The sequence below is a fragment of the Halobacillus yeomjeoni genome (assembly GCF_020171525.1).
GTDB classification, from domain to species: Bacteria; Bacillota; Bacilli; order Bacillales; family Halobacillaceae; genus Halobacillus; species Halobacillus yeomjeoni.
Genome location: NZ_JAIVAI010000010.1, coordinates 1 through 51029, shown reverse-complemented (window position 1 = coordinate 51029; position 51029 = coordinate 1). Strand labels below are relative to the sequence as shown.

Sequence of the window (51029 nt, the reverse complement as noted above, 5' to 3'; positions counted from 1 at the left end):
ACGATGTGGTGGTGAAGGCGAAGAGGTCACACCTGTTCCCATGCCGAACACAGCAGTTAAGCTCTTCAGCGCCGATGGTAGTCGGGTCGATCCCCGTGAGAGTAGGACGCTGCCACATCAAACCTTAAACCTTAGAAACTATTTTCTAAGGTTTTTTTGTGCATTCATGTATAGAAGTGCTAGATTCGGAGATACTAAAAATAAAGTTACCGTTTCATAGTTTGATAAGAAATATCCGAAGAAAGCAACTTAGGAGGGATACGAGGATGCACAACCCGTCATGCAATATTTGTTCGAAAGAAACGAAGGATGGGATTTATTTGTTACGTTTGTATATATGCCATTCATGTGAAAAAGAGATTATTGATACACCTGCAGATGACCCTAAATACAAATATTTCGTACAGCAGATGGCCAAAGCTCATCGTACTATGATTCCGTCTTAACGATATAGCAGCTATGAAAAACCGCTTCATTTAAAAGAAGCGGTTTTTCTTATGAGATTGATTGTATCCATGAAGTTATGTACGATAAGTGAGGATAAAAGCTTATAAAGGTGTGTAAGAGTATGAATGTACAAAAAGAGACGCCTCTTTATGACGCGTTAATAAAAAATAAACAAAAAAGTCCCTTGTCTTTTCATGTCCCTGGACATAAATATGGTCAAGTCTTTCCTGAAAAAGCGAAGTATACTTATGAGGCCTTATTATCTATTGATGCTACAGAAATAACTGGTCTTGATGACTTACACGCTCCAGACAGCGTCATTAAAAAAGCACAAAAATTAGCCAGCCTATATTTTGAGAGTGATGCAACTTCCTTTTTAGTTAACGGAACAACTGTAGGTAATATGGCAATGGTTCTATCTGTCTGTAACAGAGGAGATGAAGTGATTGTCCAGCGGAATTGTCATAAATCCGTTATGAACGGTTTGGAACTTGCAGGTGCGAAGCCCGTGTTTTTGTCTTCAGAATACGAGGAAGCAACAGGGCGGTACAGTAAAGTGACAGCCGAATCAGTCCGAAAGGGTATAACCGAGCATCCTAATGCTAAGGCCGTATTTTTGACATACCCGGATTATTTTGGGCGCACCTATCCAATAAAAGATATCATAGATGTTGCTCATGCTCACGACCTGCCACTGCTGGTGGATGAAGCTCATGGAGTACACTTTCATCTGGGTTCGCCATTTCCTTATCCATCTCTGAAGGAAGGGGCTGATGCGGTTGTACAATCTGCACACAAGATGGCACCGGCGATGACCATGGCTTCCTTTATACATATCAAAGGGAACAGAGTGAACAAAGAGAAACTGAACCACTATCTTCAAATCCTTCAATCCAGCAGCCCTTCTTATCCATTAATGGCAAGCCTGGACCTTGCGAGGTATTATTTAGCCAACTGGGATGATAAGAAGGGTGTATTCAAATTTATTGAGGATATACGAACGTATTTTAAGAGGTATCACGATTTTTGGGATGTGTTACCTCTCACACATTATGATGATCCCTTAAAAATGACCCTGTCTGTAAAAAGGGGATCAGGTTTTGAAGTGGCTCAAGCATTAGAAGATAGCAGTATCGTGCCGGAAATGGCTACTACAAACCAGGTTCTCCTTACGTTTGGATTGGAGCCGGCATTTGATAAGGAAGTCTTGAAGGAACGGTTAAGTAGTGTGTATTTCCAATTAAAAAACCTCCCTGAGCGTGCTACAATAAAGCAAGACGACTTTTCGTTACCATCTATACAAACATTAGAAATGAGTTATCCAGAAATGCAGGAAATCCCTTCTTACGACGTGAACTGGAAAGATGCTGTTGGACTAATTGCAGCTGAAGCAGTAATCCCTTACCCACCTGGAATTCCTTTGCTCATGAAGGGAGAACGAATTTCTAAGAAACATATAGAGCTTGTCCGTTCATTGCAAGGACAAGGAGCAAAATTTCAAAACGGAAACATTGCTCACGGGATACGAGTGTTCAAAGGAGAATGAGTGTGAAAGGTTTATTTGTAACATTTGAAGGAGGAGAGGGTGCTGGAAAGTCCTCCATCCTTAAAGAAATCAGCCAAGAGTTAAGAGATGATGGTTATCCTGTGTTAGAAACACGGGAACCGGGCGGAATAGATATTGCGGAAAAAATACGTGACGTTATATTGAACCCTTCTCATACATCGATGGATGCCCGGACGGAGGCTCTTTTATATGCTGCTGCCCGACGTCAGCATTTAGTTGAAAAGGTGATCCCTGCACTGGAAGAGGGAAAAATCGTGTTGTGTGATCGCTTTTTGGATTCCAGTCTCGTATACCAAGGCTACGCACGAGGATTAGGAATGGATGCCGTCCATCGAATTAATGAATTTGCCATTGAAGATTTTATGCCGGAGCTTACTTTATTGTTTGATATCACTCCTGAAGAAGGTTTGATGAGAATCGCGGCTAATAAAGAAAGAGAACAGAACCGTCTGGACCTTGAAAAAGTAGATTTTCATGAAAAGGTACATGAGGCTTATCAAAAGCTCGCTGTTGATTTTCCAGAGCGGATCAAAGTCATCAATGCATCTCAATCTTTCCAGGAAGTGAAGACAGACGCTATCCAAGTGTTAAGGAAATACTTACCATCTATACAGAAGTAAATTTGTTATAATGAAAGAAAACATAGTGGGAGGGTCCTTGTGATGAAGATGATTGTTGCTGTAGTCCAGGATAAAGATAGTAATCGATTGACGGACGCCTTAGCTGAAAATGATTTTAAAACGACTAAGTTATCCTCCACTGGCGGATTCCTTCGCGAAGGAAATACGACTTTCATGATTGGATGTGACGATGAGGACGTAGATGATGCTCTTGATATCATCAAAAAAAATTGCAGCCAACGTGAACAAATGGTGGCACCTATTTCTCCAATGGGTGGAAATGCGGATTCGTACATTCCGAAACCTGTAAAAGTCGAAGTTGGCGGCGCAACTGTTTTCATCCTGCCGGTCGATTCATTTTTCCATTTTTAGAATTGGGATTTGTTTAATGTCTTTTGTTAATATTTACAACCATTTCTTACAACTGCACCCGTCTGGGGTTGCGGTTTTGCGGCGTTTACTTTAACCATAGTTGGTTAACCGGACTTATTATTATGGTTTATGGCCTTTATATCCCATTTTTCTAGAGTCGGTCTTGGGAATGGCGGGACTCGTGCGGGATATAGGTACATCGTGAGAGCCTGAGGAGCTCACGGTACCCAACGGAAAGCGCGTCATTCCCAAGACCGCCTTCACGCGATTTTGCAAAAGAAAGAGCTGTTTTCAACCTTTATTGTGAGATAACAACACCAAGCATTAACAGATCCTGAAATTAAAGGAGTTACCATATGAAGATCAGTCAGGACATGCGGACCCATCTTGAGTCTGTCCAGAAACATGCCGGGAACCAGGCGAAAGGCAGCGCGAACTTTGATGCCATAGTTCAATCTCAAAGCAGACAGCTGCAGGAAGCACAATTAAATGAATTGTTGAAGACGATTACTTCCCAAGGGGAAAGGGTGGCAAGATTCCGTTCTTTCAAAGATTTGGCGAAATATAAACGTCTGATTAAAGATTTCGTCAAAGAATCTGTTCAGTATGGTATGAACTTAAAGCATTCTCACAGCTGGAATCAGCATGGACAGACAAGGAAGTTGACCATTGTGGAATCTGTAGATGAAAAATTGGCAGAGTTGACGGACGCTGTCCTGGATCAAGAACAAAGGTCGATAGATTTATTAGGGATCATTGGTGAAATCAAGGGTCTGCTCATCAATTTATACACGTAAGGACGGAAGTCATTATGCAGACATGGGAAGAGATGAAAGAGCTACAGCCTTTAGCAGGGCAGATGTTGATGAATAGTTTTACGAAAGATCGTATCTCCCACGCGTACTTATTTCACGGGAATCGTGGGACTGGTAAAAGAGAGATGAGTCTACTTTTTGCAAAAAGCATTTTTTGTAAATTTCGAGATGGTGTCGATCCATGCCAGAAGTGCAGGGACTGCATACGTGTCGATTCTGGTAATCATCCCGACCTTCACTGGATTGAACCGGATGGACAATCAATCAAGAAAGAGCAAATCTTACACTTGCAAAAAGAGTTTACTTATACAGGAATGGAATCGAATCGGAAAGTTTATATCATCGTCGATGCTGACCGGATGACTGTGAATGCATCCAACCGTTTGTTGAAATTTCTTGAAGAGCCAAGTAAACAGACGACAGCCATGTTATTGACGGAAAGTGGACAGACCATCCTCAATACTATACGCTCCCGGTGTCAGCTGTTGTCTTTTCAGCCATTAAGCGCTAAGCGGTTGGAAAACAAGCTTGTCGAGGAAGGCGTGTCTCAATCGAACGCGAGACTGTTGGCAGCGTTGACCAATAATCTTCAAGAAGCCTTGGATATGAACCAAGATGAGTGGTTTGCTAATGTTCGAAAAATAGTGATACAATTAATTGAAGTGCTTCAAAATAAACCAAACGAAGGACTCTTATTTATCAACCATCAGTGGATGCCTCATTTTAAGGAACGTAAGCAATTACAGCGCGGACTTGATGTGCTTGTGCTCTGGTTTCAGGATGTAATCAATAAATTTTTGGACCGGGAAGATTCCATTGTTTTTATTACAGAAAGAGAGAAATTGGAACGAGCGACAATGAAATGGTCACGTCAATCGGCCGCTCAATGCTTATCCCGGATTCTTGAGGCGAAACGAAAGATAAATCAAAATGTCCATCCGAATTTAGTGATGGAACAATTAACCCTTCAACTACAGAGGTGATGATCGAGTGATCGAAGTTGTAGGTGTTCGATTTAAGCAGGCGGGAAAAATTTATTATTTCGATCCCGGGGATTACCGAATGACAACAGAAGATTACGTCATCGTTGAAACCGTCCGGGGAATCGAATTCGGAAAAGTCGTCATCGCAAATAAATCTGTGGATGAAGAAGATGTCGTATTGCCTTTGAAAAAAGTCATCCGTATTGCAGATGAGAAAGATAAGATGACGGTGGACGAAAATAAAGACAACGCCTCAGAAGCTTACCGTATTTGTGAAAAGAAAATACGTGAACATAAATTGGACATGAACCTTGTCGATGTAGAATATACGTTTGATCGAAATAAAGTCATTTTTTACTTTACAGCAGATGGACGAGTGGACTTCCGTACATTAGTTAAAGACTTAGCTTCTGTATTCAAAACCCGAATTGAACTTCGCCAAATCGGAGTACGTGATGAAGCGAAAATGCTCGGAGGGATTGGTCCGTGTGGCCGTATGTTATGTTGCTCTACATTTTTGGGTGACTTTGAACCGGTTTCCATAAAAATGGCCAAAGACCAAAATTTATCGTTGAATCCTGCCAAAATATCAGGATTGTGTGGCCGCTTAATGTGCTGTCTTAAATATGAAAACGACGACTATGAAGCTGCTAAAAAGGAGCTTCCTGATTTGGGAGAAAGTATCGCCACTTCCTTCGGAAAAGGGAAAGTCGTCGGACTTAACATGTTAGAACGCATGGTTCAAATAGAATTCCGTGAAAAAGAAAGAGTTCTGGAGTACTCCTTACAAGAGTTAATCGATGAAGGGGTCGTACAAACAGAAGCCACAGAATAAAAGGTGGAGTCAAGCGTGAATAAGAAAGCCATATTTGAACAAGTATCCCATTTCGAAAGCCAAATTGGCGAGTTGTACCAACAGCTTGGCGATCTTAAGAAGCAACTCGCATACTTATTAGAAGAAAACCAGCATTTATCGCTTGAAAATCATCATTTGAGACAACGCTTAGAAAAAGAGAATGAGAAACAGGAGAAACAATCATCAGATTCCAAGCACGACCGAGGTCCAGCGGTCGGAGAAGGTTACGATAACCTTGCTCGTTTGTATGAAGAAGGCTTTCATATTTGTAATTTACATTTTGGTAGTCCTCGAGATGAAGATTGTTTATTCTGCCTATCTTTCTTGAATAAGAAAAAATAATTCCAGGTCCAAAGCCTTTCCTTGCTCATCCGAGGGAGGGCTCTCTTTTTATCTATACAGAAAGGAAATAGATCGATGGTTCAATTATATGGAGACGAACGGATAGATTACTTATTAGCTGAAGAAAATATGCGGATTATTCAAAGTCCTAGTGTGTTTGCGTTCTCACTGGATGCCGTATTACTTGCAGACTTTACGTATGTACCGAAAACACGTGGGAAAATTCTTGACTTATGTACAGGAAATGGAGTTATTCCTTTGTTTTTGACCACACGTTCGAGCGTACCGATTACAGGTGTAGAAATTCAAGAACGGCTTTATGATATGGCTGTCCGCAACATCGAATTGAATCAATTGGACGAGCAGCTCGAGATGATACATGGAGATTTGAAGGATATGCCCGCCCGGTATGGAAATGATAAATTTGATTTAGTGACTTGCAACCCGCCTTATTTCCCGACTCCTCAATCGGATGAACAAAATATCAATGAACATTTGGCCATAGCAAGACACGAAATACACTGTACGTTAGAAGACGTTATACAATCGTGCAGTCGATTAGCAAAGTCTGGTGGGAAAGTATCTATGGTCCATCGTCCTGATCGATTGGTTGAGATCATTGAACTTTTCAAAAAGTACAAGCTTGAACCAAAGCGTATGCGGCTGGTATATCCTAAGGAAGGGAAAGAAGCGAATATACTTTTAATTGAAGGGACCCGCGACGGAAAACCTGGGTTGAATATCCTTCCCCCTCTCTATGCTTTGACTCAAGATGATCAATATACCAATGAATTAAGGGAAATTTTATATGGAAAGTAAACATTATGTTTATATGCTTCGGTGTAAGGATCAATCGCTTTATACGGGGTATACGAATGACTTGAAAGCGCGATTGCAAAAGCATGAAGCGGGTAAAGGAGCAAAATATACCCGTGGAAGAGGACCATTCATTTTAGAAGTTACAAAAATATATGAAACGAAACAAGAAGCGATGAAGGAAGAATATCGGATCAAACAGATGTCACGAACGCAAAAGGAAAAGTGGATCGCTCAAGAAAGAGAAGGTGACAGGGATCATGAAAGTCCAAAAAAGCTTTAAAGATGAACAAACCGAAGGGGTGTTGTATATCGTTCCAACCCCCATTGGAAATCTACAAGATATGACCTTTCGTGCTGTTGAGACTCTGAAAAAAGTAGATGTTATTGCAGCGGAGGATACAAGGAATACAAAAAAGCTGCTCAATCACTTTGAAATTCAATCCCCTTTAGTGAGTTATCATGAACATAATAAACATGCCAAAGGACCTCAACTGATTGAAAGGTTAAAAAAAGGGGAAGACATCGCTTTGGTCAGTGATGCGGGAATGCCCGGTATTTCTGACCCCGGCGAAGAGCTTGTGAAAGAGGCAGTTGAAGGTGAACTTTCAGTTATTGTACTACCTGGTGCTAACGCAGCGTTACCTGCTTTAGCTGGTTCGGGACTCTCTACAGAGCAGTTTTATTTCTTTGGTTTTTTACCAAGGAAGAAAAAAGAGCGTGCCAGTGAATTGGAACGACTTCAATCTTTGTCAGCAACGCTTGTTTTTTATGAATCACCTCACCGGTTGAAAGAGATGCTGGCACATGTCCTGGAGGTATTCGGAAATCGACAAGCCACCATAGCTCGTGAACTGACAAAGCGGTATGAAGAGTATATAAGAGGGAACCTCGAAGAACTGGTTTCCTGGAGTCAGGAAGAGGAGGTCCGTGGGGAGTTTTGCATCATCGTCGAAGGTACGGAAGAAGATAATACCGAAAACCTTTTATGGTGGACCCATTTATCGATCATCGATCATGTCAAACATTACATGGAAGAGGAAGGCATGAAAAGTAAAGCCGCTATTAAACAAACCGCACTGGACCGTAAGCTTCCTAAACGGGAAGTTTATCAAGCCTATCACGTTGAATAATAACAAAAAACCCCTTACTGTCAGGCCTGTTAACAGTAAGGGGTTTGTATACAACATATGTCATGCTAATACGTTCTTTTTTTCTATACCAGTCGTCGTCTTTTTATCTCTATGTTTTTATTTAGTCATGTTTTGCTGGATTTCTTGAAGAAGCATCTCAGCGCCCTCTTTACTTAGCACCAAGTTGCCATTTGCAAGTTTCATATTTTCATCTGAAACTTCTCCAGTTACATGGCAAGTCATGTTCGGTTTGTACTTTTTAAGGACGATGCGATCATCATCCACATAAATTTCCAAAGCGTCCTTTTCATTGATTCCTAGTGTACGACGAAGCTCGATAGGAATAACCACACGACCTAATTCGTCAACTTTACGTACGATACCTGTAGATTTCATAATTCTGTCTCCCCTCAATCAAAAGTATTTTCGTCAAAAATCGACATATGTCTCGACATAATCGTACCAACCATTCCCAGAGGTGTCAATTCTTTATACACAATTTTCCTTTCCAATAGCAGCTCGACCATAAGTTGTCCATGTGTTGAATATGACGGTAATCACAGGCCTATACTGGGATTATGAGATTCTTGGAAGTATTCCATATTTGGTTGGAAAATCCAAATATTATTTACATTTAATTTTACCAGAGTGTATACATATGGGGAATACTTTAACGTGCTATTTTGACAGGTCAATAGCATTTTCGGTATATTTTAATGTTAGGAATGGAATTACAGAAATTTAAACAGTAGAATGATACAATAACCATTATGGATGAAAATTGGTTTTGTTTGGAATATATGAGGAGGGAAACCGATGCCTGAGGAAAAGAAAACTTTTTATATCACGACACCGATTTATTACCCCAGCGGTAATTTGCACATTGGACATGCTTATACAACTGTAGCAGGGGATGCGATGGCTCGCTATAAACGTTTACAAGGGTACGATGTCATGTACTTGACGGGTACAGATGAGCACGGACAAAAAATCCAGAGAAAAGCAGAAGAAAAAGGGGTAAAACCTCAAGCATATGTGGACGAAATTGTAAGTGGAATCAAAGATCTATGGCAAAAGCTTGATATTTCCTATGACGATTTCATACGGACGACCGAGGACCGTCACAAAGAGGTAGTAACGAAGATCTTTGATTACTTAATGAAGAAAGGCGACATTTACTTAGGTGAATACGAAGGCTGGTATTGTACACCTTGTGAATCATTCTTCACAGAGCGTCAATTAGATGAAGATCGCTGCCCGGATTGCGGGGGGCCTGTAGAAAAAGTGAAGGAAGAGTCTTATTTCTTCAAGATGAGCAAATATGTCGATCAATTGCTTGAGTTTTACGAGCAGAACCCGACATTTATCCAACCGGAAAGTCGTAAAAACGAGATGATCAATAACTTCATTAAGCCAGGGTTGGAAGACTTAGCTGTTTCCCGTACTACGTTTGATTGGGGAATCGGGGTTCCTGGAAATGAAAAACACGTGATTTATGTGTGGATCGATGCTTTGAGTAACTACATTACGGCACTTGGATTCGATACAGAGGACGACTCCCGTTACCAAAAATACTGGCCGGCTGATGTGCAGTTAGTCGGTAAAGAGATTGTGCGTTTCCACACGATTTATTGGCCGATCATGCTGATGGCTTTGGATTTACCATTACCGAAGCAAGTATTCGCTCATGGCTGGATTCTGATGAAAGATGGTAAGATGTCCAAGTCCAAAGGGAACGTAGTCGATCCTGTTCAATTGAGCGATCGCTATGGTTTGGATGCTCTTCGTTACTATCTTCTCCGTGAAGTTCCGTTTGGTTCAGATGGGGTCTTCACACCAGAGGCTTTCGTTGAGCGCACTAATTATGACTTAGCTAACGACTTAGGAAACTTGTTGAACCGTACGGTAGCTATGATCAGTAAATATTTCGACGGCGAAATTCCTCCATTGAGATTAAGTGAAGATCAATACGATGAAAACTTAGAACAGCTGGCGGAAGAAACCCGTCTTTCTGTAGAAAATTCCCTTGAAAACATGGAATTTTCCGTGGCGCTTGCTGATCTTTGGAAGTTTGTCAGTCGCACGAACAAATATATCGATGAAACACAACCTTGGGTATTGGCTAAAGATGAGGGTCAGAAAGACCGCCTCGGTAATGTGATGGCTCACTTGGCAGAGTCTCTCCGCCATATTGCCGTCATGCTTCAACCATTCTTGACAGAGACACCAGAGCGCATTTTCACTCAACTTGGGGTTACTGACCAGAGTGCTAAAAGCTGGGGAAGCTTGAAAGAATTCGGTGCTATCTCTAAAGGGACCCACGTCCAGAAGGGGCAGCCGATTTTCCCACGTCTTGATGCTGAAGAAGAAACACAAACCATCAAAGATATGATGAAAAAGCCTGCACCTCAAAAAGAAGAAAAGAAAGAGAAAAAGGAAGAGCAAGTAGAAGAGGTTACCATCGATGACTTTATGAAACTTGACTTTCGTGTTGCAGAAGTAGTCAAAGTAGATAAGGTGAAAAAAGCGGATAAACTTCTTAAAGTTCAGTTGGATCTTGGCTATGAACAACGCCAAGTTGTATCGGGAATCGCTGAGCACTATTCTCCAGAAGAGCTTGTCGGTCAGAAAGTGATTTGTATTACAAACTTGAAGCCGGTCAAACTTCGTGGAGAGCTTTCACAAGGAATGATATTAGCAGGGGAAGACGAGACCGGAAAGCTTTCCTTGGCTTCTGTAGATCAATCCTTAAGTAACGGTACGAAAGTGAAATAGAGGTTATCATGGCTGAGGGGAGAGCACATTGGGCGCTTTCCCCTTTAGTGTTTTAAATAACAGATTGATGAAAGGTGGAGTAATGATGCTATTTGATACACATGTCCATTTAAATGCTGATCAATTTGAGGATGATTTGGAAGAAACGATTGAACGGGCCAGAGAAGAGGGTGTCCAGTATATGACCGTTGTCGGTTTTGACAGGAAGACCATACCGAAGGCGATGGAAATTGCTGAAAACAACGAAAACATATACGCCGCTGTCGGATGGCATCCGGTTGATGCGATCGATATGACAGAGGAAGACCTTGCTTGGATTGAAGAGCTATCTTCACATCCGAAAGTTGTAGCTATTGGAGAAATGGGTTTGGATTATCATTGGGATAAGTCACCAGCAGACGTTCAAAAAGAAGTGTTCCGAAAACAAATTGCCTTGGCGAAAAAGGTGAAGATGCCGATCATCATTCATAACCGGGAAGCGACAGAAGATATCGTTGAAATTCTGAAAGAAGAGAATGCTTCAGAAGTAGGCGGAATCATGCACTGTTATAGTGGTCCGGTGGAAACAGCCAAAGAGTGTATTGATATGAATTTTATGATCTCTTTAGGCGGGCCGGTGACATTCAAAAACGCAAAACTGCCCAAAGAAGTGGCAAAAGCAATCGATTTGAAGCATATGCTGGTAGAAACAGATTGTCCGTTTCTGGCTCCTCACCCGAATAGAGGAAAGCGGAATGAACCGGCTTATGTGAAGTTGGTAGCAGAGCAAATTGCAGAGTTAAAAGGTATTTCATTACAAGAAGTGGAAGAAACAACAACGAAGAATGCACTCGAATTCTTTAAAATCCAGTCGTAATTTAGGGACTTTTGAATTATTGTTACAATCGCCCCCACCTTTTGTACCGGAATTGTAACATTACTGTTATGTTAATTTACTAACAAAAAATGCATAATGTAGGAGTCAGCGGTTTATCAGCTGGCTCCTTTTTCCATTTAAGGGGCTTGATTTGACAATCTATGAACGGTTGACTAGAATATGACGCATGTGTCATGAAAGGAGGCGAAAGTTGATGGGTAAAAAGAATGATATCCGCAATGTTTTAAAAAGTAAGGTTTTATGGATCGCTGTTTTGACGATCTTCAGCTTTTCTTTTTTAGTAACGGTATCTTATGAAGCTACGAAAGCCTCTGTGCAAGTGACCTTGGATGGTGAATCTGAATTAATCCGCACTCATTCTAATACTGTAGGAGATTTACTATCTGAATTGGATGTCACTGTACAACAACACGATGAACTATCACATGATCTATCAACGCCGATCAGTTATGGTATGGATCTTCAATACATAGCATCAAAATCTATTAATCTTGCTATCGATGACCAGCCATTCGAACAATATTTTACAACCACGAAAACGGTGGAAGAATTTTTCCAGGAGCAAAACTTGGACTTTCAAAAACGTGATGATATTTCGCACAAACAAGGCGATCCGATTGAAAGTGGCATGAAAATCACCGTCAACCAAGCGATGGAAATCACACTGAATGACGGTGGAGATAAGAAAAAGGTTTGGACAACAGCATCTACGGTAGATGAGTTTCTGTCTAAACAAGGAGTCCAATTAAATGAACTGGACGAATTGAAACCTGCTAAAACAGAAGAGTTGAAAGCAGGTGTGCCTGTCAAGATCAACAGAATTGAAAAGGTGACTGACATCGTAGAAGAAGAGGTCGACTTCACAGTAGAAACACGCAAAGATGATTCCTTATTAAAAGGAAAAAAACGAGTGGTGTCTGATGGAGAAAAAGGTCTTATCACTAAAAAGTATGAAGTCACTCTTAAAAACGGTGAAGAAGTAAAAAGAGAGTTAATCGAAGAATCTGTTGAAAAAGAAAGTCAGAAAAAAATCGTTGCTGTGGGCACGAAGGTGAATGCGCCGGCAAGATCCACTTCTGACCGCTCATCTGGATCCTCCAGTCGTGCAACTACGACGGTTTCCAGAGGCGATACAAATGGAGCGAAAACTCTTTATATGCATTCGACAGCCTATACAGCTAACTGCACTGGCTGTTCTGGAATTACAGCTATAGGAATCAACCTAAAAGCGAATCCAGGACGTAAGGTGGTTGCTGTCGATCCGAGTGTCATTCCTCTTGGAACACGTGTATGGGTAGAAGGCTATGGTTATGCTATTGCAGGCGATACGGGTGGCGCAATCAAAGGTAACCGTATTGATCTGTTCATACCGTCCAAGAGCCAGGCTTTAAGCTACGGCCGCAGAAGTGTGAAAGTCAAAATACTAGATTGATCCGAAAGCAGAGGAATAGCTCCTCTGCTTTTTTTCTATATCGGTCCCGTGGTATGCTATGAAAAGATGATTGCAGGTAATGCAGGAGGAAATCAAGGTGAATATAAAAGAAATCATAGTCGTAGAAGGTAAAGACGATACATCAAGAATTCGTGAGGCTGTCAATGCGGATACGATTGAAACGAACGGTTCGGCAATTGATGATTCCGTACTTGAACAAATCCGACACGCGAAAGAAAAACGAGGAGTCATTATCTTCACAGACCCCGATTATCCAGGTGAACGCATCCGTCATATCGTTGCTCAGCATGTCCCTGGATGTAAACATGCATTTTTACCCAAGCATTTAGCTCGGGCTAAACAGGATAAAGGCATCGGGATTGAACATGCATCAAAGGAAGATATACGAGAAGCGCTTTCTGCGGTATATGAGCTGGTGGAAGCTCAGGATGGAGAAATTACAAAGGATGACTTAATCTCTTTTGGGTTGATCGGTGGTGCATCCGCCCGAAGACGAAGAGAGCGATTGGGAATTGAATTGAACATCGGAAAAACGAACGGAAAGCAGTTGTTGAAGAGGTTGAATATGTTTCATATTACAATGGAACAATTGGAACAAACAATGGAGCACATTATTCAGGAGGAAGAGGATGAAAAGTAAAGCAGTAGCTACACCCAAACGAACAAAAGAGATTTTAGACACATATGGATTTTCATTTAAAAAAAGCTTGGGACAAAATTTCCTGATAGATGTAAATATATTAAAGAATATTATTGACCATGCTGGGATTGATTCAACAACAGGAGCCATTGAAATTGGACCGGGAATCGGTGCTTTGACAGAACAATTGGCTCAAAATGCTGGAAAAGTCGTGGCCTTTGAAATTGATCAACGGCTGCTTCCGATTTTAGATGAGACGCTTGGTGAATATGACAATGTACAAGTCATTAATGAGGACATTTTAAAGGCCGATGTAAAAGAAGTCATTGCAGAACATTTTCAGTCTCTTGAAAAGGTCAAAGTGGTAGCAAACCTTCCTTATTACATTACCACCCCTATTTTGATGCAGCTTCTTATGAATCGTTTACCTATCGATAGTCTGACCGTGATGATCCAGAAGGAAGTCGCAGATCGAATGGCTGCAGAACCAAATAACAAAAGCTACGGTTCATTGTCGATCGCTGTTCAATATTACACTGAAGCGAGAGTTGCCATGAACGTACCTAAGACCGTGTTTATGCCACAGCCTAATGTCGATTCCTCTGTATTACATCTGCAGATGAGAGAAAACCCACCAGTGGACGTTAAAAATGAAGAATTCTTTTTTGAAGTCGTAAAGGCTGCCTTCGGACAACGACGAAAAACTTTAATGAACAACTTAGCCCGTCATTTCAAAGGAGATATGGATAAACAGGACATTCGAATGAAGTTGGAATCTGTCGATATCGAACCGAGTCGTCGTGGGGAATCCTTGACAATGGAAGAATTTGCTCGGTTGGCAGATGCTTTTTATTCGGAAGATTGAAGTAGCTGACACAAAGCAGGGCATCTCACATACACTACAGTAGTGTTTGTTGTGAGGTGGGGATATATGATTATAAACGGGGATCTCGTGACAAGAAAGTCTTATCAGCACGATTTAATGTTCCGGGTCCAATCGGTGCAGGGATCCAACGTGAAACTGATGGGGGAAACGGTCCGTTTGGAAGCCGATGCCCCTTTTGAGGATTTGGAAAAAGTAAGCGGAGTGGAATACGAACGAAGAAAAAAACAAGTGGATGAACAGGAAGCATACTCCTACCGGTTGTTTCGACAGGATTATCGTTTGTTGAAAGAAAAAAGAGATGCAGAGGCAGGCAGTGGGTACACGACAAAAAAAGAAATGAACTATTTTCAAATTCCTCCACGAATTCTTCATATCGATGGAGATCCGCTTTTTTTGAAGAAGTGTATCGCTTTGTATGAACAATTGGGTCTGCAGGTTCACGGACAATACCTTCATGAAAAAGAAATGCCTGAAAAAGTAATGTCTCTGATTGAAAAAGTACAACCGGAAATCGTGGTTTTGACCGGCCATGATTCATACTCTAAAGCTAAAGGGACAACGAGGGATCTGGAAGCATATCGTCACTCCCGCTATTTTGTCGAATCTGTGAGGAAAATCAGAAGTAAGTACCCGAACTTTGATCAACTTGTCATTTTCGCTGGAGCATGTCAATCGCATTTTGAATCATTGATTAAAGCGGGGGCTAACTTTGCTAGTTCTCCTGCAAGGGTAAACATCCATGCGATAGACCCTGTCTATGTAGCCGCCAGAGTCGCTTATACATCATTTATGGATCATATCAATATATGGGAAGTCATTCGGAATACAATAAGCGGAGAAGCAGGTCTTGGAGGAGTAGAAACCAGAGGTCTTCTAAGAATCGGGATCCCTTATTCCACTGAACCAGAAGAATTGTCTTGACCGTTGCTGTTTTGGATATCAGCAGCGGCTTTTTTTATTATTTTTGATGGGGATGATGGGTGGGAGATGGCTTTCAAAGCTCTATTATAACTAGGGAAATGCATAATTTTCCTTTTACTGGATAACCTATCGTAAGAGCTTTTATAAATCTTTATGTTGACATTCTTTTTGTCCTATTGGTATAATTAATAATTTTATTTGACTTAATTTCGGAAGTGTGGTATTATTAAAAACAGTGAGGTGGAGTGTAGTGGCTAAAACGTTAGTTGAAATTAAGCAATCCCTAGAGGGTCAAATTGGTAAACGTTTAACTTTGAAAGCAAACGGTGGTCGCCGTAAAACGATTGAGCGCTCAGGAGTTCTTGCAGAAACATACCCTGCGGTTTTCATTGTTGAACTTGACCAAGAAGAAAATGCTTTTGAACGTGTGTCTTACAGCTATGCCGATGTTCTAACAGAGACAGTAGAACTGAACTTCGATGATTTACAAACGATGGCCTTGGAGCAGTGAACTAAAGTTTACTGCTTTTTTATTTTGCTCGTATCAGTTCCTGACATCCATGCAATTGTTTCCATACTTGTCTACATATACACGGGATGAGTTTCTTCAAGAGATTCATACTATGGTTGTCGTAACTAAGTGAAAGCGAAAGGAGCTGAAAACGATGGGACGTAAAAAAGGAATCATGTCCGATTCGTTGAAGGAAGAGATCGCGAAAGAACTTGGGTTTTACGGCAAAGTTCAAACTGATGGTTGGGGCGGCATTACTACCAGAGATGCCGGCAACATGGTCAAACGAGCAATTCAAATGGCAGAAGAACAAATGGTGAAAAACTATAAATAAATCAAACACCCTGAATGCTTCAAAGGATTCAGGGTGTTTTTTGTTTCCACTCTCAACAGCGTACTGTCATACAGCTTCTCTCCTAAATCCCCGTAAATATGGTACAATGCTTGAAGATAAACTGTGAAGATGAGGTGCTTGAATGCAAATTTTAGAAAAAGCTCCCGCTAAAATAAATTTGTCTTTAGACGTGTTGCATAAAAGGGACGACGGTTTTCATGAGGTTGAAATGGTCATGACCACCGTAGATTTAGCCGATCGCATTGAATTGACTCTTCTTGAAGAGGATACGATTCGTGTGGAGTCGGAAAGTCGGTTTGTTCCGAATGATGAACGAAATCTGGCTTACCGTGCTGCCAAGCTTTTGAAAGACACCTATGATGTGAAACAGGGAGTGCGGATATTCATTGAGAAAAATATACCTGTAGCTGCTGGGCTTGCAGGGGGGAGCAGTGATGCTGCCGCTGTTTTAAGAGGTGTGAATAAGCTTTGGGACTTGAACATCGACCTTGATGACTTGGCTGATTTAGGATCACAAATCGGTTCAGATGTATCGTTTTGTGTGTATGGTGGAACTGCTCATGCCACCGGTCGTGGAGAAAAAGTGACCCAATTACCTGCACCTCCTTCTTGCTGGGTTGTGCTGGCTAAACCCCCAATCGGTGTGTCGACCCAGTCTGTCTATCAAAACTTGAAATTGGATGGAGCTATACATCCTGATACAAATGCGATGATTCAGGCGATTCAGGCACATGATTTCAACAGCATTTGTAAAGAAGTGGGCAATACACTGGAAGGTGTCACCCTTTCCCTGCATAAGGAAGTCGCTCAAATCAAAGATCAGATGCGTGAGGCAGGTGCCGATGCGGTCTTGATGAGTGGAAGTGGTCCGACGGTTTTTTCTTTAGTGGAACAAGATGCCCGTGCCCAGAGGATATACAATAGCTTAAAAGGGTTTTGTAACGAAGTGTATATCGTTCGGATGCTGGGATATCGGGAAACGACTTGAAAAAAACCGTACAAATCTGGTATATTAAATGAATAATATTCGGATTTAGAGGTGTCTAGCGAATGAAAAGAAGTGAACGTTTGGTTGCGATGACTCATTTTATACTGGACCGCCCACGGGAGTTAATTTCCCTGCCGTATTTCTCATCAAAATACGAGGCGGCCAAATCTTCAATCAGCGAAGATTTAGGAATCATTCACAAGATGTTTCAGCATGAAGGGGTCGGTTATTTAGAAACGGTTCCAGGAGCGGCTGGAGGAGTGAAGTATATCCCTGCCTATTCTAAAACGTATAGCGATTCCTTCGTCCATCAGCTATGTGAGAGACTGGAGGATCCTGAACGTTTGTTACCAGGCGGTTATTTGTTCATGAGCGATATACTCGGGGATCCTGAAGCAACTAGAAACATTGGGCGATTGTTCGCTTCAGCCTTCAGTAATCGGGAAATCGATGCAATCATGACAGTAGCTACAAAAGGAATTCCTCTGGCTTACGCTGTAGCCTCTTATTTGAATGTCCCGGTCGTCATCGCAAGAAGAGACCCGAAGGTTACGGAAGGATCGACGGTGAGTATCAATTATGTTTCAGGTTCGACCAGGAAGATTCAAACGATGGTACTTACGAAGCGCTCTTTGAAGAAGGGGGCAAAAGTTTGTATCATTGATGATTTTATGAAAGCAGGCGGAACGATAAACGGAATGAGCAACTTACTGAAAGAGTTTGAGGCAGAAGTTGCTGGGATCGGCGTCTTAGCTGAAGCAGAAGATGAAGAAGAGGAAAGAGTCGTTCAAGACTATATTTCTTTGGTACAAATCGTTAATGCTGATGATCGTCGAGGTACCATCGAAGTTCGTCCAGGCAACCTTATCGACCATATATAAAGCAGAAAGGAAGTCTCTTTGTAGTCAAAAAGAGCTTCCTTTTTTTAGGTTCTTTTAAAGTTTGGTGTTGATATTTATAACGAGAAAGCTGAGTCTCCTCGAACTTCGTTCTTCGGGTTCTCACCTTGTTCCTTTTTCCTACAGGAGTCTCCCTGTTTTCCCTTCCCTCCCATTCAAAGTTAGTGTAACGAACTTTCATTTATAAATGTAATATGGCCTTTCCGTCCACCTATTTTGAGGAGATGGCTTTGGGGATGGTGAGGCTCCTGTGGGATAAAGGTACATCGTGAGACACCGGAAGGCGTCAGCCTGAGGAGGCTCACGGTACCCCACGGAAAGCGAGTCATTCTAAAAGGCCGCCTCACACTAATTCTTCTACGGAAATAGCTGATGTAAGCTCACATGTGAAATACCAACACCAATCTTTAACAGAGCCTTTTTAAAAAATCCCCCTGCCTCAATCCAGGTTCACATGAGAAAGCCAATTGATGAGCTTAAATTGGCTTTTTTGGACACTTCAGCACCCGGAAGAGCCTCTCTTAATCGCTCCATCTAAACCTGTTCCATGTGTTGGGTAAGTCCATTCGTAACTCCATTAGAGCATATGGAAAAATTAGATTATAAAAATTTTTTAGAAAATAGGCAGGAATTTTTGGTGTTTTGTGGAATTCATCTACATAAGTTCTTTTTGGAATAAAGGTGGTGAATGATAATGGAAGTAACTGACGTAAGACTGCGACGCGTTAATACCGATGGAAGAATGCGAGCAATTGCTTCTATTACCTTAGATCAGGAGTTTGTAGTCCATGACATACGGGTGATTGATGGCAACAATGGCTTGTTTGTAGCAATGCCGAGTAAGCGTACCCCGGATGGGGAATTCAGAGACATTGCCCACCCGATTAATTCCGGTACTCGTGGGAAAATTCAAGATGCAGTACTTGAGGCCTATCACCAAGCTGGTGAAGAAGAGGCTGAAGTAACCTACGAAGAAGCTGGAGCTTCTTAATACTTAGTAAAAAAATCAGAGTCTGACCTGTAAAAAGGTTAGGCTCTTTTTGTTTATGAGGCTCCTTGAACTCCATGGACATAATGGAGGGATATGTTGAAATCAAGGTTATTTTGAGATATTATTCAAAGTGGATAATTAGGATGGAGGTACGTTCATGACTAATCGTTACGCTGTGGTGCTGGCAGCCGGCCAAGGCACACGCATGAAATCAAAACTTTACAAAGTTTTGCATCCCGTGTGTGGAAAGCCGATGGTTCAGCACGTCGTAGATCAATTGAATACATTGAACTTGAGTGAATTGATTACTGTGGTTGGTTTCGGAGCTGAGAAGGTCCAGGACCAGCTGGGTGAAGACAGTCATTATGTAGTTCAAGAAGAACAACTCGGTACAGGTCACGCTGTTTTACAAGCAGAAGATATTTTAGCCGATAAAGATGGAACGACCGTAGTCGTTTGCGGCGACACACCACTTTTGACAAGTGAAACGCTGCAGAAGCTGCTGGATCACCATGACCAGCAAAATGCTAAAGCCACAATTCTGACTGCCCATGCTGAAGACCCGACAGGTTATGGTCGTGTCATTAGAGGCGGGAATGGTCAAGTAGAACGAATCGTTGAACAAAAAGATGCATCAGAAGAAGAACAGGCGATACAGGAAATTAATACAGGTACTTACTGTTTCGATAATAAAATGCTGTTTGACGCCTTGAAAAACGTGTCGAACGATAATGTTCAGGGTGAATATTACTTACCTGACGTCGTTGAAATTCTGAAGGACCAGAATGAAGTCATCAGTGCTTATCAAACGCCTGACTTCGCTGAATCTTTAGGCGTCAATGACCGCGTTGCTTTGTCCAAAGCAGAAAGATTGATGAAACAAAGAATAAATGAGAACCATATGAGAAATGGTGTTACAATCGTAGACCCCGACCAAACGTATATCGGTCCTGATGTAAAAATCGGTAAAGATGTAGTCATTTACCCTGGGTGTTCAATCACGGGTGATACGACCATTGAAGATGATGCTATCCTTGGACCTCACTCGACAATTGAGAATTGTCTTGTAGGTGCGGAGTCGGTTGTAAAACAAAGCGTTGCGGCGGACTCAAGCATTGGGAAACGTGTTCAAATTGGACCTTTCGCACACATCCGTCCCCAGTCTTCTCTTGGGAACGATGTGAAAGTAGGAAATTTTGTAGAAGTGAAGAAAGCGTCATTCGGTAACGGCAGCAAAGCCTCTCATTTAAGCTATATCGGAGATGCACAAGTCGGTCAAGGTGTAAATATCGGCTGTGGTACAATAACGGTGAATTATGATGGACAGAACAAACATCTGACTACGATTGAGGATGACGCATTCATAGGCTGTAATTCCAATTTGATCGCTCCGGTGACAGTTGGAGAAGGAGCGTATGTAGCTGCTGGTTCTACCATCAATAACGATGTACCCGCAGACGCACTGTCGATCGCTCGTTCTAAACAAACGAACAAAGAGGGTTATGCAAGCAAACTTAAGTCGATTAAAAAAGATTAACGGAGGGTTCAATCCATGGAAAATGGGTATAAGGATTCCAAATTGAAAGTGTTCTCACTGAACTCCAACCCAGATTTGGCAAAAGAGATTGCCGATAATATCGGAGTCGATCTTGGGAAGTGTACAGTCACATCTTTCAGTGATGGCGAGATTCAGATAAATATTGAAGAGAGTATTCGTGGGTGTGATGTATATGTCGTACAATCCACTTGTGAACCAGTAAATCAACACATTATGGAATTGTTGATTATGATTGATGCATTAAAGCGTGCATCTGCAAGAACAATTAATATCGTCATGCCATATTACGGGTACGCGCGACAAGACCGTAAAGCCCGTGCGCGTGAGCCGATTACTGCAAAATTAGTTGCCGACTTACTAGAAACTGCAGGTGCATCCAGAGTTCTCATGCTGGATCTTCACGCACCACAAATCCAAGGTTTCTTCAATGTACCGATCGATCACCTGGTAGGTGTGCCGATTCTTTCTGACTACTTTGAAGAGAAGAATTTTGATGATGTGGTCATCGTGTCCCCTGACCATGGTGGCGTAACCCGTGCTCGTAAGATGGCAGACCGCCTGAAAGCTCCGATTGCGATCATTGATAAACGCCGCCCTAGACCGAATGTTTCAGAAGTCATGAATATTGTCGGGAACATTGAGGGTAAAACAGCGATATTAATTGATGATATTATCGATACAGCAGGAACGATTACATTAGCAGCAAACGCTCTTGTAGAAAATGGTGCAAAAGCTGTTTATGCTTGTTGTACACACCCTGTACTTTCAGGACCTGCCATCGATCGTATTGAAAACTCAAAAATTCAAGAGTTGGTCGTTACGAATACGATTCCACTTGGTGAAGATAAGAAGAGTGAAAAAATCACTGAACTATCTGTTGCCGGTTTGATCAGCGAAGCGATCATCCGCGTGCATGAACGTCAGTCCATCAGTATTTTATTTGATTAATAAAAAAGTTTGATATAAAAGGTTTAACTCTTGCGAATTACGGGAAACTGATATAAATGATTGGTAATTATATGGAGGTTGATTAATTTGGCTACTGTATTGAAAGCAAATCAAAGGAAAAATCTCAAACAGTCCGTAACAAGAGAACTGCGTTTGGAAGGAAATGTTCCCAGCGTCGTTTACGGAAAAGATAAACAGCCGATCACGGTTGCTGTTAACAGCTTAGAGTTACTTAAAACCGTTCGTGATGAAGGGAAGAACGCAATTATCTCACTTGACATCGATGGTGGCGAAACTGTAGATGTCATGCTTCACGAATATCAAATTGATCCATTAAAAGATGAACTCATTCATGCTGACTTTTATATAGTGAATATGTCAGAAGAAATGGATGTTGAAGTACCTGTTCACTTAGAAGGCGAAGCAGAAGGTGCAAAAGAAGGTGGAGTTGTACAACAACCACTTTATGAGCTGGCTGTCCGTGCGAAACCTGCAGACATCCCGGAAGAAGTTGTTGTCGATATTTCTGAATTGAATATCGGTGACAGTATCCTGGTCAGTGATCTGAAGGCATCCAGTAAGTATGAAATTACTGAAGACCCGGATACCACAATCGTATCTGTTACTCCTCCGGAAGAAATGCCTGAAGAGCCGGAAACAGAAGATGCAGATGTTGAACCTGAAGTCATCAATGAAAAAGGTGATGATGAAGGTGAAGATGAAAGCGAAGGCGAAGAAGCATCTGACGATGAAGATAAAGAATAAAAACTAATTTAACAGAGGGGCGTGGCCAGTAGGCCCGCCCTTTTTTGTGTGAAGTCAGGTGTTGGAGGAAAAGGATGCGGGTAAATGGTAAAGAATAAGTGGTGTGCATAAGTAGTTGTCGCTAGGAACTGACATGTTTTTCACATCAGGTTTGATATAATAGTAGGAGTAAAACGACAGAAAAGGAAGTTATTGAATGAAATGTATCGTAGGTCTCGGAAACCCGGGAAAGAAATATGAACAGACACGGCATAACATCGGGTTTATGGTCATTGAAGAGTTAGCCAGACAGAACCATTGGTCATTAAACCAAACGAAGTTCCGTGGACTCTATACGATTGAGCACGTGGGCGGTGAGAAAGTTCTCGTTTTAGAACCCCAGACGTATATGAACCTCTCGGGAGAATCGTTAAGAGCGTTTATGGACTATTATGAAATCGATATAGAAGATATCTTAGTCATTTATGATGATCTGGATTTACCTCCTGGAAAGATCCGCCTTCGAAAAAAAGGCGGACATGGGGGTCACAATGGTATCCGAAATATCATCGACCAGTTGGGGACCAAGGAATTCAAAAGATTGCGCGTAGGTGTCGGTCGTCCATCCGTTCCTATGTCAGTCGTCGATTATGTACTTGGTAAGTTTGATAAAGACCAGCAAGGTCCCGTGGAAGATAGTATTCAAGATGCAGTGAAGGCTTGTGAAGCTTGGATTCAAAATCCTTTTAATGAAGTTATGAATGAATTTAATGTGAAGTGACTGAACGAATAGAAGGTGACTTGGTATAACCTATAATGTCGGCGGAAAAACTAATTACCATTAACCGCCTAGGAGGATGGAAATGAAGATACGTTATTTTTGCCGGCATTGTAAAAACCAAGTGGGAGAACTGGATGCGAAACAAGTGGACGTGTCTCAATTGGGATTCGATTTGCTGAATGATGAGGATCAACAACAAATGGTTCATATGAACAGCCAAGGTAACATGGATATCCGCACCATTTGTGATTCGTGCAAAGAGACACTGGACAAACATCCAAACTACCATGAGTTAGATTTTTTTATTCATTAAATCCTGTCATTGATGCATGATTGAAAGACAGGGTGGTGGGGGAGTTCGTTTATGCAGGGAATAAAGGATTATTTATATCCACAGGATGATATCAATTCTGTGATTGACGGATTTGAAAACGGAATGAAGGAACAGATGGTTGCTGGGTTGTCAGGCGCATCCAGAAGTGTCATGATCTCATTACTTCGGGAGTCTCTACACCGGCCTGTACTCCTTGTGACCCATCAATTGGTTCAAGCGCAGCAACTCTACGAGGATATGCAGGAACTTACATCATCTGCTGAAGTTCACCTTTATCCTGTGAATGAGTTGATCGCATCCGAAATCGCTATTGCGAGTCCAGAGCTCAGGAGTCAGCGTATAGATGCTTTGACGCAATGGTTCAATCAAGATTCGGGTATTCTGATCGCCCCTGTGGCTGCTTTAAAACGAATGATGCCGCCGAAATCCTATTGGGAGCATAATCAGCTCCCTTTTCGTGTTGGGGAAGAAATTGATTTAGATCAATACTTGCAGCGGTTTATCAGTATGGGGTATGAACGTACAGAAATGGTCGCAACACCTGGTGAATTTTCTATCCGAGGTGGAATCTTAGATGTATATCCATTGACTGCAGAGTTTCCTTATCGTATCGAATTGTTTGATACTGAAGTAGATTCGATACGTACCTTCGATTCTGAAACACAGCGTTCTCAAGAAAAGCTGAAAGAGGTAAATGTAGGTCCCGCTACTGAATTACTGCTTGAAGAACAGGATTTTGCTCGTGCACACAACCGTTTGGAAGCAGCGCTCAGCCATTCATTGAAAAAGCTGACGAAATCAGAGGCGAAAGAAACCTTGAATCAAGTCATCGAACACGATTTGGATCGATTGAAAGAAGAGGAACGTTTTCAAGAGATGTATAAGTACATCGGATACTTCTATGATGAGGCTGTCAGTCTGCTGGATTATCTTCCATCTGACGGCTTATTAGTCATTGACGAAATGAGTCGTGTACAGGAAACTGCGAACAGGTTGGACCAGGAAGAAGCCGAATGGCATCAAAGTTTATTGGAAGCCAACCAGACTGTACGAGAATTGAAAATATCCTTTGACTGGCATGACACCTGGGCTAAAATGGAGCATCCGCGCCTTTATATGTCTGTGTTTATGCGGCATATACCTAATACACAGCCGCAAAATATCATAAACATTTCAAGTCGTCAGATGCAGCAGTTCCACGGTCAGATGAATCTGTTGAAAAGTGAGATGGAACGCTGGGTAAATCAAGGTTACTCCGTTGTCATTCTCGCACCTGATGACCAAAGAAGTGAAAGGATACAATCTGTTTTAGAGGATTATGACATGGAAGCCGTCATTGCTAAAGAGCCTGTTAAACTTCCGTTGATAAAACCGACGATCATTAAAGGGAATATCAGCAGTGGTTTTGAATGGCCTATGCATAAACTTGCTGTATTGACAGAAAATGAATTGTTTAAGAAGAGGACTTCCAAGCCCAAGCGAAAACAAAAGATGTCCAATGCAGAACGGATAAAGAATTATCAGGAGCTTAAAGTGGGCGATTACATCGTCCATGCCAACCATGGAATCGGAAAATACTTGGGGATTGAAACTTTAGAGATGAATGGAAATCATAAGGATTTCCTCATGGTGAAGTACTCAGGAAACGATAAGCTTTACGTTCCGATCGATCAAATCGACTTGATACAAAAATATGTTGGATCCGAAGGAAAAGAGCCGAAAGTTTATAAGCTTGGTGGCAGTGAATGGGCGAAGGTGAAAAGCAGGGTGCAATCCTCTGTAGAAGACATCGCCGATGATCTGATTCAGCTTTATGCGGAGCGGGAAGCATCCAAAGGGCATGCATTCAGTGAGGACGGGGAGATGCAGAAAGAATTCGAAATGGCATTTCCTTATGAAGAAACGGAAGACCAAATCCGCTGTATTGAAGAGATCAAGCATGACATGGAGCGGATTCGGCCGATGGACCGCCTCTTATGCGGGGATGTAGGTTATGGCAAGACGGAAGTTGCCATACGTGCAGCTTTCAAGGCAATAGTGGAAGGAAAACAGGTCGCCCTTCTTGTCCCGACGACCATTCTTGCTCAACAACACTATGAAACTCTACAAGAGCGGTTCCAAGGGTTTGGTATCAATATAGGGTTGATGAGTCGTTTCCGTACGAAAAAACAGCAGAAAGAGACGACAGATCGACTAAGGAAAGGTCTTGTCGATGTTATCGTTGGGACTCACAGAATTTTATCCAAGGATGTGCAGTTCAAAGATTTAGGCTTATTGATCGTGGATGAAGAGCAGCGGTTCGGAGTAAAACACAAAGAAAAAATCAAACAGCTGAAGCATAACGTCGACGTTTTGACTCTGACTGCTACCCCGATACCGAGAACCCTTCATATGTCGATGCTCGGAGTGCGTGATTTGTCAGTCATAGAGACACCGCCAGCGAACCGTTTCCCGATTCAAACGTATGTATTAGAATATAACCCGATTTTCTTACGGGAAGCTGTGGAAAGGGAAATGGCCCGTGATGGACAGGTCTTTTTCCTGTTCAACCGTGTTGAAAACATTGAGCGGATGGCGCAGGAAATATCAGCATTGGTACCTGAGGCGCGGGTAGCATTTGCGCATGGACAAATGAATGAAACTGAGCTTGAAAACGTCATGTTCTCTTTCCTGGAAGGGGAATTTGATGTCCTTGTTAGTACGACAATTATAGAAACAGGGGTAGATATACCGAATGTGAATACATTGATTGTCTATGACGCGGACCGGATGGGTTTGAGTCAGCTGTATCAATTGCGCGGGCGGGTGGGACGATCCAATCGTGTAGCCTACGCTTATTTCACTTATCAAAAAGATAAAGTGCTGACCGAAGTGGCAGAAAAACGTCTGCAAGCCATCAAAGAATTCACTGAATTAGGTTCTGGATTCAAAATTGCTATGAGAGACCTCTCCATCAGGGGGGCCGGAAATTTATTGGGCGCCCAACAGCACGGTTTCATTGATTCTGTCGGGTTCGATATGTATTCCCAGATGCTGAAAGATGCGATACATGCAAAGCAGCAAGGAAAAGAACCGGAAGCTGTACAGCCGTTTCAGCCGGAGCTGGACTTGCTTATGGATGCATATATCCCTCAGGAATATATCAAAGACGAAAAACAAAAAATTGATATGTATAAGCAATTTCAAGCGATCGAATCAATGGAAGATATTCATGATTTACGTGATGAACTGATTGATCGATTCGGTGATTATCCAGAAGAAGTGGCAAACTTATTCCAAGCTTCATCCATTAGACAGTATGCCAAACAAGCACGGATTGAATCTGTGTCTGAGAAAAAGAAAAAGCTGATTATGGTTATGGAGGCTGAGCAGAGTCAATCGATTGATGGCTCTAAGCTGTTTGAATTCGCCAACCAATATGGACGCATCGTCCAGCTTGGCACCGAAGACAACAAGCTGAAAGTCACCTTCAACTGGGATCGTAAATCACAGCTGAAACGATACGAAATTGTAGAAGAATTTCTGAGTCGGCTGCCGGAAATGATGAGAGAACCATCTAAGGCTTAAAGAAAGTTCTTAAAACAGCGATGCATTGACCTTTCGGAGTCTATAAGGCCCCTTTCCTGCTTATACACGATAAGGAATATGAATTTCGACCTCTGAGAAAGCTCCCAACCGGGGAGCTTTTTTTTAGGTTTTAATACACTTTTCTTTTTTATTTCACTTGTCTTTATTTGGGATTCTTCAATCGTTTTTTTACAAAATTCTACAAATTATCCGAAATCCTATAAAAAAATCCATACCAAGGGTGTATAGGTTTTTTCTGCTGTATCATACTATCTTTAATCACCCGCTTATTCTGCATGCGCTTCAACAGTAAAAGATCATGAACATCATCAAAGAAAGGGAGGCAGCATAAGAATGAAGGCAACTGGTATTGTACGTCGTATAGATGATTTAGGTCGTGTGGTTATACCGAAAGAAATCCGCCGCACGTTGCGGATTCGTGAAGGGGATCCATTAGAAATATTCGTTGACCGTGAAGGTGAGGTCATTCTTAAGAAATATTCCCCTATCAGCGAGTTAGGTGATTTTGCGAAGGAATATGCAGAGGCTCTTAATGAAGCGTTGGAAGCGACTGTGTTGATTTGTGATCGTGATGAGTATATTGCAGTAGCTGGCGGAACTAAGAAAGATTACATGAACCGATCCATCGGTTCAAAAGTAGAGGAAGTCATGGATGCGAGAACGATGTCTTTTGAAAAACATCCCACCCCAACTGAATTTCTCCGCGGTCAAGAAGAAGACGTCATTTCTTATATCATCCATCCTATAATAGCGCAGGGTGATCCGATCGGGTGTGTAGTTGTTTTGAACAAAGAGGGTTCTCCATTGGATGATAGTGCAGGGAAAGCTGTTCATACAGCAGCAAGCTTTTTAGCTAAACAGATGGAATAGCTGATAGGTCAGGTCCACGTCGTCATGGATCTGACCTTTTGTATGATATAATAAGGAAATAAATTTCCTGAATTAGAAAGGGTCCGCAATGACCGAACATAAATCTCGAACGATCTTCAAAGGGGCTTTTATCTTGACTGTCGCTGGTTTGATCAGCAAAATTCTCAGTGCAGGATACAGGGTCCCTCTACAAAATATTACTGGAGACCTCGGTTTTTATATATATCAACAGGTCTATCCTATCTTAGGTATTGCTGTCATCTTATCTTTATATGGTTTTCCGGCGGCTATATCTAAGCTGGTCTCAGAAATCAGCGAAGAACATAAAACTCTTTCATTCCCTTCATTCTTCATTCCGGTGTTCTTATGGATGGCAGGAATATGCGGGCTGATTTTTATCATTGGTTACAGTCAAGCTTCTACGATAGCTGCTGTCATGGGGGATATGAAACTGGTCCCTTCTTTACGGTCAGCTTTTTTTGTGTTCTTACTTGTTCCTTTTGTTTCGTTGTTACGCGGTGTATTTCAAGGGGGCAACCAAATGGGACCTACCGCTTCATCCCAAATCATTGAGCAGCTCATTCGTGTCAGCATCATTATCGCGACTGCTGTTTGGGTGATGAGAAGTGAACGATTATATGCCATTGGTATAGGCGCATCAACAGCGGCTTTGGCAGGTGCGCTGGGAGCCATATTGGTTTTGGTCTTATACGCAAGGAAGCACCAGGTGTGGTCGTATCAGCGTTGGGAGTCATCGATATCATACATAAAGACGATTCTGTTTTATGGGTTGTTCATATGCTTTAACTATATGATGCTCCTTTCTTTACAATTGGTCGACGCATTTACTCTCGTTCGGGGGTTAATTGATTTTGGGATCGATTTAGAGTCGGCAAGAGTATCAAAAGGGATCTTTGACAGGGGACAGCCCCTGATTCAACTAGGAACTGTGCTTGCTTCATCGATTGCCCTTGCATTAATCCCTTCTGTGACAAAGCCACGCTTAAAGAAAAACCCTGAATTAGTGAAAGGTTATATGTTTACAGCGACGAAGTTCAGTTTGGTTGTAGCTGCAGGCGCAACGGTTGGATTGATTGTACTGTTTCCTGAAATCAACCGACTCTTCTTTCAAAGCGAGGATGGAACACAAGTTTTACGACTGTTGTCAATCGTCATTTTGTTCACTTCGCTAGCTATTACAACATCATCAATTCTTCAAGGATTAGGGTATGTCACTCATACAGCTTTTTATGTACTTGCAGCCATACTGTTCAAAACGCTTTGTAACCTATGGCTTATTCCATATCTAGGGCTTGAAGGGGCTGCTGCTGCTTCATTAATTGCTGTGGTTTTCGTATGGCTGGCGAATGTCATCACTTTGAGGAAACACTTCCCTATAAAAAAATGGCTCGAGCTTCCCTGGAGTTCCATAGTCATAGCTTCTATAGGCATGATTATTTTATTGATGTTCCTTCGTATACTGGGGGGGCTTGTAGTTGAATTGGATCATCGTGCAGTACTCCTTTTCTACACACTCAGCTTAACCGGTATCGGAGCAACCCTTTATTTCGTTCTTTTATTTATCACTGGCGCGTTTACGAAAGCAGAATTAAAGCAAATCCCCTTTCACGATAAATGGGGGGAGTTTTTGCCGAAAGGGAGGATAAGATGAAAACGATAACTGTACTTGGACTAGGAGCTGGAGACCTTGAACAGCTTCCGTTGGGAGTATATAGAAAGCTGACAAACTCAGATCAGAAACTTTACGTAAGGACAATGGATCACCCCGTACTTGAGGATTTGAAAAAGGAAGGTTTGACTTTCGAAAGCTTTGATTCTGTATATGAAAATCATGATCACTTTCACCTGGTTTACGAAGAGATTGTTAAACAATTGGTAGAGGCGTCACTGGCTGAGGATGTGACCTATGTCGTCCCTGGGCATCCGATGCTTGCGGAACGTACAGTCCAACTATTGATTGAAGAAAAAAGGAAAGGAACCATTGACGTCGTCATAGAAGGTGGCCAAAGTTTCCTGGATGCGACGTTTGCAGCTTTGGAAATAGATCCGATTGAAGGGTTCCAATTTTTAGATGCGACAGCCTTACAAAGAGATCAACTGCAATACTTGAACCACATTATCCTTTGCCAGGTGTATGATGCAATGATAGCTTCAGAAGTGAAGTTGACTTTACTAGAAGACCTCCCGGCTGACCATCCAGTAACGATAGTATCTGCGGCAGGTAGTGCTCAGGAAAAAATCACGACTGTACCGTTAGAAGAGTTGGATCGTAATGTAGAAGTCGACAATTTGACTAGTGTATACATTCCTCCGGTCGATAAAGAAAAGCTGAATCACCAATTTTTCCGTTTGAGAGAAGTGATTCAAACGTTGAGAAGCCCACAAGGGTGCCCGTGGGATAGAAAACAAACACATGAATCTTTGAGGAAGTATTTGATCGAGGAAGCTTATGAATTTATAGATGCCGTCAACCGTCAAGATGACGATCATATGATTGAAGAATTAGGGGATATCCTTCTACAAGTCATGCTGCATAGTCAAATTGGTGAAGATGAAGGGTTTTTCACCATCGATGACGTAATAGTATCGGTAACGGATAAAATGATCCGCCGTCATCCTCATGTCTTTGAGTCCGTGACAGTGAACGATGCTGACGAAGTCGTGACCAATTGGGAAGCGATTAAGCAGCAGGAAAAAGGGGAAAAGGCAGAATCAATCCTTGATTCAGTTCCAACCAGTTTTCCGGCACTCCTTCAAGCAGAAGAGCTGCAGAAAAAAGCCGCGAAAGTAGGGTTTGATTGGGACTCTGTCGAACCGGTCATGGAAAAAGTAGAAGAAGAATGGAAGGAATTCCAAGAAGCGCGAGAGAATGATAATGAAGAAGAAATGGAGAAAGAATTCGGGGACTGGCTGTTTGCTATTGCGAATCTGGCAAGGCATTATAAATTGAATAGTGAAAATGCTCTCCAGCGGACCAATAAGAAATTCAGGACCAGAATATTATCGATGGAGCAAGAAACGAAGCGTCGAGGACACTCACTGCATGATTATGACTTGAATCAATTAGAAGAGTTGTGGGTGCAGGCGAAAGAACGACACAAAGGAGCGGATGAATAAAATGCGTTTAGATAAATTTTTGAAAATCTCCCGTTTAATCAAAAGACGAACGTTGGCGAAAGAAGTTGCGGACCAGGGAAGAATACAAATAAACGGTAACCAGAGTAAAGCAGCGAGCAACGTTACGATCGGAGATGAACTGACCATTCAATTCGGTCAAAAAATCTTGACGATTGAGGTTAAGTCATTGAGAGAAAATGTGAATAAAAATGAAGCTGCCTCCCTATACGAAATCAAAAAAGAAGAACCTGTACAATAATGGATTGCCACTGCTTTTTACGCAGTGGTTTTTTCGTTTCTGACTTTGCTTGTTCTAACCCCTCCTTTTCTGACATAGCTTGTACTAGAGAAGGAGGTTGGGTCGGATGCAAGCTTACGATAATAACCAATCAAGAAATCAACAACAAATCGAACACAATGTGCAGATGTGGAACAGAAGAAATATAGAAATCTCCGGAGTCAAAGAAGTCGACAGCTTCGACAGTGAAGAGTTCCTATTGCAAACTTCAATGGGTTATTTGGTGATTCGAGGCCAAAACTTGCAAATGAAGAACTTGGATCTGGATTCAGGTGTGGTTTCAATCAAGGGTAAAGTTCATGAAATGACTTACTTGGACGAACACCAAGGGGATAAAGCTAAAGGTTTATTTAGCAAGTTGTTCAAATGACCCTCACAACCCAGTTTATTACTATTTTGTCTATGATCGGGGGAGGTATGTTCGTAGGAGCTTCCCTGGATACATTTGAACGATTATTTTATAAAAGAAATAAAAAGAGCTGGCTTGAAATCATTTATCAACTGGGTTTTTGGTTGTTTCAAGCGGCTTTTCTATTTTATATTCTTTACCTGGCCAATTATGGAGAGTTACGAGTCTATGTTTTTATCGCTTTAGTCTGTGGTTTTTCAGCATATCGTGCCATGCTTCAGCCCATCTACTTAAATATACTTGAGTTCCTCATCAAGTTTTGTATGGCGATATACAGGATTGTGAAAAAAACTTTTTATTACTTTGTCGTGTGGCCTGTGAAATCCATCATTTTCCTAATTTTTTCTTTACTTCTTGTCGTTTATAAGATACTTTTAAAGGGTATAATAATAATATTTCTTGTCGCATTTTATCCTATTAAGCTAGTTTTGAGATTGATTTGGCGATTGCTGCCGAAAAGCATGAAAAAACACTTAAGGCAAATAGCAGGTTTTTTAGGTAAAATGAAGAATACTTTGAGCACATGGGTGAAAAAACTTTACAAGAAGTGAAGGAGGCGGGACTTTTCATGGCAAAAAAACAACCGGAGTCGGTAGCGCGCTTAGATTCTACATACATGAAGCACTATGATGCTTATATGGAGCGACATCAGAGAAGAAAGAAGCGGCTCGTTCGCCGTCTGGTGTCGTTTGCCCTGATTTTGACAATCATAGCTGGTGTCATGGGTGTTTATCACTATCAGCAACAGTCCTTATATTCACAAAAGCATGAGCAGTATCAGCAGTTGCAGCAGGACATGGACGCTTTGAAGAAAGAGGAAAAGGATTTGAAACAGGAAATTGAGCTTTTGAATAATGAAGAATATGTTCTACAGATTGCGAGAACCAATTATTTCTTCTCGAAAGAAGGCGAAATTATCTTTAAAATCCCTAATGAGGATCCCTCATATTGACACTCTTTTCATAGCTTATATATAATATGTAAGAAGGATCTATTTATCGAAACTTTAAGGAGGAGCATTTTTTTTATGTCAATTGAAGTAGGCAGCAAGCTGCAGGGTAAGGTAACAGGAATTACTAATTTCGGGGCGTTCGTTGAGCTTCCTGATGGGAAGACTGGTCTCGTTCACATTAGTGAAGTTGCCGACAACTACGTTAAAGACATTAACGAACACTTGAGCCAAGGTGACGAGGTGCAGGTGAAAGTTATTAATGTCGGAGATGATGGTAAGATTGGTTTGTCCATCAAAAAAGCAAAAGAAAACCAAGGTCGTCGCCCGCAAAAGCCTCGTAAACCGGCTGAATCATTTGAACAGAAGATGAACCGTTTTATGAAGGACAGCGAAGACCGCTTAGCATCACTTAAAAAGCACACAGAATCCAAACGTGGAGGTCGAGGTGCTAAAAGAGGATAGCTTGCTGTCTAGGACAATGAGTAAAATGTGCATTTAACTATATGAGAAGCAGACCCAAAAGGGTCTGCTTTTTTTCTTGCCAGAAGCTTTTTCTTCTGCCGAATGATTGGACAGGCCGTATCATATGATTAGTTGAAGAAGTAAATTCAAGCAGAGATTCGGAGGTCATACGCTTGCGTGAACAGCTTGATCGATCACATTATAAAACAAACCGTTCAGCGGAGTTATATGAAAGGGCAAAGCTTTCTATTCCAGGAGGTGTGACAGCGAACATCAAGCACTTTTCTCCCCACCCTCTATTCATGAAGAAGGGTAAGGGAAGTAAACTCTATGATGCTGATAACCATTCATATGTAGACTACCTCCTGTGTTATGGTGCATTGATTTTGGGGCATGGTCATCCGGCTGTATATGAAGCTGTGATCGATCAATGGTCGGCGGCAGGTACACCAGTATTCGGTACGCCGCATGAAATAGAGACGGTCATGGCAGAGAAATTAATTTCTCTCTACAGGGGGATTGATAGTGTACGTTTTACGAACTCAGGGTTAGAAGCTACCATGCTCGCTTTACGGGTCGCTTCAGCCTTTACAGGAAGATCCAAGGTGGCTAAGTTTGAGGGGCATTATCATGGTGGATACGACCAAGTGCTTTTCAGCATACAGCCTGCCCCTGGGGAAGCGGGTGCCGCAGACCGTCCGGAAACGATACCTGAATCAAAGGGAATTCCTGATTATTATACGAACCATACTATAGTCCTCCCATTCAATGACTTGGAAGCCACCAAAAACCTTTTGAGAGAAAATGCTGAAGAATTAGCGGCGGTCATTGTTGAACCTGTCCAGGGAGGGTTTATTCCTGCTCACCAAGCATTCATGCAGGGTCTTAGGGATATAACTAAAGAGTTGGGCATCGTATTAATTTTTGATGAAGTGAAAACCGGTTTTCGCCTCTCAGTCGGTGGTGCTCAAGAACTTTATAAGATCACTCCGGATCTCACGGCATTAGGAAAGGTTTTAGGAGGAGGATTTCCGGTGGGGGCGGTTGGCGGTCGGAAGGATATGATGGCATTGCTTTCTCCTGACGGGCAGGACCTTCTTTCTGCCGGTGGAAGACAGCCTTCTTCCGAAAGAGGGCTGTTCCATAGTGGAACGTATAACGGGCACCCTTTAGTTCTTGCAGCTGGATTAGCTACGATCGAAGTACTGGAAAAAGAAGGTGTCATGAGAAATCTGTTTGATACTACAGACATACTTAGAAATGAATTAGAGGCCCTATACCTTCATTATGATCTCCCGATGCAGACGATAGGTCTTGGCAGCATCTTCAATATCGTTATGACAGATAGAGACATTGAAAACTATCGGGATATGAAAAAAGCAGATTTGAATGTAAGGAAACGAATCGATGAACGGGTGTTGAAGTTTGGTGTATACAGTAAACCTCTTAATCGATACTCTCTATCTACTGTCCATGATGAACAGGATCTTGACTTCACCATAAAAGCACATGAAAAAGCGATTATCGGTATGAAAGACACATATACAAAACGTATTTTCTGATTCAATCACTTCAACTGCCGATGGTTCTTTCCTTATCAGTCTCTAAAAAGTCTACAATGCTGCTCTTGATGGGTGGATGAGGATATAAAAAAACGCCTTTCTCAATGAGAGAAAGGCGTTTTTTGGACAAGAATGCTTTTTGATGACCCGTACGGGATTCGAACCCGTGTTACCGCCGTGAAAGGGCGGTGTCTTAACCACTTGACCAACGGGCCAGTAACGATAAAAAAATAATGGTAGCGGCGGAGGGGATCGAACCCCCGACCTCACGGGTATGAACCGTACGCTCTAGCCAGCTGAGCTACACCGCCATTTGAATAATGTTTTCTCAAAGTCACAAGAAATATAGTACATCATGATTGAAAAAGTGTCAACACAAAATAAAATAATCAGACTATTATGTAAATTTCGATAGGGAAACAAGGGGGTTTTTAAGGTAAGAAGGTAAGTGGGGAGGTAGATTTTGTAGAAATCGATGCGGTCTATGAAAATAGCATCGAAGTTTTTGTTTCTGCTCTCTTGTTGTTTTGACAAAATGCTTGTCCAGGCTGTGGTTTAATGAATGAAATAACAAAGGAGTGATGTACAAATGTTAGGAACGTTGACCAAGCGAGAAGATCGTAAGACCACACTGAAACAGTCTAATGTCAGCAAGGGGTTACAAAAGGTATCAGGAAACCTTTTTACGTTCATGGTGGAAAAAGGGGTCTTCCACATGGTGCTGTCGGTTTTATTAGGAAGAGCTATCATTTTATCTTCTATGGCTCCATTCAGTGTAGCGTTTTTAGCAGTGATCTGGTGGATGAAAAGGCCATTGATCATTCCAGTTACAATCATGATGGCCGCGGGGGCTTCTACATATAGTTACAGCCATGCGGGTTTCGTGTTAGGAGCGTCGGCGACTTTTTTGCTCTTAAGTCTGGGGCTGTCCAGAACAAGTCACCCCCAGAAATGGTTACCGATGCTCGCGCTCCTTGCATGCTTTATACCCCGAACGGTCAGTCTGGCCCTCCTTGACCGTTGGCAGCTCTATGAACTTACATTACTGGTTGCAGAAGGGGTTCTCAGTTTCATACTAGTACTAATATTTATGCAGAGTCTCCCTTTATTATCACCACAAAGATATCATCCTACTTTAAAAAATGAGGAGATTGTCTGCTTAATCATATTATTAGCCTCCGTATTGACCGGCATGATCGGCTGGGAGATACAAGGCGTTGCGGTCGTCGATGTATTCGCCAGGTATTTAGTCATCCTTCTTGCCTATATTGCGGGAGCAGCCATCGGTTCGACTGTTGGTGTGGTTACAGGCCTGGTGTTGAGTTTATCGAATATGGACCATATCTATCAGATGAGCCTGCTTGCGTTTTCAGGCTTATTAGGCGGGTTATTAAAAGAGGGGAAAAAAGTGGGGGTGAGTGCCGGGCTGATTGTCGGTACATTATTGATCGGCTTTTATGTAAATAACGGGGCAAGTCTGCCGTCTTCTGTGATTGCCTCAGCTCTAGCTGTGATCTTTTTTCTATTGACCCCCAATTCTTTGGTGGGTAAATTATCGCGTTATGTTCCTGGAACAGATGAACATCAGTCGGAACAACAAAAATATTTACAAAAGGTGCGTGATGTAACAGCCGTACGAGTGGGGAAATTTTCAGAGGTTTTTCAAGCGTTATCCAAAAGTTTCACTCATATAGAACCGGTCCCTCCTGAAACTGCTGAAGAAGAGGAAGTGGACTATTTTCTCAGCCATGTCACAGAAAAGACCTGTCAGTCCTGTTTTAAGAAGGAGAAATGCTGGGTTAACCTGTTCGATCAAACCCACGATATGATGACCGAATTGATGACCGAAATCGATGAGAAAGGAGAGCCTAATCGGATTGTCCGTAAGAACGTGGAAGACCATTGCGTAAAATCTCAAAAGTTAATAGATACGATGAAACACGAGCTGTCTTTCTACCATGCGAACAAACAATTGAAAAAACAAGTAATGGAGAGTCGCAAGTTCGTAGCAGAGCAGCTTCAGGGCGTTTCAGATGTGATGAGTAATTTTGCGCAGGAAATAGTTAAAGAAAGAGAGCATCATGAAAAGAAGGAGCAGATTATTTATCATGCTCTGGAACGAATGGGGATGGTGATCCAGAAGTTAGAAATCTATTCCCTGGACCCGGGGAATATGGATTTGGAATTAATTGTAGAGATTGATAATTATCGAGGGGAAGGCGCGAAAGTCATCGCCCCTGTACTTTCGGATATTTTAGGAGAATCAATTGTAGTGACAATGGAGGAAATTACTCCATATCCGCACGGGCGTTGTTATTTGAATTTTGGATCGGCCAAACATTATTCCATTGAAACCGGCGTAGCGCATGCAGCTAAAGGGGGAGGGTTCATATCTGGAGACAGCTACACCATGATGGAATTGGGGAGGGGAAAATATGCCCTGGCGATAAGCGATGGTATGGGAAACGGCGAACGTGCGCATGAAGAAAGCGTGGAGACGTTGAGGTTATTGAAACAGATTCTTCAATCCGGAATTCAAGAATCCGTTGCGATCCAATCAATCAATTCCATTCTTTCTTTACGGAGCAATGATGAAATTTTTTCAACATTGGATTTGGCTGTCATCGATCTTCATCAAGCCACATCAAAATTTGTGAAAGTCGGAAGCACCCCAAGCTTCATAAAGAGAGGAGATCAAATCTTTACAATTGAGTCCGGGAATTTGCCGATGGGGATCATTCCGGAGGTAGATGTGGACATGACGAGCGAACAGTTAAAAGCAGGGGATCTGCTGATCATGATGAGTGATGGGATTATCGAAGGTCCCAAGTACGTTGAAAACATGGAAATGTGGTTAAAACGCAAGATTAGAGAAATTCCTAGTAAAGATCCGCAAGTGATTGCTGATGTCCTGTTAGAAGAAGTGATCAGAACACAATCAGGGTCGATCATCGACGACATGACGATTTTGGTCGCTCGAATTGATCGTTATATGCCGGCATGGTCTTCCATACCAACAGAGAAAAAACAAGCCTGAGGCAACGTATATAAATTCCTCTTTTCGGCGATTATGGTGATAACGAAACAGGAGGGATGGACATATGAAACCAGGACGTTTAAAACAAATACTGCTGTTGACAGATGGATGTTCCAACCATGGAGAAGACCCGATTGCAGTTGCAGCTCTTGCTAGGAATCAGGGGGTAACGGTCAATGTGATTGGCGTTCTCGACGATCGGCAGCACAGCAAGCCACAAGGGCTTGATGAAATTGAATCGATTGCCGAAGCCGGTGGAGGCATCAGTCAAATTGTATATCAAAAAAGTTTGTCCCAAACCGTTCAAATGGTGACGAGGCAAGCCATGACTCAGACGATTCAAGGGGTCGTGAATAAAGAATTGCAAGAAATCCTCGGTAAAGATCAAACCATTGAAGAACTACCTTTGGATAAACGGGCGGAAGTCGTAGAGGTCGTCGATGACTTAGGTGAAACCTGTGATCTCGAAGTCCTTGTCCTTGTCGACACCAGCGCGAGTATGAACCATAAGCTTCCTACAGTGAAAGATGCACTATATGACCTTTCTTTGAGTTTGAATGCGAGAACAGGGTCGAATCAATTTTGTGTATACGTCTTTCCTGACACTAAAAAGACGATCAAAAAAATGATTGATTGGACGCCTGAGCTTGAAAAAATTCATGGGATTTTCTCTAAAATTTCAAGTGGAGGATATACACCGACAGGTCCTGCCTTGAAGGAAGCGTTATATGCATTTACTGAAAAACCTTTCTTTCACAGTATGCAAGATGGAGTAGATCCTTATGAAGAAACAGGGCTTTAACCTATATCCGGGATCTTATGTGCGTGGAAAATGGAGTGGGCATGGCTATATCATTGAAAAAGAACTAGGTTCAGGGGCCTGTGGAACTGTTTTTTTAAGTAGGAATGCCAAAGGGGAGAAGTGTGCCCTTAAAATAGGATCTGATAGTTCGCGCTTGATGCTGGAAGTGAATATGTTGAAAAAGTTCGGCAAGGTCCAAGGGGTAAAGCTTGGACCTTCTTTTGTTGACGTAGACGATTGGGTGGACCCTTCCCGGCAAACCTTCCCTTTTTATGTGATGGAATACATAGAAGGGGCAGCCTTGCGGTCATTTTTAAAAGGGAAATCAAGGGAGTGGGTGGGGATCTGTGCGCTTCAACTACTCAGTGATTTAGAGCACCTCCATCGTGCCGGGTACGCTTTCGGAGATTTGAAGACAGATAACTTGTTGATGGTGGACTCGCGGGTTCGTTTAATCGATGTCGGGGGTGTGACACAGTTCGGGCGCGCCATCAAGGAATATACGGAATTCTATGATCGGGGCTATTGGGGGCTTGGAAGTAGAAAAGCAGATCCCTCCTACGATTTATTTGCTGTTTCGATGATTATGCTTGAAATGGCTTACCCCGGCAGGTTTGAAAAAGGAGTAAAACCGAGCAGGACATTGATGAATAAATTGACTGCTTCTACGCTTTTAAAACCGTATCAAAAAATGATTATCCAGTGTTGGGAAGGAAAGTATCTTCATGCATCAGAAATGAAGCACTCCCTGTCCCTTGTGCTTATGAAAAGAACCATGTCTCCACCCCCATCAAGGCGGAAAAAGAAACAACAGCAAGGATCGGAAAAAGTAGAGCTCGTCACTTTTTCTATCTTATCGGTGTTGTTTTTAGGGGTGTCTATCTTCAGCTTCTGGATCTAGGGGTATTCTTTTTGCTTAGCTATGAAAGAGTGATAGGATAAGGGTAGATGAATTGTCAGTAAACGGGAGTGTGGGTCACATGGAGCAGAAGGTCCATTCGTTTATTAAAAAGCATGAGCTTATCAGACCGGGACAAACTATTCTGGCCGCGGTGTCGGGTGGGCCGGACTCTATGGCTCTATTGCATTATTTCTGTGCAATCAAGGAAGAGTACCAGCTTCAGTTGCATGTCGTGTCCATCGATCATGGGCTGCGTGGAGAAGATTCTTATGAAGACTTGGCCTATGTGAAACGTATGTGTGAACAATGGAATGTTGATTTCACCGGGACATCAGTAGACGTCCCTTCCTATAAATCCATGGAAAGAATGGGGACACAAGAAACAGCACGGAAGTTACGGTACGACTTTTTTAAAGAGATGATGGATGAAAAGAATATCGATGTATTAGCTTTGGGTCATCATGGAGACGATCAGGCGGAAACGATGATGATGCAGATGGTCCGCAACGCGACACCGGAATCCATTCAAGGTATTCCTGTCCGGAGAGCATTTGGACGAGGTGAGATCATCCGTCCTTTCCTGAACGTTACTAAAGATGAAATTATCCATTATCTCAAAAAACATCACGTTGAATTCAGGGTAGACGTTTCCAACGAAGAAACAGACTACACGCGTAATGCATTCCGTAAACATGTCATTCCATATTTCCGACAGCAAAACCCGAAATTTTCTCAACATATGCAAAGGTTGAGCGAACGTTTAAGAGATGATCAAGAGTACATAAAAGAACAAGCGAAAGAAGTTTTGAAAACCATGGATTTCTCTTCAAAAGAAGAGAGGTGCGTTCGATTTTCAATTCAAACTTTCAAAACATTCCCGCTTGCTTTACAAAGAAGTGCCTTTCATCTAATATTGAACTATCTGTATGTGGATCAAGCGGATGACATTTCCTACTTACACGAGGAAATGTTCATGGATCTTATAAGTGAACAAAAATCGAATGCGACGATGGATTTCCCGCGTGGGTTGAAAATCATACGTGCATACGACAGCGTTACGCTGACGTTCCGTATTGACGAGGATATTGAACCCCTTTTCAAAACCTTACAAATAGGAGAAACCATACAACTTCCGGACGGTTCTTTACTTCAGGCAGATTGGACGGATCGACCTGAAGAAGAAGGGACGTATGTCTACCTTTGTGATTCCCATCACGTAAAGCTACCTTTGGTTGTTCGTACCAGGATGAATGGAGATCGGATACGAGTAAGAGGAATGAATGGATCGAAGAAAGTGAAAGATATTTTTATTGATCAAAAGATTCCATCCGATAGTCGAAATTCATGGCCTCTGGTGACGGATAGCAATGGAGACATCCTTTGGTTGATTGGCTTGAAAAAAGGCGGGGAATACATCAGAAAGCCATCTGGGAAGTGGCTTCGATTGAAATATGAAAATAAAGCAGACAAGTAGGAGGAGCAAACATGCACAGCGAAATTGAAAAGGTCTTGATTTCTGAAGATCAGATTCAGGAGAAATGCAAAGAAATGGGGGCACAATTGACAGAGGAATATCAAGGGCGGTTTCCTTTGGCTATTGGTGTTTTGAAAGGGGCTACCCCGTTTATGGCCGATCTGCTGAAGAGAGTGGAAACGCATTTGGAAATGGACTTTATGGACGTTTCAAGCTACCACGGAGGTATGAGATCTTCAGGAGAAGTCAAGATTGTTAAAGACCTTGATACAAAAGTTGAAGGAAGAGACATCCTTATCATTGAGGATATTATCGACAGCGGTTTGACTTTGAGCTATTTAGTAGACCTGTTCAAATATCGCAAAGCAAAATCCATTAAAATTGTAACGCTGCTGGATAAACCGACTGGAAGAACGTCTCATATCAAAGCAGATACCATCGGCTTTGAAGTGCCGGACGAATTCGTGGTCGGATACGGATTAGATTATGAAGAAAAGTATCGTAACTTACCGTATATCGGTGTATTGAAACCTGAAGTTTACGGTGGATAATATTCACCTGGATAATTGAAGTTTAAATGTTTTGTTTGCAAGGGTAATTAGTTGTGTATTCTGTTTTTGATATGGTACGATTTACTATAGTTTTCTCGCTTGGGAGGAGGTAGGCAATGAACCGGATATTTCGTAATACAATATTTTACTTACTTATCTTCCTCGTTGTCATAGGCGTCGTAGGTCTATTCAGAGGTCAAGGTGAGCAACAGAAACAACTGAACGTGAACGAGTTTTATGATAAATTGAATAACGGTCAAATTGAAGAAATGACGATCCAGCCTGTCAATGGGGTGATTGGTGTCACCGGTCAGCTGGCTGACAGTGAAGAAGGTGAAGGTGGGTTTACGGTCCAGCTTCCTGAAAATGATCAAGTCATTTCGAACGTGACTGAAACAGCGAAGGAAAAGACGACGTTGTTTGTAAAAGAAGAGGAGCAGCCCAGCGCATGGGTGACGTTCCTTACGTCGATCATTCCGTTTGTCATCATATTCATTTTGTTCTTCTTCTTACTTAACCAAGCTCAAGGCGGCGGAAGTCGTGTCATGAACTTTGGTAAAAGTAAAGCGAAGATGTATACCGAAGAGAAAAAGAAAGTACGCTTCAAAGATGTAGCCGGGGCTGACGAAGAGAAGCAGGAATTAGTCGAGGTCGTAGACTTTTTGAAAGATCCTCGCAAATTCTCTGCTGTAGGTGCCCGTATACCTAAAGGTGTCCTGTTGGTAGGACCTCCAGGTACAGGTAAAACCTTGCTTGCCCGTGCAGTGGCAGGAGAGGCTGGCGTACCGTTCTTCTCCATCAGTGGTTCTGACTTCGTTGAAATGTTTGTCGGTGTCGGTGCTTCCCGTGTACGTGATTTGTTCGAAAATGCAAAGAAAAACGCTCCGGGAATTATCTTCATTGATGAGATTGATGCCGTAGGTCGTCAACGTGGTGCAGGCCTGGGCGGAGGTCATGATGAGCGTGAGCAGACATTGAACCAACTGTTAGTTGAAATGGATGGATTTGGTGTCAACGAAGGAATCATCATTATCGCTGCAACCAACCGTCCTGACATTCTTGACCCCGCCCTTCTGCGTCCAGGTCGTTTTGACCGTCAAATTACGGTCGACCGTCCTGATGTGAAAGGTCGTGAAGCTGTTCTGGCTGTACATGCGAAGAACAAGCCTCTATCTGAAAACGTAGACTTGAAGACAATCGCTCTACGTACACCAGGCTTCTCAGGTGCAGATCTGGAGAACCTGTTAAACGAAGCTGCTCTAGTAGCCGCTCGTGGGGATAAGAAACAAGTAGATATGGACGATGTCGATGAAGCCATAGATCGTGTCATTGCTGGTCCTGCTAAGAAGAGCCGTGTCATTTCTACGAAAGAGCGCAATATTGTCGCTCACCACGAAAGTGGACATACGGTCATCGGTATGGTGCTTGATGATGCCGATATGGTACACAAAGTTACGATCGTCCCTCGTGGTCAAGCAGGTGGTTATGCTGTCATGCTTCCGAAAGAAGATCGTTACTTCATGACGAAGCCTGAGTTGTTCGATAAGATCACGGGTCTACTCGGTGGTCGTGTCGCTGAGGAAATCATCTTTGGTGAAGTGAGTACAGGAGCTCACAATGACTTCCAACGTGCCACCAGCATTGCTCGTAAGATGGTCACAGAATATGGAATGAGTGAAAAACTCGGTCCGTTGCAATTCGGTTCTAATTCCGGCGGACAGGTCTTCCTGGGTCGTGACATCCAAAATGAACAAAATTACAGTGATCAAATCGCTTATGAAATTGATCAGGAAGTTCAAAACTTCATCAATTACTGCTACGATCGTGCAAAAACGATCCTTACTGAGAATAAAGATAAGTTAGAATTGATCGCTCAAACACTTCTTGATGTTGAAACGCTTGATGCAACTCAAATCCGTTCCCTCTTTGATAAGGGACGTCTCCCGACAGATGAAGAGCTGGAGGCGATTGCTAAAGAGCATAACGCGAAGATAAAAAATAATACTTCTTCAAAAGATGAAGATGTACGCGTAAACATTCAATCCAAAGAAGACGATCAGACAGATTCTCAAGAAACGACGGAAGAATCTGATGACAGTGAAGAAACATCTGAAAAGAATGATTCTGAGTCTGAAGATCGTAAATAAAAAAGAAAACCACACCACCCATTTTGGGGAGGTGTGGTTTTTTGCTGGTTATGACAAAATTGGTTCGTCCAGAATTTTGATACAGCGATACCATTGAAGAATGTGGTATGATGGTAGCCGAAGGAAATGATCCGGGAGGCTTTAAAATGAATTTTGTTCTTGATGTTGGAAATACCAATACAGTACTTGGTGTTTTTGAAAAAGGATCCCTGCAATATCAATGGAGAATTAAAACTGATCGCCATAAAACAGAAGATGAGTACGGAATGTTGATCAAATCTTTGTTCGACCATGAAGGGTTGACGTTTGAAGATATGGAAGGAGTCATCATTTCTTCTGTCGTTCCCCCTATCATGTTTGCTCTTGAACGGATGGCTCGTTATTATTTTAAAAAGGAGCCAATGATCATCGGAGAGGGTAAAGTCGACCACGGTCTTGAAATGAAATATCCCAACCCATCTGAAATAGGCGCCGATCGGGTAGTCAATGCTGTCGGGGCGATCGATGAATATAATTTGCCATTAGTCATTATTGATTTCGGAACAGCAACAACCTATTGTTATATTAATGAAAACGGAGAATATATCGGAGGTGCAATTGCGCCGGGAATCAACGTATCAATGGAGGCTTTATATGCGAAGGCAGCAAAGCTGCCTAAAATTGAGATCAAGAGTCCCGAACATGTAATCGGACAAAGTACTGTAGAAGCGATGCAATCTGGTGTATTCTATGGGTATGTAGGACAAGTCGATGAAGTCGTCAGACGGATGAAACAAACTTCTGATTACGATCCTACAGTTATAGCTACAGGTGGTTTGGCTTCATTAATCGCCGGAGAATCCAGTACAATTGATCATGTTGATCCTTACCTTACTTTAAAAGGACTTCATAAAATATATCAACGCAACAAAGAGAAAAACGCTTTTAAAGGAGAATGATTCATATGTCAGACTATTTAGTGCGTGCGATGGCTTATGACGGACAGGTGCGGGCATACGCTGTTCAATCCACGGATACTGTGGAAGAATCCCGCCGCCGCCAGGATACATGGGCTACAACTTCAGCTGCCCTGGGAAGAACTCTCACGATCAGTGCCATGATGGGGGCCATGTTGAAAGGTGATGACAAGATCACCATAAAAATTGAAGGTGACGGTCCTGCAGGTGCTTTGATTGCAGACGCTAATTCAAAAGGTGAAGTACGAGGATATATTAAAAACCCTCATGTAGATTTCGATTTGAATGACCAAGGGAAACTCGATGTGGCTCGGGCAGTAGGTACGAGCGGAACGTTAAGCGTAGTCAAAGATCTCGGCATGAAAGACCATTTTACTGGTCAGGTACCTTTGATTTCAGGAGAAATAAGTGAAGATTTCACCTATTACTTTGCTAACTCCGAACAGGTTCCATCAGCTGTCGGTGCAGGAGTTCTCATCGACACTGATCATTCCATTCTTGCTTCAGGAGGGTTTATCATACAAATGATGCCTGGAGCTGATGACGAGACTACGAGTGAAATCGAGAAACGACTTACAGAAATGCCGGCGATTTCTTCTCTTGTTCGTGATGGTAAAAGTCCTGAAGAAATTTTACATGCCGTACTAGGGGAAGACAATGTACAAGTGCTCGATACGATGCCGATCCAATTCAAATGTCACTGCTCCAGAGAGCGGGTAGAAACAGCTATATCCAGTCTCGGAGATGAAGAAATCCAAAAAATGATTGATGAAGATCAAGGAGCAGAAGCCAAATGTCACTTCTGTAACGAAGATTATCAATTTAATGAAGAAGAGCTGAAAGAACTACAGTCAGGCTCAACCGAGTAATTAAAGCGATCTCTAAATATAAAAAAAGCGGAACACCCCCCGATGTGGCTGTTCCGCTTTTTTTCTTAGATTTGCATCCTTTTTTCAAAGATATTGAACCTTTGGGAATGAACCTCGAATATGAATCACGGAATTGATAAAGATAAACAAAATGTCATGCCTTAATTAAGTTCGTATCGCTCCCCCCCCCTCCTGGATTGAAAGAACTTTTCTTATCCAGAACAGGGGGATTGTATATAAATAATATTAATTTTTTCTGGAAGCTGATAATACCATTTATAAATGCTGGTGACTGCAAGCGGCCAGTGAGTGGAAAGGTTTGACAACCTTTAGTATATCAGGTAGATTGAAATTAAATCCTATAAAAACACTTGGTATTAAGGAGTGGGAGAATGAGAATAGCGAACAATGTAAGTGAACTGGTTGGTAAAACTCCAATGGTAAAACTGGTTGGAAGTGCAGAGGAAGATAGTGCAGATATTTATCTGAAGCTGGAATACATGAATCCGGGTTCTTCTGTGAAGGACAGAATCGCTCTTTCTATGATCGAAGAAGCTGAAAAAGCCGGCCTTCTTAATACCGGGGACACGATTATTGAACCGACAAGTGGAAACACGGGCATCGGCCTGGCAATGATCGCGGCATCAAAAGGATACCAAACAGTCCTTGTCATGCCCGACACGATGAGCCAGGAGCGCCGAAACCTGCTCCGTGCTTATGGTGCTGAACTTGTACTTACTCCTGGAAGCGAAGGAATGAAGGGAGCGATCAAGAAAGCTGCGGAACTTCAAGAACAGCACGGATATTTCATGCCGCAGCAATTCAATAATGAAGCTAATCCATATATTCATGAAAAAACGACCGGCCCGGAGATTGTTGAGCAAATGGGTGATCAACTGGACGCCTTTGTTGCAGGAATAGGAACGGGAGGAACGATTACAGGGGCAGGAAAAGTATTGAAAGAACGGTATCCTGATATCAAGATCGTCGCCATTGAACCGGAAGGGTCTCCTGTCTTATCTGGAGGGGAGCCCGGCCCCCACAAAATCCAAGGAATAGGAGCTGGTTTTGTTCCTGGTATATTGAATACTTCGATTTATGACGAAGTGTATCAAGTAACTATGAAGGATTCCTATGCTGCAGCACGTGAAGCCGCTAGAAAAGATGGTATCTTAGGTGGTGTTTCCTCCGGGTCCGCAATTCACGTTGCGAAACAAGTTGCTAAAAAACTTGGAAAAGGTAAAAAAGTGGTCGCCATCATTCCGAGTAATGGAGAACGCTACCTTTCCACTCCGCTTTATCAATTTGAAGAAGAGTGATTCATCAAGCTGTGCTCTTTCCTAAGAGCGCAGCTTTTTTATTTGTCCTCTCGGTTGATGTGATAGAAAAGGCAAAATGTTGTAAGATAAGGGCAGAAGATTTAGGGGAAAGAGGGAACTTGGATGAGTTATATTTTGCAAACAAATGAAAAACAATTCAACCTTGGAGAGCGGACGCTTGTAATGGGTATTCTGAATGCTACCCCCGATTCATTCTCCGATGGAGGTCGTTTCAATGATGTCGAAGCTGCGGTAGAGCAAGCCCTCACTATGGAAAGAGAGGGAGCTGACATCATCGATATAGGTGGTGAATCGACAAGGCCGGGGCATGAACCTGTTTCTCAACAAGAGGAGTTGGAACGGGTTCTACCGATTATCAAGGCGGTGAAACAAAAAGTGAACATCCCTATTTCCATTGATACGTACAAGGCGGAAGTAGCCGAACAGGCGGTTCAAGCTGGTGCTTCCATCGTCAACGATGTGTGGGGAGCGAAAAAAGATCCGGCTATTGTTGAAGTTGCCGCTCGATACGAAGTGCCCATCATATTGATGCATAACAGGGAAGACAAAGATTATGACAACCTCATTTCTGATATGAAAACAGACTTGAAAAAGAGTGTTGTGGCAGCTAAAAAAGCAGGAGTAAAAGATGAACAAATTATACTTGATCCCGGTATCGGGTTTGCAAAAACGCCAGAAGACAATCTGGTCGTAATGAGAAACCTTTACCAATTCCATGATATGGGATACCCTTTACTGCTCGGCAGCTCCCGCAAATCTTTCATTGGTCTCACGTTGGATCTGCCGAAAGATGAACGGATGGAAGGAACCGGAGCTACAGTATGTTATGCCATTTCTCAAGGGGTCCAGATTGTAAGAGTTCATGACGTGAAGCCGATCTCCCGTATGACCAGGATGATGGATGCCATGCTAGGAAAGGGTGTAAAGAATGGATAAAATATATTTGAACCAGATGGAATTCTGGGGCTATCACGGCCTCTTCCCTGAGGAAAATAAATTAGGGCAGCGTTTTTATGTTGATTTGCAGCTGGAATTAGATCTAAAACCAGCGGCTCTTTCAGACGATATGCAAAAGTCAGTCGACTACGGTGCTGCTTATGAAATATGTAAGAAAATAGTTGAAGGTAGAGCTCACCACCTTGTCGAAACGGTGGCAGAGAAATTAGCGAACGAATTGTTGGATCAGTTTTCTATTATTGATGCCTGCCTGGTGAAAGTATATAAGCCCGACCCGCCTATTCCAGGCCACTATAAATCAGTCGCCATCGAAATATATAGGAGCCGTTCTTCATGAATACCGTGTATATAGCTCTCGGATCTAACATCTCTCAAAGAGAAGATCATTTGAAACACGCCATAGAAATGTTAGATCAACAAAATGAATTGGAAGTCATACAGAAGTCATCCATTTATGAAACAGCTCCTGTCGGATATACGGAACAAAACGACTTTTTAAACATGGTGATACAAATATCTACGACCCTTTCTCCTTTGCAATTGCTTGATGTTTGTCAGTCGGTAGAAGCTGACCTTGGAAGAAGGAGAATTGTAAAATGGGGGCCTCGCACAATAGACCTTGACATATTACTGTTTAATCAAGAAAATATGGAAACAGAACGGTTGATTATCCCTCACCCCTCTATGCAGGATAGAGCGTTCGTTATGGTCCCGCTTGCAGAAATTGCTCCTCAGGTAACAATCCCTGGGTTGAATCAAACCGCGCAAATGATAATAAATGAATTGCCTGAACAAAATAAGTCAGAAATTCGTGTTTGGGGAAGAATATAAGAGCGATCATAGTGGTCATAATGGAAATACGACAATATGCTTCATAATACTAGAGAGGTAAAAAGGACATGGTGGCATGAGAAACCTTCATGTACATTGAAAACGATGTTTAACTCTCTTGGTGAATTTATAAAAAGGTTTTAATTAAGGAGAAAAGTATCCTGTTCTTCCTGAGCGTTGACACGGGTCGAGGACTTTTCTATACTAAACCATAGTTGGAATACTGCCAGTTTCAAGCTGGCAGTTTTTATTATTGAAGCGGTATACATGAATTTATAGATTAGGAAATGGAGTGATTACAATGTCAGAAGAACTTAATGAACATATGCGGGTTCGTCGTGAGAAATTGAATTCTTATCGAGAGCAAGGCTTGGATCCTTTCGGTAGCAAATATGAGCGTACGGATTATGCGGAGAATCTTGTTCAAAAATACGATGAATACAGCAAAGAAGAATTGGAAGAAAAACAAATCCCTGCTACAGTAGCTGGTCGGATTATGACTAAGCGCGGAAAAGGGAAAGCCGGCTTTACTCATATTCAGGACTTGACCGGTCAAATTCAACTGTACGTACGTAAGGATGAAATCGGCGAAGAAGCTTACGAGGTATTCAAGACAGCGGACCTTGGAGATATCGTCGGTGTATCTGGAGTTATGTTCAAAACGAATGTCGGGGAACTGTCAGTTAAAGCAACTCAGTTTGATTTATTGACGAAATCTTTACGACCACTTCCAGAGAAGTTCCACGGTTTACAGGATGTTGAACAGCGTTACCGTCAACGTTATTTGGATTTGATCACAAACCCTGGCAGTCGTGACACATTTGTCACTCGGAGTAAAATTATTCAGTCCATGCGTAGATATTTGGACGGTTTAGGGTTCCTTGAGGTAGAAACCCCATTGATGCACGGAATTCCAGGAGGGGCTTCTGCACGTCCATTCGTCACCCATCACAATGCGTTAGACATGCAGTTGTATATGCGTATTGCAATTGAGCTTCACTTGAAGAGATTAATTGTTGGTGGCATGGAAAAGGTATACGAAATCGGCCGAGTATTCCGTAATGAAGGTATATCTACTCGACATAACCCAGAGTTCACTATGCTTGAGCTTTATGAAGCGTATGCGGATTACCACGATGTTATGAGCTTGACTGAAAATATGGTAGCTCACATTGCAAAAGATGTTCTTGGCACTACGAAAGTCACTTACAATGAACAGGAAATCGATTTGGAGCCTGAATGGACCCGACTACACATGGTAGATGCAGTTAAGGAGCATACTGGTGTGGATTTCTGGGAGCAAATGAGTGATGAAAAAGCCAAAGAACTGGCTGAAGAACATGGCATCGAAATTAAAGATACTATGACGTTCGGTCATATTGTGAACGAATTTTTCGAACAGCGTGTGGAAGATAAGCTGATTCAACCTACTTTTGTGTACGGACATCCAATCGAAATTTCTCCTTTGGCGAAAAAGAATCCTGAAGATGAAAGGTTCACTGATCGCTTTGAACTATTCATCGTTGGACGCGAACATGCCAATGCTTTCTCTGAGCTGAATGATCCAATTGATCAACGTCAACGTTTCGAAGCTCAATTGAAAGAACGCGAAGAAGGAAACGATGAAGCTCATATGATGGATGAAGACTTTATTGAAGCATTAGAATATGGAATGCCACCAACAGGTGGGTTGGGAATTGGAATTGACCGTTTAGTAATGTTGCTGACGGACTCCCTGTCGATCCGCGACGTCTTACTCTTCCCACAAATGAGAAACCGTGATTAATAACGTAAAGATTTTACCCCCTGGTTTTTATACCTGGGGGTTTTCTTTATGAATTTATAAAGATATTATTTTAAAAACCCTTGATTTACTTTCGTAACCGTGATAAATTATTACTTGTCGCATTGAGAGAGCGGCCACGAGCTGACAGCAGCTCAAAAAAACATGAAAAAAGTTGTTGACTCCAACAACGCATCATGGTAAATTAATATTTGTCGCCAAAAAAGGCAGACGAAAGAAATTGAAAAAGTTGTTGACACCAACAACAAGCCATGATAAGATGGTTAAGTCGCTGTTTTGAGTGGCAAACAACATTTTGATCTTTGAAAACTGAACGAACCAACCAGTACGTCAAGATATTTCTTCTATTAAGAAGAAACTTAAACAAGCACATTCGGTGTGCAAATGAGCAAGACAAACTTTTTCAACTTTTATGGAGAGTTTGATCCTGGCTCAGGACGAACGCTGGCGGCGTGCCTAATACATGCAA

At 42.2% G+C, this 51029-nt stretch carries 51 protein-coding genes, 2 tRNA genes and 2 rRNA genes; 52 read left to right on the top strand and 3 right to left on the bottom strand.

The window, feature by feature from the left end:
- The first annotated feature begins 4 nt into the window (after positions 1-4).
- From rrf to rsmI, 12 genes are all read left to right on the top strand, one after another.
- Positions 5-118, top strand: a 5S ribosomal RNA gene (gene rrf / locus LCL89_RS16620).
- 148 nt (positions 119-266) lie between these two features.
- Positions 267-446 carry a sigma factor G inhibitor Gin gene (locus LCL89_RS16615; protein ID WP_224810959.1) on the top strand — a complete coding sequence of 60 codons (180 nt, stop codon included), beginning with the start codon at positions 267-269 and terminating at the stop codon, positions 444-446.
- Between the two features lie 122 nt (positions 447-568).
- Positions 569-1993 carry an aminotransferase class I/II-fold pyridoxal phosphate-dependent enzyme gene (locus LCL89_RS16610; RefSeq protein ID WP_224810958.1) on the top strand — a complete coding sequence of 475 codons (1425 nt, stop codon included), beginning with the start codon at positions 569-571 and terminating at the stop codon, positions 1991-1993.
- Between the two features lie 2 nt (positions 1994-1995).
- Positions 1996-2634: a dTMP kinase gene (gene tmk / locus LCL89_RS16605; protein ID WP_224810957.1), complete on the top strand. Its 639-nt coding sequence runs from the start codon at positions 1996-1998 to the stop codon at positions 2632-2634.
- A gap of 42 nt (positions 2635-2676) precedes the next feature.
- Complete coding sequence (locus LCL89_RS16600; protein ID WP_197318497.1) at positions 2677-3006, top strand: cyclic-di-AMP receptor; 330 nt, start codon at positions 2677-2679, stop codon at positions 3004-3006.
- Positions 3007-3362: 356 nt separating this feature from the next.
- Entirely contained in the window at positions 3363-3803 is a 441-nt protein-coding gene (locus LCL89_RS16595) for a YaaR family protein (protein ID WP_197318492.1), read from the top strand.
- A gap of 14 nt (positions 3804-3817) precedes the next feature.
- A complete protein-coding gene (gene holB, locus LCL89_RS16590) occupies positions 3818-4804 on the top strand; it encodes a DNA polymerase III subunit delta' (RefSeq protein WP_224810956.1) in 987 nt (328 codons plus the stop codon).
- A 7-nt stretch (positions 4805-4811) separates the two neighbouring features.
- Positions 4812-5639 carry a PSP1 domain-containing protein gene (locus LCL89_RS16585; RefSeq protein ID WP_197318490.1) on the top strand — a complete coding sequence of 276 codons (828 nt, stop codon included), beginning with the start codon at positions 4812-4814 and terminating at the stop codon, positions 5637-5639.
- A gap of 15 nt (positions 5640-5654) precedes the next feature.
- On the top strand, positions 5655-6002 hold the full coding sequence (gene yabA / locus LCL89_RS16580; protein WP_224810955.1) for a DNA replication initiation control protein YabA: 348 nt from the start codon (positions 5655-5657) through the stop codon (positions 6000-6002).
- 75 nt (positions 6003-6077) lie between these two features.
- Positions 6078-6821: a tRNA1(Val) (adenine(37)-N6)-methyltransferase gene (locus tag LCL89_RS16575; RefSeq protein WP_224810954.1), complete on the top strand. Its 744-nt coding sequence runs from the start codon at positions 6078-6080 to the stop codon at positions 6819-6821.
- Entirely contained in the window at positions 6811-7101 is a 291-nt protein-coding gene (locus LCL89_RS16570) for a GIY-YIG nuclease family protein (RefSeq protein WP_197318487.1), read from the top strand. Before LCL89_RS16575 ends, LCL89_RS16570 begins: the two co-directional genes overlap by 11 nt.
- A complete protein-coding gene (gene rsmI, locus LCL89_RS16565; RefSeq protein WP_197318486.1) occupies positions 7079-7951 on the top strand; it encodes a 16S rRNA (cytidine(1402)-2'-O)-methyltransferase in 873 nt (290 codons plus the stop codon). The genes LCL89_RS16570 and rsmI overlap by 23 nt, the downstream gene beginning before the upstream one ends.
- A 117-nt stretch (positions 7952-8068) precedes the next feature.
- Here rsmI and LCL89_RS16560 read toward each other — a convergent pair whose 3' ends face one another.
- Positions 8069-8347 (bottom strand): AbrB/MazE/SpoVT family DNA-binding domain-containing protein, encoded by a 279-nt coding sequence (locus LCL89_RS16560; protein WP_197318485.1) that lies wholly within the window; start codon positions 8345-8347, stop codon positions 8069-8071.
- A gap of 420 nt (positions 8348-8767) precedes the next feature.
- Between LCL89_RS16560 and metG the strand changes: the two genes are divergently transcribed.
- The 26 genes from metG (at position 8768) to LCL89_RS16430 (ending at position 34891) form a co-directional block, all read left to right on the top strand.
- Positions 8768-10726: a methionine--tRNA ligase gene (gene metG / locus LCL89_RS16555; RefSeq protein WP_224810953.1), complete on the top strand. Its 1959-nt coding sequence runs from the start codon at positions 8768-8770 to the stop codon at positions 10724-10726.
- Between the two features lie 85 nt (positions 10727-10811).
- The gene (locus LCL89_RS16550) at positions 10812-11582 is read left to right on the top strand and encodes a TatD family hydrolase (RefSeq protein ID WP_224810952.1); all 771 of its coding nucleotides are present in this window, start codon (positions 10812-10814) and stop codon (positions 11580-11582) included.
- A gap of 214 nt (positions 11583-11796) precedes the next feature.
- Positions 11797-13035 (top strand): G5 and 3D domain-containing protein, encoded by a 1239-nt coding sequence (locus tag LCL89_RS16545; RefSeq protein ID WP_197318482.1) that lies wholly within the window; start codon positions 11797-11799, stop codon positions 13033-13035.
- Positions 13036-13132: 97 nt separating this feature from the next.
- Positions 13133-13696, top strand: a complete 564-nt coding sequence (rnmV, locus tag LCL89_RS16540; RefSeq protein ID WP_224810951.1) for a ribonuclease M5 — start codon at positions 13133-13135, stop codon at positions 13694-13696.
- Positions 13686-14561: a 16S rRNA (adenine(1518)-N(6)/adenine(1519)-N(6))-dimethyltransferase RsmA gene (rsmA, locus tag LCL89_RS16535; RefSeq protein WP_224810950.1), complete on the top strand. Its 876-nt coding sequence runs from the start codon at positions 13686-13688 to the stop codon at positions 14559-14561. Before rnmV ends, rsmA begins: the two co-directional genes overlap by 11 nt.
- A 66-nt stretch (positions 14562-14627) precedes the next feature.
- Positions 14628-15503 (top strand): sporulation peptidase YabG, encoded by an 876-nt coding sequence (gene yabG / locus LCL89_RS16530; RefSeq protein WP_197318479.1) that lies wholly within the window; start codon positions 14628-14630, stop codon positions 15501-15503.
- A 250-nt stretch (positions 15504-15753) separates the two neighbouring features.
- Complete coding sequence (veg, locus tag LCL89_RS16525; protein WP_035511778.1) at positions 15754-16014, top strand: biofilm formation stimulator Veg; 261 nt, start codon at positions 15754-15756, stop codon at positions 16012-16014.
- A 154-nt stretch (positions 16015-16168) separates the two neighbouring features.
- Positions 16169-16348 carry a small, acid-soluble spore protein, alpha/beta type gene (locus tag LCL89_RS16520; protein ID WP_224810949.1) on the top strand — a complete coding sequence of 60 codons (180 nt, stop codon included), beginning with the start codon at positions 16169-16171 and terminating at the stop codon, positions 16346-16348.
- A gap of 142 nt (positions 16349-16490) precedes the next feature.
- Positions 16491-17357 carry a 4-(cytidine 5'-diphospho)-2-C-methyl-D-erythritol kinase gene (gene ispE / locus LCL89_RS16515; RefSeq protein ID WP_224810948.1) on the top strand — a complete coding sequence of 289 codons (867 nt, stop codon included), beginning with the start codon at positions 16491-16493 and terminating at the stop codon, positions 17355-17357.
- Positions 17358-17419: 62 nt separating this feature from the next.
- On the top strand, positions 17420-18238 hold the full coding sequence (purR, locus tag LCL89_RS16510; RefSeq protein ID WP_224810947.1) for a pur operon repressor: 819 nt from the start codon (positions 17420-17422) through the stop codon (positions 18236-18238).
- A gap of 712 nt (positions 18239-18950) precedes the next feature.
- The gene (spoVG, locus tag LCL89_RS16505) at positions 18951-19247 is read left to right on the top strand and encodes a septation regulator SpoVG (RefSeq protein WP_197318475.1); all 297 of its coding nucleotides are present in this window, start codon (positions 18951-18953) and stop codon (positions 19245-19247) included.
- 157 nt (positions 19248-19404) lie between these two features.
- Positions 19405-20784, top strand: a complete 1380-nt coding sequence (gene glmU / locus LCL89_RS16500; RefSeq protein ID WP_224810946.1) for a bifunctional UDP-N-acetylglucosamine diphosphorylase/glucosamine-1-phosphate N-acetyltransferase GlmU — start codon at positions 19405-19407, stop codon at positions 20782-20784.
- A gap of 15 nt (positions 20785-20799) precedes the next feature.
- On the top strand, positions 20800-21753 hold the full coding sequence (locus LCL89_RS16495) for a ribose-phosphate diphosphokinase (protein WP_197318473.1): 954 nt from the start codon (positions 20800-20802) through the stop codon (positions 21751-21753).
- Positions 21754-21840: 87 nt separating this feature from the next.
- Positions 21841-22518, top strand: a complete 678-nt coding sequence (locus tag LCL89_RS16490; RefSeq protein ID WP_224810945.1) for a 50S ribosomal protein L25/general stress protein Ctc — start codon at positions 21841-21843, stop codon at positions 22516-22518.
- 196 nt (positions 22519-22714) lie between these two features.
- Positions 22715-23278 carry an aminoacyl-tRNA hydrolase gene (pth, locus tag LCL89_RS16485; RefSeq protein ID WP_197318471.1) on the top strand — a complete coding sequence of 188 codons (564 nt, stop codon included), beginning with the start codon at positions 22715-22717 and terminating at the stop codon, positions 23276-23278.
- An 82-nt stretch (positions 23279-23360) separates the two neighbouring features.
- A complete protein-coding gene (locus LCL89_RS16480) occupies positions 23361-23591 on the top strand; it encodes an anti-sigma-F factor Fin family protein (protein ID WP_197318470.1) in 231 nt (76 codons plus the stop codon).
- Between the two features lie 51 nt (positions 23592-23642).
- On the top strand, positions 23643-27179 hold the full coding sequence (mfd, locus tag LCL89_RS16475; protein WP_224810944.1) for a transcription-repair coupling factor: 3537 nt from the start codon (positions 23643-23645) through the stop codon (positions 27177-27179).
- A 354-nt stretch (positions 27180-27533) separates the two neighbouring features.
- Complete coding sequence (gene spoVT, locus LCL89_RS16470; protein WP_206760777.1) at positions 27534-28070, top strand: stage V sporulation protein T; 537 nt, start codon at positions 27534-27536, stop codon at positions 28068-28070.
- 88 nt (positions 28071-28158) lie between these two features.
- Positions 28159-29742, top strand: coding sequence for a putative polysaccharide biosynthesis protein (locus LCL89_RS16465; RefSeq protein ID WP_224810943.1), 1584 nt, complete (start codon positions 28159-28161; stop codon positions 29740-29742).
- Positions 29739-31208 carry a bifunctional methyltransferase/pyrophosphohydrolase YabN gene (locus LCL89_RS16460; protein ID WP_224810942.1) on the top strand — a complete coding sequence of 490 codons (1470 nt, stop codon included), beginning with the start codon at positions 29739-29741 and terminating at the stop codon, positions 31206-31208. The genes LCL89_RS16465 and LCL89_RS16460 overlap by 4 nt, the downstream gene beginning before the upstream one ends.
- Before the next feature lies 1 nt (position 31209).
- Positions 31210-31467, top strand: coding sequence for an RNA-binding S4 domain-containing protein (locus tag LCL89_RS16455; RefSeq protein WP_224810941.1), 258 nt, complete (start codon positions 31210-31212; stop codon positions 31465-31467).
- 106 nt (positions 31468-31573) lie between these two features.
- A complete protein-coding gene (gene yabP, locus LCL89_RS16450; RefSeq protein WP_197318465.1) occupies positions 31574-31876 on the top strand; it encodes a sporulation protein YabP in 303 nt (100 codons plus the stop codon).
- Complete coding sequence (yabQ, locus tag LCL89_RS16445; RefSeq protein WP_197318464.1) at positions 31873-32466, top strand: spore cortex biosynthesis protein YabQ; 594 nt, start codon at positions 31873-31875, stop codon at positions 32464-32466. Before yabP ends, yabQ begins: the two co-directional genes overlap by 4 nt.
- Positions 32467-32483: 17 nt before the next feature.
- Positions 32484-32867, top strand: a complete 384-nt coding sequence (locus tag LCL89_RS16440) for an FtsB family cell division protein (protein ID WP_197318463.1) — start codon at positions 32484-32486, stop codon at positions 32865-32867.
- Positions 32868-32942: 75 nt separating this feature from the next.
- A complete protein-coding gene (locus LCL89_RS16435) occupies positions 32943-33329 on the top strand; it encodes a S1 domain-containing RNA-binding protein (RefSeq protein WP_197318462.1) in 387 nt (128 codons plus the stop codon).
- 173 nt (positions 33330-33502) lie between these two features.
- A complete protein-coding gene (locus LCL89_RS16430; protein ID WP_224810940.1) occupies positions 33503-34891 on the top strand; it encodes an aspartate aminotransferase family protein in 1389 nt (462 codons plus the stop codon).
- A gap of 143 nt (positions 34892-35034) precedes the next feature.
- Here LCL89_RS16430 and LCL89_RS16425 read toward each other — a convergent pair.
- Both LCL89_RS16425 and LCL89_RS16420 read right to left on the bottom strand, forming a co-directional pair.
- Positions 35035-35106 (bottom strand) — tRNA-Glu (locus LCL89_RS16425).
- Positions 35107-35125: 19 nt separating this feature from the next.
- A tRNA-Met gene (locus LCL89_RS16420) sits at positions 35126-35202 on the bottom strand.
- A gap of 278 nt (positions 35203-35480) precedes the next feature.
- Here LCL89_RS16420 and spoIIE point away from each other — a divergent pair.
- The 14 genes from spoIIE to LCL89_RS16350 form a co-directional block, all read left to right on the top strand.
- Positions 35481-37928, top strand: coding sequence for a stage II sporulation protein E (gene spoIIE, locus LCL89_RS16415; protein ID WP_224810939.1), 2448 nt, complete (start codon positions 35481-35483; stop codon positions 37926-37928).
- A gap of 64 nt (positions 37929-37992) precedes the next feature.
- Positions 37993-38730, top strand: a complete 738-nt coding sequence (locus LCL89_RS16410) for a vWA domain-containing protein (RefSeq protein WP_197318459.1) — start codon at positions 37993-37995, stop codon at positions 38728-38730.
- On the top strand, positions 38711-39631 hold the full coding sequence (locus LCL89_RS16405; RefSeq protein WP_224810938.1) for a protein kinase domain-containing protein: 921 nt from the start codon (positions 38711-38713) through the stop codon (positions 39629-39631). Before LCL89_RS16410 ends, LCL89_RS16405 begins: the two co-directional genes overlap by 20 nt.
- A gap of 79 nt (positions 39632-39710) precedes the next feature.
- Positions 39711-41105 (top strand): tRNA lysidine(34) synthetase TilS, encoded by a 1395-nt coding sequence (tilS, locus tag LCL89_RS16400; RefSeq protein WP_224810937.1) that lies wholly within the window; start codon positions 39711-39713, stop codon positions 41103-41105.
- A gap of 11 nt (positions 41106-41116) precedes the next feature.
- Entirely contained in the window at positions 41117-41656 is a 540-nt protein-coding gene (gene hpt, locus LCL89_RS16395; protein WP_197318456.1) for a hypoxanthine phosphoribosyltransferase, read from the top strand.
- A 116-nt stretch (positions 41657-41772) separates the two neighbouring features.
- Positions 41773-43803 (top strand): ATP-dependent zinc metalloprotease FtsH, encoded by a 2031-nt coding sequence (gene ftsH, locus LCL89_RS16390; RefSeq protein WP_197318455.1) that lies wholly within the window; start codon positions 41773-41775, stop codon positions 43801-43803.
- A gap of 146 nt (positions 43804-43949) precedes the next feature.
- Positions 43950-44741: a type III pantothenate kinase gene (locus tag LCL89_RS16385; protein WP_197318454.1), complete on the top strand. Its 792-nt coding sequence runs from the start codon at positions 43950-43952 to the stop codon at positions 44739-44741.
- Between the two features lie 5 nt (positions 44742-44746).
- The gene (hslO, locus tag LCL89_RS16380; RefSeq protein WP_224810936.1) at positions 44747-45628 is read left to right on the top strand and encodes an Hsp33 family molecular chaperone HslO; all 882 of its coding nucleotides are present in this window, start codon (positions 44747-44749) and stop codon (positions 45626-45628) included.
- Positions 45629-46020: 392 nt separating this feature from the next.
- Positions 46021-46947, top strand: coding sequence for a cysteine synthase A (gene cysK / locus LCL89_RS16375; protein WP_224810935.1), 927 nt, complete (start codon positions 46021-46023; stop codon positions 46945-46947).
- Between the two features lie 123 nt (positions 46948-47070).
- Positions 47071-47904 carry a dihydropteroate synthase gene (folP, locus tag LCL89_RS16370; RefSeq protein WP_224810934.1) on the top strand — a complete coding sequence of 278 codons (834 nt, stop codon included), beginning with the start codon at positions 47071-47073 and terminating at the stop codon, positions 47902-47904.
- The gene (gene folB / locus LCL89_RS16365) at positions 47897-48262 is read left to right on the top strand and encodes a dihydroneopterin aldolase (protein WP_224810933.1); all 366 of its coding nucleotides are present in this window, start codon (positions 47897-47899) and stop codon (positions 48260-48262) included. The genes folP and folB overlap by 8 nt, the downstream gene beginning before the upstream one ends.
- Positions 48259-48756 carry a 2-amino-4-hydroxy-6-hydroxymethyldihydropteridine diphosphokinase gene (gene folK, locus LCL89_RS16360; protein ID WP_224810932.1) on the top strand — a complete coding sequence of 166 codons (498 nt, stop codon included), beginning with the start codon at positions 48259-48261 and terminating at the stop codon, positions 48754-48756. Before folB ends, folK begins: the two co-directional genes overlap by 4 nt.
- Before the next feature lie 301 nt (positions 48757-49057).
- Positions 49058-50542, top strand: a complete 1485-nt coding sequence (gene lysS / locus LCL89_RS16355; protein ID WP_224810931.1) for a lysine--tRNA ligase — start codon at positions 49058-49060, stop codon at positions 50540-50542.
- Positions 50543-50969: 427 nt separating this feature from the next.
- Positions 50970-51029 (top strand): 16S ribosomal RNA (locus LCL89_RS16350); the annotation flags it as partial.

Coding starts and splice junctions, on each gene's coding strand:
- LCL89_RS16520 (WP_224810949.1), top strand. CDS start 16,169: ATGGGACGTAAAAAAGGAATCATGTCCGATTCGTTGAAGGAAGAGATC.
- LCL89_RS16615 (WP_224810959.1), top strand. CDS start 267: ATGCACAACCCGTCATGCAATATTTGTTCGAAAGAAACGAAGGATGGG.
- folP (WP_224810934.1), top strand. CDS start 47,071: ATGAGTTATATTTTGCAAACAAATGAAAAACAATTCAACCTTGGAGAG.
- LCL89_RS16610 (WP_224810958.1), top strand. CDS start 569: ATGAATGTACAAAAAGAGACGCCTCTTTATGACGCGTTAATAAAAAAT.
- LCL89_RS16405 (WP_224810938.1), top strand. CDS start 38,711: ATGAAGAAACAGGGCTTTAACCTATATCCGGGATCTTATGTGCGTGGA.
- ispE (WP_224810948.1), top strand. CDS start 16,491: ATGCAAATTTTAGAAAAAGCTCCCGCTAAAATAAATTTGTCTTTAGAC.
- LCL89_RS16440 (WP_197318463.1), top strand. CDS start 32,484: ATGGCAAAAAAACAACCGGAGTCGGTAGCGCGCTTAGATTCTACATAC.
- yabG (WP_197318479.1), top strand. CDS start 14,628: ATGATTATAAACGGGGATCTCGTGACAAGAAAGTCTTATCAGCACGAT.
- purR (WP_224810947.1), top strand. CDS start 17,420: ATGAAAAGAAGTGAACGTTTGGTTGCGATGACTCATTTTATACTGGAC.
- LCL89_RS16385 (WP_197318454.1), top strand. CDS start 43,950: ATGAATTTTGTTCTTGATGTTGGAAATACCAATACAGTACTTGGTGTT.
- LCL89_RS16545 (WP_197318482.1), top strand. CDS start 11,797: ATGGGTAAAAAGAATGATATCCGCAATGTTTTAAAAAGTAAGGTTTTA.
- folB (WP_224810933.1), top strand. CDS start 47,897: ATGGATAAAATATATTTGAACCAGATGGAATTCTGGGGCTATCACGGC.
- hpt (WP_197318456.1), top strand. CDS start 41,117: ATGCACAGCGAAATTGAAAAGGTCTTGATTTCTGAAGATCAGATTCAG.
- yabP (WP_197318465.1), top strand. CDS start 31,574: ATGCAAGCTTACGATAATAACCAATCAAGAAATCAACAACAAATCGAA.
- LCL89_RS16460 (WP_224810942.1), top strand. CDS start 29,739: ATGAAAACGATAACTGTACTTGGACTAGGAGCTGGAGACCTTGAACAG.
- pth (WP_197318471.1), top strand. CDS start 22,715: ATGAAATGTATCGTAGGTCTCGGAAACCCGGGAAAGAAATATGAACAG.
- mfd (WP_224810944.1), top strand. CDS start 23,643: ATGCAGGGAATAAAGGATTATTTATATCCACAGGATGATATCAATTCT.
- tilS (WP_224810937.1), top strand. CDS start 39,711: ATGGAGCAGAAGGTCCATTCGTTTATTAAAAAGCATGAGCTTATCAGA.
- LCL89_RS16560 (WP_197318485.1), bottom strand. CDS start 8,347: ATGAAATCTACAGGTATCGTACGTAAAGTTGACGAATTAGGTCGTGTG.
- holB (WP_224810956.1), top strand. CDS start 3,818: ATGCAGACATGGGAAGAGATGAAAGAGCTACAGCCTTTAGCAGGGCAG.
- LCL89_RS16495 (WP_197318473.1), top strand. CDS start 20,800: ATGGAAAATGGGTATAAGGATTCCAAATTGAAAGTGTTCTCACTGAAC.
- LCL89_RS16465 (WP_224810943.1), top strand. CDS start 28,159: ATGACCGAACATAAATCTCGAACGATCTTCAAAGGGGCTTTTATCTTG.
- ftsH (WP_197318455.1), top strand. CDS start 41,773: ATGAACCGGATATTTCGTAATACAATATTTTACTTACTTATCTTCCTC.
- LCL89_RS16550 (WP_224810952.1), top strand. CDS start 10,812: ATGCTATTTGATACACATGTCCATTTAAATGCTGATCAATTTGAGGAT.
- LCL89_RS16600 (WP_197318497.1), top strand. CDS start 2,677: ATGAAGATGATTGTTGCTGTAGTCCAGGATAAAGATAGTAATCGATTG.
- spoVT (WP_206760777.1), top strand. CDS start 27,534: ATGAAGGCAACTGGTATTGTACGTCGTATAGATGATTTAGGTCGTGTG.
- folK (WP_224810932.1), top strand. CDS start 48,259: ATGAATACCGTGTATATAGCTCTCGGATCTAACATCTCTCAAAGAGAA.
- spoIIE (WP_224810939.1), top strand. CDS start 35,481: ATGTTAGGAACGTTGACCAAGCGAGAAGATCGTAAGACCACACTGAAA.
- cysK (WP_224810935.1), top strand. CDS start 46,021: ATGAGAATAGCGAACAATGTAAGTGAACTGGTTGGTAAAACTCCAATG.
- glmU (WP_224810946.1), top strand. CDS start 19,405: ATGACTAATCGTTACGCTGTGGTGCTGGCAGCCGGCCAAGGCACACGC.
- LCL89_RS16435 (WP_197318462.1), top strand. CDS start 32,943: ATGTCAATTGAAGTAGGCAGCAAGCTGCAGGGTAAGGTAACAGGAATT.
- hslO (WP_224810936.1), top strand. CDS start 44,747: ATGTCAGACTATTTAGTGCGTGCGATGGCTTATGACGGACAGGTGCGG.
- LCL89_RS16570 (WP_197318487.1), top strand. CDS start 6,811: ATGGAAAGTAAACATTATGTTTATATGCTTCGGTGTAAGGATCAATCG.
- metG (WP_224810953.1), top strand. CDS start 8,768: ATGCCTGAGGAAAAGAAAACTTTTTATATCACGACACCGATTTATTAC.
- LCL89_RS16410 (WP_197318459.1), top strand. CDS start 37,993: ATGAAACCAGGACGTTTAAAACAAATACTGCTGTTGACAGATGGATGT.
- rsmI (WP_197318486.1), top strand. CDS start 7,079: ATGAAAGTCCAAAAAAGCTTTAAAGATGAACAAACCGAAGGGGTGTTG.
- LCL89_RS16455 (WP_224810941.1), top strand. CDS start 31,210: ATGCGTTTAGATAAATTTTTGAAAATCTCCCGTTTAATCAAAAGACGA.
- lysS (WP_224810931.1), top strand. CDS start 49,058: ATGTCAGAAGAACTTAATGAACATATGCGGGTTCGTCGTGAGAAATTG.
- LCL89_RS16595 (WP_197318492.1), top strand. CDS start 3,363: ATGAAGATCAGTCAGGACATGCGGACCCATCTTGAGTCTGTCCAGAAA.
- spoVG (WP_197318475.1), top strand. CDS start 18,951: ATGGAAGTAACTGACGTAAGACTGCGACGCGTTAATACCGATGGAAGA.
- yabQ (WP_197318464.1), top strand. CDS start 31,873: ATGACCCTCACAACCCAGTTTATTACTATTTTGTCTATGATCGGGGGA.
- LCL89_RS16575 (WP_224810954.1), top strand. CDS start 6,078: ATGGTTCAATTATATGGAGACGAACGGATAGATTACTTATTAGCTGAA.
- LCL89_RS16480 (WP_197318470.1), top strand. CDS start 23,361: ATGAAGATACGTTATTTTTGCCGGCATTGTAAAAACCAAGTGGGAGAA.
- rsmA (WP_224810950.1), top strand. CDS start 13,686: ATGAAAAGTAAAGCAGTAGCTACACCCAAACGAACAAAAGAGATTTTA.